General features: G+C 74.0%; 50 protein-coding genes (1 of these 50 running past the window's edge). 26 read left to right on the top strand and 24 right to left on the bottom strand.

The features are described 5' to 3' along the window. From AB0399_RS23790 to AB0399_RS23755, 8 genes are all read left to right on the top strand, one after another. A protein-coding gene (locus tag AB0399_RS23790; RefSeq protein WP_366412720.1) for a DHA2 family efflux MFS transporter permease subunit crosses the window boundary here: on the top strand, nt 1-66 show its 3' end. Its footprint begins 1,635 nt before the window's first position; the window shows 66 of its 1,701 coding nt (coding positions 1,636-1,701); its start codon lies off the left edge, out of view; the stop codon is at nt 64-66. Continuing rightward, nucleotides 63-674 carry a TetR family transcriptional regulator gene (locus AB0399_RS23785; protein ID WP_328472591.1) on the top strand — a complete coding sequence of 204 codons (612 nt, stop codon included), beginning with the start codon at nt 63-65 and terminating at the stop codon, nt 672-674. The genes AB0399_RS23790 and AB0399_RS23785 overlap by 4 nt, the downstream gene beginning before the upstream one ends. 130 nt (nt 675-804) lie before the next feature. Further along, on the top strand, nt 805-1,362 hold the full coding sequence (locus AB0399_RS23780) for a hypothetical protein (RefSeq protein ID WP_366412719.1): 558 nt from the start codon (nt 805-807) through the stop codon (nt 1,360-1,362). A 525-nt stretch (nt 1,363-1,887) separates the two neighbouring features. Next, a complete protein-coding gene (locus AB0399_RS23775; protein WP_366412718.1) occupies nt 1,888-2,895 on the top strand; it encodes an amino acid ABC transporter permease in 1,008 nt (335 codons plus the stop codon). 77 nt (nt 2,896-2,972) lie between these two features. Next, the gene (locus AB0399_RS23770; RefSeq protein ID WP_329373639.1) at nt 2,973-3,737 is read left to right on the top strand and encodes an amino acid ABC transporter ATP-binding protein; all 765 of its coding nucleotides are present in this window, start codon (nt 2,973-2,975) and stop codon (nt 3,735-3,737) included. A 137-nt stretch (nt 3,738-3,874) separates the two neighbouring features. Beyond that, nucleotides 3,875-4,891, top strand: a complete 1,017-nt coding sequence (locus AB0399_RS23765; RefSeq protein ID WP_366412717.1) for a transporter substrate-binding domain-containing protein — start codon at nt 3,875-3,877, stop codon at nt 4,889-4,891. A gap of 143 nt (nt 4,892-5,034) precedes the next feature. Next, nucleotides 5,035-5,928 carry a GNAT family N-acetyltransferase gene (locus AB0399_RS23760; RefSeq protein WP_366412716.1) on the top strand — a complete coding sequence of 298 codons (894 nt, stop codon included), beginning with the start codon at nt 5,035-5,037 and terminating at the stop codon, nt 5,926-5,928. A 5-nt stretch (nt 5,929-5,933) separates the two neighbouring features. Then, nucleotides 5,934-6,869, top strand: coding sequence for an NADP-dependent oxidoreductase (locus AB0399_RS23755; RefSeq protein ID WP_366412715.1), 936 nt, complete (start codon nt 5,934-5,936; stop codon nt 6,867-6,869). Nucleotides 6,870-6,974: 105 nt separating this feature from the next. Here the strand turns inward: AB0399_RS23755 and AB0399_RS23750 are convergent, their stop codons facing one another. The 3 genes from AB0399_RS23750 to AB0399_RS23740 form a co-directional block, all read right to left on the bottom strand. Further along, nucleotides 6,975-8,039 (bottom strand): ABC transporter substrate-binding protein, encoded by a 1,065-nt coding sequence (locus tag AB0399_RS23750; protein WP_366412714.1) that lies wholly within the window; start codon nt 8,037-8,039, stop codon nt 6,975-6,977. 76 nt (nt 8,040-8,115) lie between these two features. Beyond that, the gene (locus tag AB0399_RS23745; RefSeq protein ID WP_329362160.1) at nt 8,116-8,991 is read right to left on the bottom strand and encodes an ABC transporter permease; all 876 of its coding nucleotides are present in this window, start codon (nt 8,989-8,991) and stop codon (nt 8,116-8,118) included. Further along, nucleotides 8,981-9,796 (bottom strand): ABC transporter ATP-binding protein, encoded by an 816-nt coding sequence (locus AB0399_RS23740; protein ID WP_329362162.1) that lies wholly within the window; start codon nt 9,794-9,796, stop codon nt 8,981-8,983. The genes AB0399_RS23745 and AB0399_RS23740 overlap by 11 nt, the downstream gene beginning before the upstream one ends. Before the next feature lie 293 nt (nt 9,797-10,089). On the opposite strand from AB0399_RS23740, the gene AB0399_RS23735 reads away from it, so the two are divergent. Both AB0399_RS23735 and AB0399_RS23730 read left to right on the top strand, forming a co-directional pair. Further along, a complete protein-coding gene (locus AB0399_RS23735; protein ID WP_366412713.1) occupies nt 10,090-11,709 on the top strand; it encodes a sensor histidine kinase in 1,620 nt (539 codons plus the stop codon). Further along, nucleotides 11,706-12,407 carry a response regulator gene (locus tag AB0399_RS23730; RefSeq protein ID WP_329362165.1) on the top strand — a complete coding sequence of 234 codons (702 nt, stop codon included), beginning with the start codon at nt 11,706-11,708 and terminating at the stop codon, nt 12,405-12,407. The genes AB0399_RS23735 and AB0399_RS23730 overlap by 4 nt, the downstream gene beginning before the upstream one ends. Nucleotides 12,408-12,583: 176 nt before the next feature. On the opposite strand, the gene AB0399_RS23725 is transcribed toward AB0399_RS23730, so the two are convergent. Together AB0399_RS23725 and AB0399_RS23720 are read right to left on the bottom strand one after the other, a co-directional pair. Beyond that, nucleotides 12,584-16,711: an ABC transporter transmembrane domain-containing protein gene (locus AB0399_RS23725; RefSeq protein ID WP_366412731.1), complete on the bottom strand. Its 4,128-nt coding sequence runs from the start codon at nt 16,709-16,711 to the stop codon at nt 12,584-12,586. Nucleotides 16,712-17,200: 489 nt separating this feature from the next. Further along, nucleotides 17,201-17,788: a TetR/AcrR family transcriptional regulator gene (locus tag AB0399_RS23720; protein WP_329362167.1), complete on the bottom strand. Its 588-nt coding sequence runs from the start codon at nt 17,786-17,788 to the stop codon at nt 17,201-17,203. Between the two features lie 123 nt (nt 17,789-17,911). Between AB0399_RS23720 and AB0399_RS23715 the strand changes: the two genes are divergently transcribed. Then, nucleotides 17,912-18,622 (top strand): SDR family oxidoreductase, encoded by a 711-nt coding sequence (locus tag AB0399_RS23715; protein ID WP_366412712.1) that lies wholly within the window; start codon nt 17,912-17,914, stop codon nt 18,620-18,622. A 102-nt stretch (nt 18,623-18,724) separates the two neighbouring features. Here the strand turns inward: AB0399_RS23715 and AB0399_RS23710 are convergent, their stop codons facing one another. After that, nucleotides 18,725-20,155: an NAD(P)/FAD-dependent oxidoreductase gene (locus tag AB0399_RS23710; protein ID WP_366412711.1), complete on the bottom strand. Its 1,431-nt coding sequence runs from the start codon at nt 20,153-20,155 to the stop codon at nt 18,725-18,727. 383 nt (nt 20,156-20,538) lie between these two features. Here AB0399_RS23710 and AB0399_RS23705 point away from each other — a divergent pair, with 383 nt between their 5' ends. The 3 genes from AB0399_RS23705 (at nt 20,539) to lnt (ending at nt 23,835) form a co-directional block, all read left to right on the top strand. Further along, on the top strand, nt 20,539-21,135 hold the full coding sequence (locus tag AB0399_RS23705) for a histidine phosphatase family protein (protein ID WP_366412710.1): 597 nt from the start codon (nt 20,539-20,541) through the stop codon (nt 21,133-21,135). Between the two features lie 137 nt (nt 21,136-21,272). Then, nucleotides 21,273-21,818, top strand: coding sequence for a DoxX family membrane protein (locus tag AB0399_RS23700; RefSeq protein WP_366412709.1), 546 nt, complete (start codon nt 21,273-21,275; stop codon nt 21,816-21,818). A gap of 316 nt (nt 21,819-22,134) precedes the next feature. After that, entirely contained in the window at nt 22,135-23,835 is a 1,701-nt protein-coding gene (lnt, locus tag AB0399_RS23695) for an apolipoprotein N-acyltransferase (protein WP_366412708.1), read from the top strand. Here lnt and AB0399_RS23690 read toward each other — a convergent pair. Further along, a complete protein-coding gene (locus AB0399_RS23690; RefSeq protein ID WP_366412730.1) occupies nt 23,813-24,754 on the bottom strand; it encodes a Gfo/Idh/MocA family oxidoreductase in 942 nt (313 codons plus the stop codon). The two genes, lnt and AB0399_RS23690, sit on opposite strands and share 23 nt — an antisense overlap. Before the next feature lie 135 nt (nt 24,755-24,889). Here AB0399_RS23690 and AB0399_RS23685 point away from each other — a divergent pair, with 135 nt between their 5' ends. Then, entirely contained in the window at nt 24,890-25,306 is a 417-nt protein-coding gene (locus AB0399_RS23685) for a hypothetical protein (RefSeq protein WP_366412707.1), read from the top strand. A 73-nt stretch (nt 25,307-25,379) separates the two neighbouring features. Here AB0399_RS23685 and ung read toward each other — a convergent pair whose 3' ends face one another. The 6 genes from ung to AB0399_RS23655 all read right to left on the bottom strand — a co-directional run bounded on the left by ung (nt 25,380) and on the right by AB0399_RS23655 (nt 30,273). Then, entirely contained in the window at nt 25,380-26,054 is a 675-nt protein-coding gene (gene ung / locus AB0399_RS23680) for a uracil-DNA glycosylase (protein ID WP_366412729.1), read from the bottom strand. 165 nt (nt 26,055-26,219) lie between these two features. Further along, a complete protein-coding gene (locus AB0399_RS23675) occupies nt 26,220-27,185 on the bottom strand; it encodes an aldo/keto reductase (RefSeq protein ID WP_366412706.1) in 966 nt (321 codons plus the stop codon). Between the two features lie 110 nt (nt 27,186-27,295). Then, entirely contained in the window at nt 27,296-28,057 is a 762-nt protein-coding gene (locus AB0399_RS23670; protein ID WP_329362183.1) for an SDR family oxidoreductase, read from the bottom strand. Between the two features lie 37 nt (nt 28,058-28,094). After that, a complete protein-coding gene (gene fabG / locus AB0399_RS23665) occupies nt 28,095-28,856 on the bottom strand; it encodes a 3-oxoacyl-ACP reductase FabG (protein ID WP_328472551.1) in 762 nt (253 codons plus the stop codon). A 218-nt stretch (nt 28,857-29,074) separates the two neighbouring features. After that, nucleotides 29,075-29,458, bottom strand: coding sequence for a DUF3037 domain-containing protein (locus AB0399_RS23660; RefSeq protein ID WP_328472549.1), 384 nt, complete (start codon nt 29,456-29,458; stop codon nt 29,075-29,077). Next, a complete protein-coding gene (locus AB0399_RS23655; protein WP_329362187.1) occupies nt 29,455-30,273 on the bottom strand; it encodes a HipA family kinase in 819 nt (272 codons plus the stop codon). The genes AB0399_RS23660 and AB0399_RS23655 overlap by 4 nt, the downstream gene beginning before the upstream one ends. A 32-nt stretch (nt 30,274-30,305) precedes the next feature. Here AB0399_RS23655 and AB0399_RS23650 point away from each other — a divergent pair, with 32 nt between their 5' ends. Continuing rightward, on the top strand, nt 30,306-32,411 hold the full coding sequence (locus tag AB0399_RS23650; protein WP_366412705.1) for a prolyl oligopeptidase family serine peptidase: 2,106 nt from the start codon (nt 30,306-30,308) through the stop codon (nt 32,409-32,411). A 78-nt stretch (nt 32,412-32,489) separates the two neighbouring features. Next, nucleotides 32,490-32,987, top strand: a complete 498-nt coding sequence (locus AB0399_RS23645; RefSeq protein WP_329362190.1) for a Rieske (2Fe-2S) protein — start codon at nt 32,490-32,492, stop codon at nt 32,985-32,987. Between the two features lie 140 nt (nt 32,988-33,127). Here the strand turns inward: AB0399_RS23645 and AB0399_RS23640 are convergent, their stop codons facing one another. Further along, on the bottom strand, nt 33,128-34,042 hold the full coding sequence (locus tag AB0399_RS23640; RefSeq protein ID WP_329362192.1) for a LysR family transcriptional regulator: 915 nt from the start codon (nt 34,040-34,042) through the stop codon (nt 33,128-33,130). A 72-nt stretch (nt 34,043-34,114) separates the two neighbouring features. Here AB0399_RS23640 and AB0399_RS23635 point away from each other — a divergent pair, with 72 nt between their 5' ends. Both AB0399_RS23635 and AB0399_RS23630 read left to right on the top strand, forming a co-directional pair. After that, nucleotides 34,115-35,128 carry a DMT family transporter gene (locus tag AB0399_RS23635; RefSeq protein ID WP_366412704.1) on the top strand — a complete coding sequence of 338 codons (1,014 nt, stop codon included), beginning with the start codon at nt 34,115-34,117 and terminating at the stop codon, nt 35,126-35,128. A gap of 70 nt (nt 35,129-35,198) precedes the next feature. After that, complete coding sequence (locus tag AB0399_RS23630; RefSeq protein WP_366412703.1) at nt 35,199-36,173, top strand: serine/threonine dehydratase; 975 nt, start codon at nt 35,199-35,201, stop codon at nt 36,171-36,173. Between the two features lie 127 nt (nt 36,174-36,300). On the opposite strand, the gene AB0399_RS23625 is transcribed toward AB0399_RS23630, so the two are convergent. Next, nucleotides 36,301-37,632 carry an aminotransferase class I/II-fold pyridoxal phosphate-dependent enzyme gene (locus tag AB0399_RS23625; RefSeq protein ID WP_366412702.1) on the bottom strand — a complete coding sequence of 444 codons (1,332 nt, stop codon included), beginning with the start codon at nt 37,630-37,632 and terminating at the stop codon, nt 36,301-36,303. Between the two features lie 35 nt (nt 37,633-37,667). Here AB0399_RS23625 and AB0399_RS23620 point away from each other — a divergent pair, with 35 nt between their 5' ends. Beyond that, a complete protein-coding gene (locus AB0399_RS23620) occupies nt 37,668-38,429 on the top strand; it encodes a pyridoxamine 5'-phosphate oxidase family protein (protein ID WP_366412701.1) in 762 nt (253 codons plus the stop codon). Then, nucleotides 38,423-39,067, top strand: coding sequence for an FMN-binding negative transcriptional regulator (locus AB0399_RS23615; RefSeq protein WP_366412700.1), 645 nt, complete (start codon nt 38,423-38,425; stop codon nt 39,065-39,067). The genes AB0399_RS23620 and AB0399_RS23615 overlap by 7 nt, the downstream gene beginning before the upstream one ends. On the opposite strand, the gene AB0399_RS23610 is transcribed toward AB0399_RS23615, so the two are convergent. From AB0399_RS23610 to AB0399_RS23595, 4 genes are all read right to left on the bottom strand, one after another. Continuing rightward, a complete protein-coding gene (locus AB0399_RS23610; protein WP_366412699.1) occupies nt 39,056-40,171 on the bottom strand; it encodes an EamA family transporter in 1,116 nt (371 codons plus the stop codon). The two genes, AB0399_RS23615 and AB0399_RS23610, sit on opposite strands and share 12 nt — an antisense overlap. Before the next feature lie 261 nt (nt 40,172-40,432). Next, complete coding sequence (locus tag AB0399_RS23605) at nt 40,433-41,527, bottom strand: EamA family transporter (protein WP_366412698.1); 1,095 nt, start codon at nt 41,525-41,527, stop codon at nt 40,433-40,435. A gap of 159 nt (nt 41,528-41,686) precedes the next feature. After that, nucleotides 41,687-42,412, bottom strand: coding sequence for a pyridoxamine 5'-phosphate oxidase family protein (locus AB0399_RS23600; protein WP_366412697.1), 726 nt, complete (start codon nt 42,410-42,412; stop codon nt 41,687-41,689). A gap of 174 nt (nt 42,413-42,586) precedes the next feature. Continuing rightward, nucleotides 42,587-44,872 (bottom strand): glycoside hydrolase family 3 N-terminal domain-containing protein, encoded by a 2,286-nt coding sequence (locus AB0399_RS23595; RefSeq protein ID WP_366412696.1) that lies wholly within the window; start codon nt 44,870-44,872, stop codon nt 42,587-42,589. Nucleotides 44,873-45,119: 247 nt separating this feature from the next. Between AB0399_RS23595 and AB0399_RS23590 the strand changes: the two genes are divergently transcribed. Beyond that, nucleotides 45,120-46,142 (top strand): LacI family DNA-binding transcriptional regulator, encoded by a 1,023-nt coding sequence (locus AB0399_RS23590; protein ID WP_329362209.1) that lies wholly within the window; start codon nt 45,120-45,122, stop codon nt 46,140-46,142. A gap of 253 nt (nt 46,143-46,395) precedes the next feature. Here the strand turns inward: AB0399_RS23590 and AB0399_RS23585 are convergent, their stop codons facing one another. Next, nucleotides 46,396-47,022 (bottom strand): PadR family transcriptional regulator, encoded by a 627-nt coding sequence (locus AB0399_RS23585; protein ID WP_329362211.1) that lies wholly within the window; start codon nt 47,020-47,022, stop codon nt 46,396-46,398. 367 nt (nt 47,023-47,389) lie between these two features. On the opposite strand from AB0399_RS23585, the gene AB0399_RS23580 reads away from it, so the two are divergent. Both AB0399_RS23580 and AB0399_RS23575 read left to right on the top strand, forming a co-directional pair. Next, entirely contained in the window at nt 47,390-48,742 is a 1,353-nt protein-coding gene (locus tag AB0399_RS23580; protein WP_366412695.1) for an MFS transporter, read from the top strand. A 222-nt stretch (nt 48,743-48,964) separates the two neighbouring features. After that, nucleotides 48,965-51,007: a vWA domain-containing protein gene (locus tag AB0399_RS23575; RefSeq protein WP_366412694.1), complete on the top strand. Its 2,043-nt coding sequence runs from the start codon at nt 48,965-48,967 to the stop codon at nt 51,005-51,007. 112 nt (nt 51,008-51,119) lie between these two features. Here the strand turns inward: AB0399_RS23575 and AB0399_RS23570 are convergent, their stop codons facing one another. After that, the gene (locus tag AB0399_RS23570) at nt 51,120-52,001 is read right to left on the bottom strand and encodes an MOSC domain-containing protein (protein ID WP_366412693.1); all 882 of its coding nucleotides are present in this window, start codon (nt 51,999-52,001) and stop codon (nt 51,120-51,122) included. Further along, nucleotides 51,998-52,531 (bottom strand): helix-turn-helix domain-containing protein, encoded by a 534-nt coding sequence (locus tag AB0399_RS23565; RefSeq protein ID WP_366412728.1) that lies wholly within the window; start codon nt 52,529-52,531, stop codon nt 51,998-52,000. Before AB0399_RS23565 ends, AB0399_RS23570 begins: the two co-directional genes overlap by 4 nt. Before the next feature lie 304 nt (nt 52,532-52,835). Here AB0399_RS23565 and AB0399_RS23560 point away from each other — a divergent pair, with 304 nt between their 5' ends. Together AB0399_RS23560 and AB0399_RS23555 are read left to right on the top strand one after the other, a co-directional pair. Then, on the top strand, nt 52,836-53,027 hold the full coding sequence (locus AB0399_RS23560) for a DUF1059 domain-containing protein (RefSeq protein ID WP_328472514.1): 192 nt from the start codon (nt 52,836-52,838) through the stop codon (nt 53,025-53,027). Between the two features lie 216 nt (nt 53,028-53,243). Beyond that, nucleotides 53,244-54,071 carry a PhzF family phenazine biosynthesis protein gene (locus AB0399_RS23555; protein WP_366412692.1) on the top strand — a complete coding sequence of 276 codons (828 nt, stop codon included), beginning with the start codon at nt 53,244-53,246 and terminating at the stop codon, nt 54,069-54,071. A gap of 122 nt (nt 54,072-54,193) precedes the next feature. Here AB0399_RS23555 and AB0399_RS23550 read toward each other — a convergent pair whose 3' ends face one another. Continuing rightward, nucleotides 54,194-54,952, bottom strand: coding sequence for a type II CAAX endopeptidase family protein (locus tag AB0399_RS23550; protein WP_329373647.1), 759 nt, complete (start codon nt 54,950-54,952; stop codon nt 54,194-54,196). A gap of 233 nt (nt 54,953-55,185) precedes the next feature. Next, a complete protein-coding gene (locus AB0399_RS23545) occupies nt 55,186-56,580 on the bottom strand; it encodes a serine hydrolase domain-containing protein (protein ID WP_366412691.1) in 1,395 nt (464 codons plus the stop codon). Nucleotides 56,581-56,735: the final 155 nt, after the last annotated feature.

The raw sequence follows: 56,735 nt of genomic DNA, 5'->3' as shown, positions 1-56,735 counted from the left end.
TCCTCGGCCGACACGGCGGACGGGGTGGCCTCCGGCAGCGCGGGACCCGGAGAATCGGTGGCATGAGCACTGAGGAGACCCCGGCCGTGGCGGCACCGAGCCTGCGGGAGCGCAAGAAGCAGCGCACCCGGGAGGCGATCAGGCGGGAGGCGTACCGGCTCTTCGCCGAGCAGGGGTACGAGGCCACCACCGTGGACCAGATCGCCGAGGCGGCCGAGGTCTCCCCGAGCACGTTCTTCCGCTACTACCCGACCAAGGAGGACGTGGTCCTCGTCGACGACTACGACTCCGTGCTCGCGAACGCGCTGCTGGCCCGCCCGGCCGGCGAGCCGATCATGGAGTCGCTGCTGGCCGCGCTCGCGGACTCCTTCGGCCCGGTCATCAAGTCGGACCTGGACGAACTGCTGCTGCGCACCCGGCTCGGCTTCAACGACCCGGCGATCAGGGCCCGTTCGTGGGACGAGTTGCAGCGCAGCCAGGACCGCCTGGCCGAGGTGATCATGGCCCGCACCGGCCGCGGCCCCGACGACCTCGACGTGCACGCCGCGGCCGCCGCGATCATGGCGGTGTCCACGGCGGTCGTCCGCTACTGGGTCGAACGCGACGGTGTCCCCGACCTCCCCGCCCTCTACGAGGCCCCCTTCCGCATGCTCGCCCAGGGCCTGCGGCTGTAGGCGGGCCGAGGCGGCGTCCGGCCGCGAACGCGTTTCGGGGACCGCGAGGCGCCCAGCCTTGGCCCCCTGGACCGGCACCCACGGGATAACCGCGTGCGATCCACCCGCGACGGTGGGTACCGTGCCGACCATGGACGTGACGTTCACCAAGGCGCCAGGGCGGCGGTACCAGATGACCGTCGTTCGGGAACGCGGCCCGGAGCTGGCACCACGGCAAGGACCAGGCTACGACGACTACCTGCCGCACGACGCCGTGCACTTCCTGGTCGAGGCCGAGGCGGGCCTGTCCGGCGCGGTCTTCGGCCGGATCGCGGCCGGGCGGAGCAACATCTTCTGGGCAGCCGACCCTGCCGTCAGGAAGCGGCTGGCACGCCGGGAAGCGAAGCGGCAGCCGGACAGGGCCGAGCACGCCGACATGGCCCGGTCCGAGACACTGGCCTCCCTGTGCGAGCCGTTGTGGCAGTTGCGGGCGGGCCATCGCGCCGATCTCCCTGACTGGTTCTCCTCGATCGAGCCGGGTATCAGCCGGTCCCGGCTCGTCGAGCGCATCCTGGTCCGCCTGGACGACTTCGCCGCGCGCTGGCACGCGCTGCCGGCCGGCGGCAGTGTCACGTTGTCGTGGCCGCCGGCCTCCCGGCACCGGCGGACGCCCGCCCGGTCGTCGGGCGGGTTTTTGAACGGGGGATGAAACCCGCGTCGCGAAACCCGAGCACACCGGGGCATAGCGACGGGCCTGGCGTTGACACCCGTGACGGCGCTGCCTACGTTGACGCCGGGGTCAGGGCGCTTCCGCCCGGCCGCGAGCAGCACGCGAGGCCCGCAGCGGCGGGCGGGCGAAGGTGGGCGGGATGACCGAGGCAGTCGGTTCGGAGCAGTGGCGATGCCACCGTCCGCACCGCCCTGTCCTGGCCCGGCACATCGACCTGCTGCGCGTCAGCAGCGCGCTCTGTAGTAGCTGAACTCCCCCGGGCCACAGGCCCGTTGAGGCACACACCGCACTACGGCACACACCGCCGCTCCCGACGCACGTCACATGTCACCTGTCGCACGTCATGCCCGCCGCTCGCGTACGACCGCACGCGCGGGCCGCGTTCCACCCCCGCTTCCCGCTCTCGCCCGTCCACCCTCCACCGTCCCGCTCCCGCCGCGCGCGCCGCCCTGGTCCGTGAGCGCGTGCTGCGTGCGAGCGTCCTCCCCGCGCCGGAGTCGCCCCATGTCCGACCTGCCCCGCGCCGCCTCCCGCACCGCAGTCGACCCACCCGCACCCGTACACGGCAAGGACGTTGACGCCACGTCGGATCAGGCCGACGAGCACCGGGTGGTGCCGCTGCGCCACCCCTGGAGATGGGTGCTCACCGTGGCCGTGCTGGTCGTGGTCGCGCAGATCGCGCACGGCCTGGCCACCAACCAGTTCTTCCAGTGGGGCAGGTTCCGCTACTGGTTCCTGCGGCCGGTGATCCTGCACGGGCTCGGCGTCACCCTCCAGGTCACCGCGTGGAGCGCGGTGTTCGGGTTGCTCGCCGGGATCGTGCTGGCGCTGGCACGGATGTCGCGCAGCCCGGTGCTGCGGGTCGTGAGCTGGGTGTACGTGTGGCTGTTCCGCTCGATACCCCTGATCGTGGTGCTGCTGTTCCTCGCCAACTTCCAGGCGCTGTACGCCACGTTGAGCCTCGGGGTGCCGTTCGGGCCGCACCTCGTGGACTTCGACGAGACCAGGGCGGCCACCAGCCTGGTGGTCGCGGTGGTCGGCATCAGCCTCAACGAGGCCGCGTACGCCGCCGAGGTGGTGCGCGGCGGGCTGCTGTCGGTGGACCAGGGCCAGCACGAGGCGGCGGCCGCGCTCGGGCTGCCGCGCCGCTACCAGTTCACCCGGATCATCTTCCCGCAGGCGCTGCGGGCGATCGTCCCGGCGTACGTCAACCAGCTCATCGGCCTGGTGAAGAGCACCTCGCTGGTCTTCTACGTCTCGCTGCTCGACGTCTTCGGCCGGGTGGAGACGCTCGGCAGCACCTACCCCAGCGACATCGTGCCGCTGCTGCTGGTCGCGACGGTCTGGTACGTGGTGCTGACCAGCGTGGTGTCCGTCGCTCAGTTCTACGTGGAGCGGTACTTCTCCCGCGGCGCGCTGCGGACGCTGCCACCGACGCCGCTGCAACGGCTGCGCGCCGCGTTCTTCGACGTCCGGGCCCGGGCCCGGCTCGCGACGGGATCGGCCCGATGAGCGCGGCGGCGGGCCCGGTGCGGAACGGCAACGCCCAGGACAGCGCCGTGCGGGACAGCACCGTGCGAGGCGGGGCGGTGCAGCCGGTCGCGGTCACCGTACGAGGCGCGTACAAGCGGTTCGGCGCGCAGCAGGTGCTCGCCGGGGTGGACCTGACGGTGCCGGCCGGCGAGGTGACGGTGATCCTCGGGCCGTCCGGCTCGGGCAAGTCCACGCTGCTGCGGGCGATCAACCACCTGGAGAAGCTGGACGCCGGGCATGTCGAGGTCGGCGGTGAGCCGATCGGGGTGCGCCGGTACCGCGGCCGCTTCAAGGAGCTGGGCGAGCGGGCGATCCTGGCACAGCGCGGCCGGATCGGCTTCGTCTTCCAGAACTTCAACCTCTTCCCGCATCTCACCGCGGTGGAGAACGTGGCCGCCGCGCCCGCGGCGACCGGCCGCAAGAGCCGGGCGCAGGCGCGCGAGGCGGCCCGCGAGCTGCTGGCGCGGGTCGGCCTGGGCGACCGGGCGGAGGCGTATCCGCGGCAGCTGTCCGGGGGGCAGCAGCAGCGGGTCGCCATCGCCCGGGCGCTCGCCCTGGAACCCGGCGTGATCCTCTTCGACGAGCCGACCTCGGCGCTCGACCCCGAACTGGTCGGCGAGGTGCTCGCGGTGATCAAGGACCTGGCCACCAGCGGCACGACGCTGATCGTCGTCACCCACGAGATCGGCTTCGCCCGGGAGGTCGCCGACAGCGTCGTCTTCCTCGACGGCGGCCGGATCGTCGAGCAGGGGCCGCCCGCGCAGGTGCTGTCGGCCCCGCGCCATGCCCGTACCCGGGAGTTCCTCAGCCGCGTCCTGTGAGGAAGCCGCCCGGCGCGGGCCGGCCACCGCTCGCGACGCCGCCCGCGCCGGCCCGTCCCGCGCCGCCACCACGTCTCCGGTCCCGGGTCCGCCCGTTGCCGCCGCTGTTCCCGTCACCCCTGCCTAGGAAGGCCGTCATGCCCCGTACCGCTTCCCGACTCGTCCTGAGCGCCGCCGCCGCGACATCACTCCTGCTGGGCCTGGCCGCCTGCGGCAGCGACGACAGCGCGGGCTCCAGCGCCCCTGCCGCGGCGGACGCCAAGGGCACGGTGGTGGTCGGCGCGCTGTCCAACGGCGCCGCCAAGGAGACCACCCTGAAGGTGCCCGAGGTGGCCTCGATCCGCGCCGAACTGCCCAAGTCCGTACGGGACAGCAAGCAGCTCGTGGTGGGTCTGGGCTTCCTCCCCGCCGGGTCCCCGCCGATCGGCTACACCGGCACCGACCAGAAGACGCTGACCGGCTCGGAACCGGACCTCGGCCGGCTCGTCGCGGCGGTCTTCGGGCTCGAACCGGTGCTCACCAACGCCACCTGGGACAACCTCTTCATCGGCATCGACAGCGGCAAGACCGACGTCGGGTTCTCCAACATCACCGACACCGAGCAGCGCAAGCAGAAGTACGACTTCGCCGCCTACCGGCAGGACAACCTCGGCTTCGAGGTCCGCAAGGACGACCCGTGGACCTTCACCGGCGACTTCCACGAGCTGGCCGGCAAGACCGTGGCGGTCGGCTCCGGCACCAACCAGGAGAAGATCCTGCTGGAGTGGCAGAGCCGGCTCAAGGCGGAGGGCAAGAAGCTGACCATCAAGTACTACCAGGAGGCGAACAGCACCTACCTGGCACTCGACTCCCACCACATCGACGCCTACTTCGCGCCGAACCCGAGCGTCGCCTACCACGTCGCCAAGACCGCCGGCAGCCCGCAGGCCACCCGCAGCGCGGGCACCTTCTCCGGCGCAGGGGCGAGCCTGCAGGGCCTGATCTGCGCCACCACCAAGAAGGGCGACGGCCTGGTCAAGCCGCTCTCCGACGCCATCGACTACCTGATCAAGAACGGCCAGTACGCCCAGTGGCTGGCCGCGTGGAACCTCAGCGACGAGGCGGTGCCCAGCGCGCGGATCAACCCGCCCGGCCTGCCGCTGAGCAACTCCTGACCTCGGCGCGACACCGGCTGTCCCGATCCCGACCGGCCCCGCGGGATTTTCCGCGGGCCGGATCGGCGTTGACCCGCACGAGCACCCGCAGGCGCCCACCGGCGCCGAACGCACCGCACCCGGAACGGAGAGTCACGGCGAACATGTCGACCAGCCCTCGGACCACGCCACCGCCACCGTACGCACCCCTCCCGCAGGACCCGGCGGAGACATCCGGTGGACACGTCCTGGACAACGCCGCCTGGGCCTCCATGAGCGGAGCGCACCGGCACCTGGCGGAGTTCGTCGGCCGGGCGGGCCGCTACCGCCGTGACGTGTCGCCGTTCGTCGCCGTCGCCGACACGGCCGACCCGCGCGCGTGGGCCGACCTGGCCGCGCTGATCGGGCCCGGCAACACCTTCACCGTCGCCGGGGTCGCCGAGCTGCCCGAGGGGTGGACCGGCGGCGACGCGATCCCGGGCGTGCAGCTCGTGGCGACCACGCTGCGCGGCGAGCTGGACCCGGAGGCGGTGCCGCTCGGCCCCGCGGACGTCCCGGAGATGCTGGACCTGGTCGAGCGGACCCGGCCCGGGCCGTTCCTGCCCGCCACCGTCGAGATGGGCGCGTACGTCGGCATCCGGCGCGAGGGCGCGCTGGTGGCGATGGCCGGGGAGCGGCTGCACCCGCCGGGCTGGACCGAGATCAGCGCGGTGTGCACCGACCCGGCGTACCGCGGCCAGGGCCTGGCCACCCGGCTGATCCGCCATGTCGCGGCCGGGATCGGCGCGCGCGGCGACACGCCGTTCCTGCACGCCGCCGCCGCGAACACTTCAGCGGTCAAGCTGTACGAGTCGATCGGTTTCACGCTCCGCCGCACCACCGTCTTCCGCCTGGTCCGGGTGCCGGACCTGGACGCGGACCGCACCACCGCCCCACCCGACCCGTCCGCCGGCGCCACTCCTGCCGCTCCCCCCAGCACTTCCGCCGCACCCGCCGCGGCACCCGGGGCCGTATCCGGACCGGTTCCCCGTCCCTCATCCACCCTTGACGCGAGGTAGCAGTCATGCCCAAGGCGTATGTGTTCACCGAACTCGGCGGCCCCGAGGCCGAGTCCTTCGCCGACCTGCCGCGGCCCGTGCCCGCGCCCGGACAGGTACTGGTCGAGGTCAGGGCGGCCGGCGTCAACCCGGTCGACTGGAAGCGGCGGGCCGGCTTCCGGCCGGTCGGCGCGCCCGTCCCCGACCTGCCCGCGGTGTTCGGCAACGAGGCGGCGGGCGTCGTGGTCGAGGTCGGCCCGGACAGCGGCGACGGCGACACCGCCCGGTTCGCGGTCGGCGACGAGGTGTTCGGCAACACCGTCGCCGGCGGCTACGCCGAGTACGCCCTGCTGCTGGCGTCGGTCACCGCGCACAAGCCCGCCGCGCTGTCGTGGGCGGACGCGGCGTCGCTGCCGGTCGCCTCGGCCACCGCCTACGACGCGGTCCGCCAGCTCGCCCTCCCCCCTGCGAGCACCGTGCTGATCAACGGCGCCGGCGGCGGGGTCGGCGTGGCCGCGGTGCAGATCGCCCGGCACGACGGCCTGACGGTGCTGGGCACCGCGAGCGCGGCGAAGAAGGAGTTCCTGGAGTCGCTGGGCGCGGTGCACGTCACCTCCGGGCCGGGGGTCGCGGACCGGGTCAGGGCCGCCGCGCCCGGCGGGGTCGACGGGATCGTGGACCTGGTCGGCGGCGAGCCGCTGCGGGACGTGGCCGCGCTGCTCGCCGACCCGGCCAAGCTGGTGAGCGCCGGGGACCGCGGCACCGTGGCCGAGCTGGGCGGCAGCCCGGTGGTGCGCAAGCGCACCGCACAGGTGCTGGACGACCTGGCCGGCCTGGTCGTCGGCGGCGACCTCGACCCGCTGGTCACCCGCACCTTCCCCTTCGCCCAGGCCGGCGAGGCGCTGCGCGCGGTCGAGGACGGCCACGCCCGGGGCAAGATCGTCATCGAGTTCGACGCGTAGAGCGGCCGGTACGGCACCCGACGCGCCGACCGTGCGACCGGTCCGGTCGTACGGTCGGCGCTGCCGGAAGGACGGCCGAGGAGCGGGCTGGCGGCCCAGGCCCCGCTACTCGACGTTCTTCACGAACTGCGTGGTGTAGGTCTTCTCCAGGTCCACGGTGGCGTCCTTCAGGTTGGGGTTGAACGCCTTGAGGACGTTCTCCACGGTCGCCGGACCGTCCGCCGGCATCACACCGTCGGCGGTGAACATCGGCAGCGTCGACCTGATCGACTCCTCGTACAGCTTCGCGCCGCCCTGCGCGTAGTCGGCGGGCATCTTCGCCGCGATCTCCGCCGGGCTGTGGGTCGACATCCACCGAAGGGTCTTGACGAACGCGTTGGCCAGCTTCTGGACGGTGTCCTTGTGGCCGTTCACCCAGTCCGTGTTCATGTACAGGCTGGACGACGGGTAGAGGCCGCCGAGCGCCTTCCGCGAACCCTCGGGCGTGCGCATGTCGTAGAGCACCTTGCCGATGCCCTTGTCCAGGATCTGCGCCACGGTCGGGTCCGTGGTCATGCCGGCCTGGATCGACCCCTGCTGCATGGCGGCGATGAAGGTCTGGCCGGCCCCGGCCGCGATCGGGGTGAAGTCGCTGACCTGGAGCCCGTTGTGCACCGCCAGGTACTTGGTGAGGAAGTCGGTGGAGGAGCCGAGCCCGGTCACCCCGAGCCGCTTGCCCTTGAAGTCCCTGGCGGAGGTGATGTCGCCGGCCGCCTTCTTCGACACCACCTCGACCTCGCCGGGCGCCTGGGCGAACTGCACCACGGACTCCACGGACTTGTGCTTGGTCTGCAGGTCGAGGGTGTGGTCGTAGAAGCCGACCGCGCCCTGGACGTCGCCGGAGACCAGCGCGGTGGTGGCGTCCACGCCCGCGGGCTCGGTCATCAGCGTCACGTCCAGGCCCTCGGCCGCGAAGTAGCCGAGCCGCTGGGACAGCATCGCCGGCAGGTAGATGACCTTGTCGAGGCCACCCACCATGATCTTCACCTTGGTGGCGTCCTTGCCGGCGCCCGTCGCCGCGCCGGCGTCGGAGGCCGAACCGGAGCCCGACGAGGCGTCGTTCGCGCAGGCGGTGAGAGCGGTCAGCGCGAGCACGCCGGCCAGGGCGATCATCGTGGTGCGAGTGCGCATGGGGTCACGTCCTTGTGTGGTGGTGGGGCGGCGCGGACCCGCTCGGCGGGCCGGCGGGACTCGACAGGTGCCGGGCTCAACGGGCGCCGGACTCAACGGGCTTCCATCGGAAGAGCCGCTTCTCCAGGAAGGTGAGCAGCCCCTCGGCGATCAGGGCCACGACGGCCAGGATCACCATCGCGGCGTACACCCCGGCCGAGTTGAAGGTGCCCTGGGCGGTGGAGACCATCAGCCCGAGGCCCTTGGTGGCGCCGATGTACTCGCCGACGATCGCGCCGATCAGCGCGAAGCCGAAGCTGACGTGCAGGCTGGTGAAGATCCACGAGGTGGCCGAGGGGATGACCACCTGGAACGTGACCTGGCGGTTGCTCGCGCCGAGGATGCGGGCGTTGGCGACCAGGTTGCGGTCGACCTCGCGGGCGCCCTGGAAGGCGTTGAAGAACACCGGGAAGAAGACCAGCACGACGGCCGAGGCGATCTTGGAGGCCGGGCCGAGGCCGAACCAGATGAGGAAGATCGGTGCCAGCACGATGCGCGGCATGGCGTTGAGGACCTTCACATACGGCCCGAAGACCTCCGCGAGGATGCGCACCCGGCCGAGGGCGACGCCCAGCAGCACGCCGGCCGCGACACCGATCGCCCAGCCGTACAGGGCCTCCTGGAGGGTGGTCCAGATCTGCTCGCCGAGCGAGCCCTGGGCCGTGCCGTGCAGGACCCAGGTGCGGATCTGGTCCCCGACCTGCGAGGGCATGGAGAAGTTGAACGCGTCGATGACGCCGGTCCGGGAGAACCACTCCCACAGGCCGAGGAAGAGCACGAGCACCAGCAGCCTGCAGCCGTTGACCAGCAGGGCGTGCCTGCGGGCCGCGCGAGCCCGCGACCTGGTGCGTTCGGCGGCGCCGGTCGGCTTGCCCGTGGCCGGCGCCGGCAGGGATACGGACTCAGGCGGCATGTCCGGCGCCCCTTTCCCGGGTGATGCGGACCTCTTCGCCCAGCGACGACCAGATCTCGCGGTAGATCTCCAGGAACCGCGGCTCCAGCCGGACCTCCTCGACGCTGCGGGGGCGCGGCAGGTCGATGGTGAAGACCTCCTTGACGGTGGCCGGGCCCGCGGTCATCACGACGACCTTGTCGGCGAGCGCGATCGACTCCTCCAGGTCGTGGGTGACGAACACGACGGACGATCCGGTACCGGCCCACAGGTCGAGCAGCTGGTCGGACATGAGTGCCCGGGTCTGCACGTCGAGTGCGGAGAACGGCTCGTCCATCAGCAGGATCTTCGGGTCGTTGACGAAGGTGGCCGCCAACGCGACGCGCTTGCGCTGGCCGCCGGACAGCTGGTGCGGGTAGCGGTCCTCGAAGGCCGTCAGGCCCACCCGGGCCAGCCAGTCCCGGGCCCGTTCCCTGGCCTCGGCCTTCGCGGCGCCGCGGAAGCGCGGGCCGGCCGTCACGTTGGACAGCACCGTCCGCCAGGGGAAGACGGCGTCCTGCTGGAAGACGAAGCCGACGTCGGCGCCGATTCCGCGTACCGGCTCACCGCCGACGAGGACCTCGCCCTCGGTCGGCTCCTCCAGGCCGCTGACGAGGGTCAGCGTGGTCGACTTGCCGCATCCGGTGGGTCCGACGACGGCGACGAACTCACCGCGTCCCACGGTCAGGTCCAGATCCCGTACGGCGGTGTGCGGGGCCCCGGACGGTGTCCGGAACGCCTTGCCCGCCCCCCGCAGCTCGATGGCGGGGCTCGTGTCGATGGTCATGGCGCTGGACGTTAGAAGCGTCTCCGCCGGTCCTGACAGCCTTGTGAGCGCTGGGCCCCTTCTGCGCACAGAGCGGTGTTCTGCTCGTTCTGCTCGCGCGCGGACGACGAAATCGACCCCAGGACTGCCCAACGGGCGCGACGGCGTCTACTTTGCGGTGACGACACGGACGTCGGCGCGTGAACCGCCGCCGACGCCGACGCCGTCGCCGCCGGAGGGCCGCGGGACCGGCCCGGGCGGACGGCCGGGGGGAGCCGGAATCGAAGTCGAAGTGGGAGTCGGAGGGCAGCGCTATGCGGATCAGGTGGCCGCGCCGTGTCTCGGCGCAGGTCCTGCGGATGCAGCTCGCGATCACCGTCGGCGTCACGGCGCTGGCCACCGGTCTCTTCCTGGCTCCGCTCAGCCACGAACTCGACGACCAGGGCATGCACCGGGCGCTGGCCATCGCGCAGACGGTGGCGGCCGACCCGGACGTCGCCCAGGCGCTGGTCTCCTCCCGGCCGACCCCCGACGGACCGGTGCAGGCCGAGGCGGAGCGCATCCGGCTGGCCACCGGCGCCAGCTACATCGTGGTCATGGACACCCACGGCACCCGCTGGTCGCACACCGACCCCGGGCGGATCGGCGAGCATGTCTCGACCGACCCGAGCGTGGCGCTGGGCGGCAAAGACATCATGCAGATCGACCGGGGCACGCTGGGGCGCAGCGCCCGCGGCAAGGTTCCGCTGCGGGACCGCTCCGGGCGGATCGTCGGCGCGGTCTCGGTGGGCATCGCCTACGACAGCGTCCGCGGCCGGCTGCTCGCCGCCGTACCCGGGCTGCTGCTGTACGCGGGGGCGGCGCTGGCCGTCGGCGTGGCGGCGGCGGTGTGGGCCTCCCGGCGGGTCCAGCGGGCCACCCGCGGACTGGCGTTCGCCGACATCTCGGCGCTGCTGGACGAGCGCGAGGCGATGCTGCACGGCATCCGGGAGGGGGTGGTGGCGCTCGACCCGCAGGGCAGGGTCCGGCTGGTCAACGACGAGGCGCAGCGCCTGCTGGGCCTGGACGGTGACGCGGCGGGGCGTCCGCTGCACGCGTTGCTGCCGCCGGGACGGACCACCGACGTGCTGGCCGGGGAGGCGGAGGGCTCCGATCTGCTGACCGTCAGCGGCAGCCGGGTGCTGATCGCCAACCGCATGCCGACCGAGGACGGCGGCGCCGTGGTCACGCTGCGGGACCGTACCGAACTGGAACTGCTCGGCCGGGAACTGGACGCCACGCACGGCCTGCTGGACGCCCTGCGGGCCCAGGACCACGAGCACGCCAACCGGCTGCACACCGTGCTGGGCCTGCTCGAACTGGAACTCTACGAGGAAGCCGTGGACTACGTCGCCGAGGTCGCCGACACCCGCCGCGCCTCGGCGGAGCAGGTCGCCGACCGGGTGCAGGTACCGCTGCTGTCGGCGTTGCTGGTCGGCAAGACGGCGATCGCCGCGGAACGCGGGGTGCGGCTGCGGATCTCGGCGACCACGTGGCTGCCGGACCGGGTGGTGGACCCGCGCGATCCGGTGACGGTGCTGGGCAACCTCATCGACAACGCGCTGGACGCGACGGCGTCGGAGGTCGAGGTGGAACTGCGGGTCGAACACACCACGCTCGTGATGCGGGTGAGCGACGACGGACCCGGGGTTCCCCCCGAACTGCGGGAGCGGGTCTTCACCGAAGGCTGGACCACGAAGAAGTCGCCGAGCCACCGGGGGCGCGGGCTCGGCCTGGCGCTGGTGCGGCGGCTGGCCGAGCGATACGGCGGCATGGCCAGGGTCGGCGCCCGCGCGGGCGGCGGCGCGGTGTTCACCGTCGTGCTGCCCGAGGCGCTGGCCCCGGCGGAGTTCGGTGCCGACATGTCCGCCGCGCTGCCCGGAGGTGCACGGTGATCGAAGTCCTGGTCGTGGACGACGACTTCAGGGTGGCCGAGATCAACTCGGCGTACGTGGCCAAGGTTCCGGGCTTCCGGGTGGCAGCGCGCGCCCACACCGCGGCGCACGCGCTGGCCACCCTCGAACGCACCCGCGTGGACCTGGTGCTGCTCGACCACTACCTGCCGGACGAGCCGGGTCTGACCCTGGTGCGGCGGATGCGCCAACTCGGCCACTGCGCCGACGTGATCATGGTGACCGCGGCCCGGGACCTGGCCACCGTGCAGGCCGCGATGCGGCTCGGTGCGCTGCAGTACCTGGTCAAGCCGTTCGGCTTCGCGGACCTGGGGGCCAAGCTCGACGGGTACGCGGCGTTGCGGCGCACCGTGGACGGCATGGCGTCCGGGGGCGACGGCGAGGCCGGCCAGGAACAGGTGGACCGGATCTTCGGCGCGCTGCGCAGCGCCTCCGCCTCGCCGGCGGCGCTGCCCAAGGGCCACTCGGCCCCGACCGCCGAACTCATCCGGCGCGTGCTGAGGGAGACCGGGGCCGCGCTGTCGGCGCACGAGGTCGCCGAGCGGTCGGGGCTCAGCCGCTCCACCGCGCAGCGCTACCTCAAGCACCTGGAACAGGCCGGACGGGTCCGGCTCACCCTGAAGTACGGGGACACCGGCCGCCCGGAGCACCTGTACGCCTGGGCGGCGACGCCGGCCTGACCGGAGGCACGGCGCGGACGGCCTGACCGGAGCCGCCTCACCGGAGCGGCCCGACCCGGAGCGGCCTGACCCGGAGCGGCCTGACCCGGCGCGCACGGGGAGGCGGACCCTCCCACCGGCGGGCGGTCCATCGACCGGCAGGACACGGCTCCCGGTCGGGTCGGCCCTCCCTCAGGTCAGGCCCCCCCTGTCTCGGACCCCGCGAGCTGGTCGACCGTCGCCGACGCGCCGTGCTGCCGGAAGGCGTCCCACAGCTTCCGGTACGTCCCGTCCGCGGTGAGCAGCCCCGCGTGCGTACCGGTCTCCACGACGGTGCCGTGGTCCAGCACCACCACCCGGTCGGCCCGGGCCGCCGTGGTGAGCCGGTGCGCGACCACGAGCGTGGTGCGCCTGCGGGTGAGCGCGTCCGTGGCGGCGGTGACCCTGCTCTCGGTGGCGAGGTCGAGCGACGCGGTGGCCTCGTCGAGCAACAGCACGTCGGGGTCGACGAGTTCGGCCCGGGCCAGCGCGAGGAGCTGGCGCTGTCCCGCGGACAGGTTGCGGCCCCGCTCGCCGACCGGCTGGAGGTACCCCGCCTGGAGCGTGGCCACCATCTCGTGGGCGCCGACCGCCCGCGCCGCCGCCTCCACCTCGGCGTCGGTGGCGTCGGGCCGGCCGTAGGCGATGGCGTCACGCACGGTGCCGCTGAACAGGTGGGCCTCCTGCGGCACCACACCGAGCCGGCCGCGGTATCCGGCCAGGTCCAGCCCGCGCAGGTCGTGGCCGTCCACCCGGACCGCGCCGGTGGTGGGGTCGTAGAACCGGGCGATCAGCTTCATCACGGTGGACTTGCCCGCACCGGTCGCGCCGACCAGCGCGACGGTCTCGCCGGGCGCGATCCGCAGGCAGACACCGTGCAGCACCTCCTGGCCACCGCCGCCCGCGTACCCGAAGGACACGTCGTCGAAGACCACCTCGCCCTTCAGGTGGCTGACGGCGAGCGGCTGTTCGGGGACGGGCGTGCCGGTCGGGGTGCGCATCAGGGTGCGCAGCCGGCCCAGCCCGACCACGGCCTGCTGGTAGCCGTCGAAGACCTGCGAGAACTGCTGGATCGGGGAGAAGAACAGGTCGACGTAGAGGAGGAAGGCGATCAGGGTGCCGGCGGTGAGGGTGCCGGAGCGGACCTGGCCGGCGCCGACCGCGAGCACGGCCGCGGTGGACAGGGTGCCCAGGAACTCCACGAACGGGAAGAACGTCGCCATGTAGCGCTGGGCGCGCAGCCGCGAGTCGCGGAAGGACCAGGCGAGCCGGGCGAAGTCCTCGGCGTTGCGGCTCTCGCGGCGGAACGCCTGGGTGACGCGGATCGCGGTGACGTTCTCCTGGAGGGCCGCGTTGACGGCACTGACCCGCTCCCGCGCCTCGTGGTAGGCGGGCACCGAGTGGTGGCGGAAGACCGCGGTGCCGACCACCAGCAGCGGCAGCGCCCCGAGCAGCACCACCGCGAGCCCGACATCGATGACCAGGAGCGTGACGAGCACGCCGAAGACCGTGAGCAGGCTGACCACCGCGGTGATCAGGCCGGTCTGCAGGAAGTTGGACAGCGCGTCGACGTCGGTGGTCATCCGGGTCATGATCCGGCCGCCGAGTTCGCGTTCGTAGTAGTCCAGGCCGAGCCGCTGGAGCTGGGCGAACGTCTTGACCCGCAGCGTGTAGAGCAGGCGCTCGCCGGTACGCCCGGTGGTGCGGATCTGGCCGACGCCGATCAGCCAGTCCGCGGCGACCACGGCCGCGGCGGCGGCCGCCGCCTCCAGCAGCACCCGGCCGGCGTGGTGCGCCACGCCGTCGTCCACGCCCTGGCGGACCAGCACGGGGACCATGATCTGGGCGAGCGCGTCGAGGGCGACCAGGGCCAGGCCCAGCAGCAGCGCCGACCGGAACGGCCGCAGCAGCGGGCGCAGCCCGAAGTGCGGGTCCGCGGCCCTGGCACGGTCGGCGGGCACCCCCGGATCGGCGTCGCGCAGCGGCATCTTCGCCAGTCCGGCGAGGAGTTCGGGCGTGGGCGGGGCGGCGCCGAGTACTCCGCCACCCGGCCCGCGGCCGCGCCCGGCCGTGGCCGAGGAGAGCGAGATCGCCTGCGCGGCCCGGAGCGCGGCGACTTCACCGACGGCCGACGCGTCCTCGGTGTCGGGGCGCCGCCACAGGTCCGCGGTGACGGCCGGCGCCTCGTCCCCCGCGCCGTCGCGCACCCCCGCCCGCACGGGCGATCCGGCCCGTACGGACCCGTCGGCCGGACCGGTCGGATCGGACGCACCGGTCGGATCGGTCCCGGCGGTCGGATCGGTCCCGGCGGCGGGGTCGGTCCGCTCCGATACGGTGCCGCGCGGCTGGTCGGTGCCGAGCGCGGCGGTGGCGGAGGCGGCGACCGCGGCCGCCGGGTCCGGACCGTCGTCGGCGGCGGCGGAGAGGGCCGCGACACCCGCCGGCGCGCCCAAGTCCCCCGCCCCGGCAGCGGATTCGGGCCCGGCCCCGGTCCCGGTCCCCGATGCGCGCTCCGCCTCCGGTTCGGGGACGTCGACCGCGGACAGCAGCGAGCGGAACAGCGGCGAGCGGGACCGCAGTTCGTCCATCGTCCCGGTGTCGACCACCCGGCCGCCGTCCAACAGCGCGATGCGGTCGGCGAGTTCGAGGGTGGAGCGGCGGTGGGCGATGATCAGCGTGGTGGGGCGGCGGACCGCCTCGTGCAGGGCCGCGTGGATCTCCGACTCCACCCGGGCATCGATCGCGGACGTCGCGTCGTCGAGCACGAGCACCGCCGGGTCGCACAGCAGCGCCCGCGCGAGCGCGACGCGCTGCCGCTGCCCGCCGGAGAGCGTCAGGCCCTGCTCGCCGACGACCGTGTCGTACCCCTGCGGGAGGCGTTCGATGAACTCGTCCGCGCGGGCCACCCGGGCGGCGGCCCTGATCCGCTCCTCGCTCGCGCCGGGCTCGCCGTAGGCGATGTTGTTGTGCACCGTGTCGGACAGCAGCAGGCTCTCCTCGAAGACGAACCCGATCCGGCCGCGCAGCGAGTCCAGCGTCACCTCGCGTACGTCGGTGCCGCCGACCCGCACCGCGCCGGCCGGGACGTCGTAGAACCGCGGCAGCAGCGCCGCCGCGGTGGACTTGCCGGAGCCGGCCGGTCCGATCAGCGCGACCGTCTCGCCCGGGGCGATGTCGAGGCTGAAGCCGCGCAGCAGCGGCTGCCCGTCGCCGTAGCCGAAGGTGACGTCCTGCCAGGACAGCGCGGGCGGCTCGTCGGGCAGTTCGCGGGCGCCCGGCGCGTCGGTGATCACCGGTGCCTCGTCGATGACCTCCAGGACGCGCTCGGTGCCGGCCCTGGCCTGCTGCCACACGGTGAGCAGGGTGGCGACCTGGCGGACCGGGGTGACGAACGAGCCGAGGTAGCTGGTGAAGGCGAGGAACGTGCCCAGCGAGATCCGGCCGTGCAGCGCGAGATAGCCGCCGAAGGCGAGCACCGCGACCTGGCCGAGCGCGGGCACCGCCTGCAGGGCCGGGTTGTAGCGGCTGTTGTAGCGCACGACCCGCAGCCGCGAGGAGAACAGCCGCCGGGCGCGCCGCTCCAGGCCGAGCAGTTCGCGCTGCTCCTGCCCGAAGCCCTTGACCACCCGCACGCCGGTGACGGTGGCCTCGACACCGGAGGCGACCTCGGCGGCCTCCTGCTGGGCGTGCCAGTTGGCGGGGAACAGGTCGCGGCGGCTGCGCAGCGCGATCAGCCACAGCAGCGGGCCGACGACGAGCGCGACCACGGTCAGCAACGGCGACAGCCACGCCATGAAGACCAGCGAGACCAGGAACATCAGGGCGTTGCTCGTCATGTTCGGCAGGAACTGGAGCAGCGACTGGATGAGGGTGATGTCGGAGATCGAGCGGCTGACGATCTGGCCGGTGCGCAGGCTGTCCTGCTGGGCGCCGCCGAGCCGCAGCAGCGCCGCGAACGCGTCGTTGCGCAGGTCGTACTGGACACCCAGCGACAGCCGTCCCGAGGTGTAGCGGCGGGTGAAGCCGCCGGCGAAGCGGACGGCGCCGAGCCCGGCGAGCACCAGCGTCCACACGGTGAGCGACCCGGTTCGGCCCGAGGCGACGTGGTCCACGACATGCCGCAGCACCAGCGGCAGGGTCGCGGTGGCGATGGCGGCGGCGACGGCCGCGCCGAAGGCCAGCACGGCGTCCCGGCGGTGCCGCAGGCAGTACGCACCGAGCCGGCGCACCCAACTCGCGGCCGGCTCCGCCGGTTCAGCGGTCGTCCCGTCTGTCGCCTGCTCCATACGGCCGGTCTGCTCCGTACGGTCGGTCGGCTTCGTACGGTCGGTCTGCTCCGTACGGCCGGTCACCGGGCGTCCGCCGTCGCCGGCACGTGGCAGGAGTCGGGGTGCGACGGCTGGCGGTCGGCCTTGCGGATCATGGGACTTCGTCTCCTCGCCCAACGGAACGGCTACGGGGTGCGGGTGCGCGTACGGACGCGCGGACGGGTACGGGCCGGGGGCACGCTCCCCGCGCACCCGAAAGCACCGCAACCGCCCGGCCCGACGGCGCCCCCGTCCCTCCGGGCGTGCCACCGGGCCCGGCCCATCATGTATCCCCAACCTTTGAGCGCGTTGATCCACGATCCGTGCACGTGGCGTACTCGTGGCTGCCGTGGTGTGCGCCCCCGCGCCCGCCGCGCCCGCCGACCGCGCCAACGCGCCCCGAACGGGGGGTGGTTCGTGCCCGCGGCAGGCGGGGCGCCGTACGTCGAGCCGGAGGGCGGAACCCGCCTACGAACCAGCGTCGCCCGCCGCGAGGCCCGCCGCGTCCAGCAGCAGTGCGGCCGTACTCACCGCGAGGCCGTCCAGCACCTCGGACCTGATGCCCGCGCGGGCGCTCGCGCCGTCGTACACGATGGCCAACCGGCGTGCCAGCAGCCCCGGTTCGGCCACACCCGCGCGCTCGGCCTCGGCCCGGAAGAAGTCGGTCAGCGCCTGCTTGCTGCGGGCGGCCACCGCGCTTGCGGGGTGCCCGGGGTCCTTCAGCTCGACCTGCGCCGCCAGGAAGGGGCACCCCCGGTAGTCGGGCGAGGCGGCCGCCTCCTCCAACCGCTGGAAGACGTAGAGGATGCGGTCGCGCGGGGCGGCCGGTTTCCCGGGCGGCGGCACCAGCAGCGCGGTCAGCCGCGGCTCCTGCCGCGCCAGCGCGGCGGCCAGCACGTCGTCCTTGCCGTCGAAGAGCTGGTACATCGACCGCTTGGACACCCCGGCCGCCTTGCACAGCGCGTCGATGCCGGTACCGACACCCTGCCGGTAGATCAGCTCCGCCGCCGCGTCCAGCAGCCGGTCACGCGAGGAGGGCTTCGCCGTCGTGGTCATACCCGCCAGGTTAGCGCCCTGACTCGACAGCGGAAACCGATCGGTCTACGGTGGGGCAGTAGAGGAAACCGATCGGTTTCCCCGTGGCCGGCGCACCGGCTTCCCCTCACCGAAGGACATCCCATGAAGATCGACGGCTCCGTCGCCCTCGTCACCGGCGGCAACCGCGGCATCGGCGAGCAGTTCGTACGGGCGCTGCTCGAACGCGGCGCGGCCAAGGTCTACGCGGCGGCGCGCGACCCCAGGAAGGTCGCCGTGCCCGGCGCGGTCCCCCTGCGGCTGGACATCACCGACGCCGGCTCCGTGCGCGCCGCGGCCGAGCAGGCGGGCGACGTCACCCTCCTGGTCAACAACGCGGGGATCTCCACCGGCGCCTCGCTGCTGGACGGCGATCTCGCGGACTTCCGGAGGGAGTTCGACACGCACGTCTTCGGCACGCTCGCCGTCAGCCGCGCCTTCGCCCCCGTCCTCGCCCGGAGTGGCGGCGGCGGCCTGCTCAACGTGCTCTCGGCGCTGTCCTGGATCTCCCTCCCGGCGAGCGCCGCGTACTGCGCCGCGAAGTCCGCGGAGTGGTCGCTGACGAACGCCCTCCGGGTCGAACTCGCCGCCCAGGGAACCCAGGTGACCGGGCTGCACATGGGCTACGTCGACACCGACCTCACTGCCGACGTGCGGGCGCCCAAGTCCGACCCCGCCGACATCGTCCGCGCCGCCCTCGACGGCTTCGCCGCGGGTGACTTCGAGGTGACCGCGGACGCCACCGCCCGGCAGGTCAAGTCGGCCCTCTCCGCCGGCCCGGCCGCCCTCTACCCCCAACTGGCCCCTTCCGCCTAGCAGTCACGCGAGCGGCGAGGCCCAAAGTCGGGGAACGAAGGAGCGGAGGGCGGCCCCCGGCGCGGCGGGCAGCGGGTTCGCCGGGGCCCCGGTTCCCCCGGGCTACCCCCGGTAGGTCTCCAGCAGGCGCAGCCACACCTCGCTGATGGTGGGGTAGGACGGAACCGCGTGCCAGAGCCGGGAGATCGGCACCTCGCCGACCACCGCGACCGTCGCGGAGTGCACCAGCTCGCTCACCCCGGGCCCGACGAAGGTGACGCCGAGCAGGACCTCGCGGTCGAGGTCGACCACCATGCGGGCCCGGCCCCGGTAGTCGTCTCCGTACAGGCTCGCCCCGGCCACCCGCGCGAGGTCGTAGTCGACGACGCGCACCCGCCGCCCGGAGCGTTCGGCCTCTTGGGCAGTCAGGCCGACAGAGCCGACCTCGGGGTCGGTGAAGACGACCTGCGGCACCGCGCCGTGGTCGGCGGTGGCGACGTCGGCGCCCCAGGGCGCGTCGTCCAGCGGCCGGCCCTGGGCGCGCGCGGCGATCGCCGCACCGGCCATCCGCCCCTGGTACTTGCCCTGGTGGGTGAGGAGCGCGCGGTGGTTGACGTCGCCCGCGGCGTAGAGCCAGCCGTCGGCGACATCGGTGACCTGGCAGGTGTCGTCGACCGTGAGCCAGTCGCCCGGCGTGAGCCCGACCGTGTCGAGACCGAGGTCCGCGGTGTGCGGTTCGCGGCCGACCGCGAAGAGGATCTCGTCGGCGGTCAGCTCGCCGCCGTCGTCCAGCCCGACCCGCACCTCGCGGCCCTCGCGCGCCACGGACGTCACGGACACCCCGAACCGCACCTCGGCCCCGGCCTCCCGCAGCCCGTCGGCGACCATCTCCCCCGCGAACGGCTCCATCCGGCCCAGCAGTTCGCCGCCGCGCACCAGGACGGTCACCCGCGCGCCGAGCGCCTGCCAGGCGGTCGCCATCTCGACGGCGACCACGCCGCCGCCGACCACCACCAGGCTCTCGGGCACCTGTTTGGCGCTGGTCGCCTCGCGGCTGGTCCAGGGCCGTACGTCGGTCAGCCCGGGCAGGTCGGGCAGCGCCGCGGTGGTGCCGGTGCAGACCGCGACCGCGTGCCGGGCGGCCAGCCGCACCGTACCGCCGTCCGGGGTGTCCACCACGACCTGGCGGGGCCCGTCGAGCCGCCCGCGGCCGCGCACCAGGTCGACGTGCACGGAGTCCAGCCACTCCGCCTGGCCGTCGTCCTTCCAGTGCGAGGTGAACTCGTCACGGCGGGCCAGCACCTCGGCGGAGTCCAGCGGCCCGCCCACGGCCGCGGCCAGCCCCGGCAGCCGGCGCGCGTCGGCGCGGGCCGCCACCGGCCGCAGCAGCGCCTTGCTCGGCATGCACGCCCAGTACGAGCACTCGCCGCCGACGAGTTCGCTCTCCACGACAACCGTGCTGAGCCCGGCCGCCTGGGTCCGCTCGGCCAGGTTCTCCCCGACCGGGCCCGCTCCGATGACGACCACGTCGTACGTGCGGGGTGTGTCGTTCATTCCGGCTCCTGTACTGGTCGCTGCCGCGCGTGCCCGCGCGTTCCCGTGTGCCCTGTGCCCGTGTGCCCTGTGCCCGTGTGCCGAGGGACGTGGCGCCTACCGGTGGGTGTCCACCCGTCCGTCCCCACGGTCGCCCACAGCGCGCCTCGGCGGGCGCCGCGACCCACCGCGTACGCCCGTACGCCGCTTCGATCCGACCGAGAACCCGCCGACGCCGCAACCGGAGCGGCCCGCGCCATCGTACTGACGGAACGTGAGGGGAAGGCTTTCGCCCGGCCCACCGTTCTGCTGACGGGGTGTACGACCGGCCCGCGCGGTGGTCACGGCGCGCGGTCGGCATATGATCACAAACGGGCGCCGTGGGGCGCCACGGGAGGTGTCCGATGGGTGAGCTCGTCCTGATCCGGCACGGCGAGACCGAGTGGTCGCAGTCCGGTCAGCACACCAGCTACACCGACCTGCCGCTCACCGAGCACGGCGAGGAGCAGGCCCGGTCGCTGGCGCCGCTGCTCGCCTCCCGGCACATCGGGTGCGTGATCAGCAGCCCGATGCAGCGCGCGCAGCAGACCGCGAAACTGGCCGGCCTCGACCACGTGAGGATCGACCCCGACCTGCACGAATGGGACTACGGCGGCTACGAGGGCGTCACCACCCGCGACATCCACCGGACCCGCCCGGACTGGGAGATCTGGACCGACGGCGTCATCCCCGGGCCCGAGGGGCATCCCGGCGAGACCCCCGAGCAGATCGGTGACCGCGCCGACCGCGTACTGGCCCGCGTCGAGGCGGCCTTCACCAACGGCGACGGCGGCGACGTCGTCCTCGTGGCGCACGCGCACTTCCTGCGGGTGCTCACCGCCCGGCGGCTCGGCCTGCCGCCCGCCGAGGGCGCCCTCTTCCAACTGGCCACCGGCACGGTGAGCCGGCTCGGCACGGAACACGGGCACCATGTGCTGACCGCCTGGAACCGCCTCCCGTAACGGCCCGCGACCGCCTGCCGTCCCGAGGTTTCGCCCGGACAGACCGCCTGGCGCGGCGCGATGGCCGACCACCCGCACACACTGGCCGGGTGGGCCCTTCCGTCGGAGGGGGGCCGGGCAATCGAAAGGACGCGGCCATGAGATGTGCGTACCGCACGGACATCGGACTGCTCGCCCTGCGTCTCGGCGCCGGGTCCGTACTCTTCGCGCACGGCGCGCAGAAGCTGTTCGGGTGGTTCGGCGGGGGCGGGCTCGCCGGCACCGCCGGCGCCATGGAGCACATGGGTTTCCGCCCGGGCAAGCCGGCCGCGGTCGCCGCGGGGCTCGGTGAGGCGGGCGGCGGCGCTCTCCTCGCGCTGGGCCTGGCCACTCCGGCGGCCGGCGCGGCCGCCGCCGGGGCGATGGCCGGCGCCGTCTCCGTCCACGCGCCGGCCGGGTTCTTCGCGATGTCCGGGGGCTTCGAGCACCCGGCGCTCCTCGGCTGGACCGCCGCGGCGCTCGGCCTCGCCGGGCCCGGCCGGCTCTCCCTCGACCACCTCAGCGACCACTGCCTCGACCGGCCCTGGGTCATCGCCGCCGCCTTCAGCGCCGCGGCCCTGGGCGCGGCCGCCGTCGTCACCACCCGCAACCGCGCGGTGGCCAACGACTCCCGCGAAGCCGCCACCTCCGAGGACGCGACCTAGTTCCGACCTGACCCACCCGGGTGCCCCGGTCTGTCGGTCGAGGGACCACCTCGCGGTGGTGGGCTGGTCGCGCCGTTCCCCGCGCCCCTGGGTAGGTATGTGCGGCCCCCTCCAGGGGCGCGCGGGGGTTCCTCCCAGGCGAAGCTCTGGGGAAAACCGCGCGAGCAACCCGCCACCGCGAGAAGGTGAACCCACCACCGCAAGGGGCACCCTCCAAGGGGCGCGGGGAAAGCACGAGCAACCCCCACCGCGAGGTGGTCCCTGAACAGACAGACCGGGGGCACCCGGGGGGCAGGGCCCAGAACGGGAGTACCGGATGACGCCAACGGCCCAGCCCCCCACCCGTCCACGCGAACTCCGCCCCCTCGTGCGCCGCGCGCAGCGCACCCCCTGGGCTCGCTCACTGCTCGCCTCCGCATGCGGCGCCCTCCCGGCGCTGGCGTTCCCCACCCCCTCCCTGTGGTGGTTCGCCTACTTCGCCCTGGTCCCCTGGCTCCTCCTGATCCGCTCGGCGCCGACCGGGCGCCGGGCGGCCCTGGACGGCTGGTTCGGCGGCGCCGGCTTCATGCTCGCGGTCCACAACTGGCTGCTGCCGAGCCTGACCGTCTTCCTCCCGGTCCTCGCCCTGCTGCTGGGCGCCCTGTGGGCCCCGTGGGGCTGGCTGGTCCGGCGGCTGCTCGGCAACGGGGGCCGCCCGGCCGTCGGCGCCGCCCTGGCCCTCCTCCCGAGCGGCTGGCTGCTGATCGAACTCGTCCGCTCCTGGCAGTACCTCGGCGGCCCCTGGGGCCTGCTCGGCGCGAGCCAGTGGCAGGTCACCCCGGCCCTGCGCCTCGCCTCGATCGGCGGGGTGTGGCTGGTCAGCGCCCTGATCGTGCTCGCCAACACGGCCCTCGCGGTGCTGTGCGCGATGCCGTCCGCACGCCGCACCGCCGCCGCGGCGCTGCTCGCCGCCGCCGTGGCCGCCGGCACCGTATGGCTGTGGGCACCGCGCCCGCACCGCGCCGCACCGGTCCGGGTCGCCGTCGTGCAGCCCGGGATGATCGCCGGACCGGCCGCCCGGTTCGCCCGCGAGGTCCGTCTCACCCGGCAGCTCGCCGGCACCCGCCCCGACCTGGTGGTGTGGGGCGAGAGCAGCGTCACCGTCGACCTGTCGAACCACCCCGGCACCACCGCCACGCTCGCCGCGCTCTCCCGCCTGGTCGGCGCCGACCTGCTGGTCAACGTGGACGCCGAACGCGCCGACGGCACCGGCATCTCCAAGACCTCGGAACTGGTCGGCCCGCACGGCGTGACCGGCCCCACGTACGACAAGATGCGGCTGGTGCCGTTCGGCGAGTACATCCCCATGCGCTCGCTGCTCGGCTGGGCCACCTCCGTGGGGAAGGCCGCCGGGCAGGACCGCAGGCCGGGCAGCCGGCAGGTCGTGATGGACACCGGGACCCTGCGGTTCGGGCCGCTGGTCTGCTTCGAGTCGGCGTTCCCGGACATGAGCCGTCACCTGGCGGCGGACGGCGCGCGGCTCCTGGTCGCCCAGTCGTCCACCTCGTCGTTCCAGGGCAGTTGGGCGCCCGCGCAGCACGCCTCGCTCGCGGCACTGCGGGCCGCGGAGACCTGGCGGCCGATGGTGCACGCCACCCTCACCGGCATCAGCGCGGTCTACGGCCCCGGGGGCGCGCCCGTCGGGCACTGGGTCGGCACGGGCAGCAGCACCTCAACGGTGTACGACGTGCCGACCGCCACAGGCACGAGCCCCTACGTACGGTTCGGTGACTGGGTGCCGCACCTGGCGCTGCTGCTGGTGCTCGCCGCCGCGGCGTACGAGGCGGTCCGCGGGGTGCGCCGACGGGTCACCGCAGCCGAACCGGCCGCCACCGCGGCAGCGAAGGCGCCCGCGGCGCCGAAGGACCCGACCGGCTCAACCGGCCCGACCGGTCCGACGGAACCCACCGATCCGACCGGCCCGACGGACCCGCCCGACCCGACGGAACCCGCGCTCAACCGATACCCGCGCCCGTAGCCCCAGCGAAGTCCGTGCCCGGCGCGGCGCCGCCGGTGATCTCCGCGACGATGCGCTCGCACAGCTCGTGGGTGCGCAGCGCGTCGCGGGCGTCGAGGGGCGTGCCGGCGCGGACCGCGTCGAGGAAGGCCAGCACGGCCTGTTCGATGCCGCGCTGCCGGGCGACCGGCACCCAGTCGCCGCGGCGCCGGACGCTGGGCTGGCCCTTGTGGTCGATCACCTCGGCGAGGTTGAACACCTGGCGGCGGGTGTCGGCACCGCTGACGTCCAGGCTCTCCTCGGTGGACCCGCTCATCCGGTTCATCGACCCGATCGCGGTGAAGCCGTCACCGGACAGGTGCACCACCACATGGTGCAGCAGCCCGTCATGCACCCGGGCCGAGACCCGGACCTGCTCGATCGGCCCGGGCGCAAGGAACCGCAGCGTGTCGGCGACGTGCACGAAGTCGTCGAAGACGACCGTGCGGGGGTCCTCGGCGAGCCCGACCCGGTTCTTCTGCATCAGGACCAGGTCGCGCGGGTGGCTGAGGCACTGCGCGTACCCGGGCGCGTAGCGGCGGTTGAAGCCGACCGCCAGCGGCACCCCGCGCGCCTCGGCGAGGTCCACCAGCCGGCGGGCGCCGTCCAGGTCGTACGCGAGCGGCTTGTCGACGTACGCCGGTACGCCCGCCTCGATCAGGCGGGTGCCGATCTCCACGTGGTGGACGGTGGGGGCGTGCACGAAGGCCGCGTCGAGGTCCTGGTCGAGCAGCGCGTCCAACGTGGTGTGCCGGTGCGGGAGCCGGTGGGCGTCGCCGACCGCGGCCAGGGTGGCGGGGGTGCGGGTCTGCAGGTGCAGTTCGAGGCCCGGCTGGGCGGCGAGCACCGGCAGGTACGCCTTCTGCGCGATGTCACCGAGCCCGATGACGCCGATCTTCAAGGGGGCGCTGCGCGGTGCCATGCGTGCTCCTGGTGCGTTCCGGGCCGTGCGATGTCCCCGCAGCATACGGGGGTGCCGCACGTTCACTCCTGCGGGGAATACCCGGACGACGCCGGGTGCGGCACAGTGGAGCGGGTGCGTGGCCCATTCCCTTTCCTGGCACCGGTGTTCGTGATCTGCGCGGTGTGCGCGCTCGCCGGGTGCACCACCATCTCCGCCCCGCCGGCCAGGCCGCCCGCACCGCCGCCGTCGGCACCCGGGCGGCCCGAGCGGCCCGACGATGTGCGGGTGGTGCCGGCTCCGGCCCACCGGGTGCTGGCCACCGCGCGTCCGGACACCCCCACGCCGGACCCACGGCACCATCGCGCCCCGGCCGCGCCCGCGCCGGCTCCCCCGCACCCGGCGCCACGGCGTGCCGCTCCCCGCACCCACCATTCCGGCCGCCTGCCGCGCCCCGCCGCGCCGGACATGTGCGGGCTCGGCGAGACGTACGGCGGCTGGGCACCGGGCGGCCAGGCGTCCTCGATCTGCCGCGAGGTCTACCGCCCCTGACCGCCCGGGCCGGCGACGGGACCGGCACCCACGCCGGCGCTCAGCCCCGTATCCGGTCCCGCGCCCGGTCCCGCTACGCCGACGCGAGGTCCGGGATGCGCCAGTCGATCGGGGCGTGGCCCTGCGCCTTCACCGCGTCGTCGATCTGGGTGAAGGGGTGGCTGCCGAGGAAGAGCTTCGCCGACAGCGGCGACGGGTGGGCGCCCTCTATGACGGTGTGGCGGTCGGTGTCGATGAGCGGCTTCTTCTTCTTCGCGTAGTTGCCCCACAGGACGAAGACGGCCGGGTCGGGGCGGTCCGAGACGGCCCGGATGACCGCGTCGGTGAACTTCTCCCAGCCCTTGCCCTTGTGCGAGTTGGCCTCGCCCTCGCGGACCGTCAGCACCGCGTTGAGCAGCAGGACGCCCTGCTGGGCCCAGGGCATCAGATAGCCGTTGTCCGGCACCGGGTAGCCGAACTCGTCCTTCAGCTCCTTGAAGATGTTCCGCAGCGAGGGCGGGGTCCGCACCCCGGGGCGCACCGAGAAGCACAGCCCGTGGCCCTGGCCCGCGCCGTGGTACGGGTCCTGACCGAGCACCAGCACCTTCACCTTGTCGAACGGGGTGGCGTCCAGGGCGGCGAACACCTCGTCCCGCGGCGGGAAGACGTGGTGCTCCTGCCGCTCGGCCTCGACGAAGTCGGTGAGCTGCTGGAAGTAGGGCTTGTCCAACTCCCCGCCGAGTACGGCCTGCCAGGAGTCGGGCAGCATGCTGGGCACGTCGGGAACCTCCGGTACGCGATCGGTTACTGGTTCCGAAACTACCGCGCCCCACTGACAATCCCCGCCGCGTCCCTCCTCCCGCCCCGGCCGGCACGCACCCGGACGGCGGTCAGGCCACGATCAGGCCGCTGTCCGGCCGCGGTCGAGCCGCTGTCAGGCCGCGTCCAGCCGGGCCCTCAGCTCCGGATCGAGGTCGAGGTCCACCGCGCCCAGCGCCTCGTCGAGTTGGGCGACGCTGCTCACCCCGACCACCGGCACGATCGGCAGCGGGCCGCCCATCTGCCAGGCCAGCACCACCTGGTTGGGGGTGGCGCCGGCCTCGCGGGCCACCTCGCGCAGCACCGCCAGCCGCCGCTGCGACATCGGGTGGTCGTACGGCGCGAGCAGCGGCTTGTCCGCGCGGGTGTAGGCACCGTGCACCAGCGGGCCGTACGCCATGAGCGTCAGGTCGTCGTGGGCCGCGACGAAGTCCTGCATGTCGTCGCGGGCGTACCACTGGGCGCCCCACTCGCCGCCGGGCACCGGCCACAGGTAGGTGTGCCGCTGCTCGACGCAGGTGTAGCCGGGCAGGTCGTGCGCGGCCGCGTACTGCCGTGCCTCGGCGACGCGCCAGGCGGCGTGGTTGCTCGCGCCGATCAGCCGGGTGGCGCCGCTGCGGACGACCTCGGCGAAGGTCTCCACGGTCTCCGCGACCGGGACCGCGCGGTCCTCGATGTGGGCGTAGTACAGGTCCACGTGGTCGGTGCCCAGGCGGCGCAGGCTGCCCTCGATCCCGGCCCGGACCACCTTCGCCGAGAGCCCTTCCCACGCGTCGGGCCACACCTGCGTGCTGCCCTCCGGCGGGCGCGCGCCGACCTTGGTGGCCACCACGGTACGGTCGCGGGCGCCGCGGGCGCGCAGCCAGCGGCCGAGCAGCAGCTCGCTCTCGTCACCGGTGCCGCCGGGCGCCCAGACCGAGTAGTTGTTGGAGGTGTCGACGAAGGTGCCGCCGGCCTCGGCGAAGCGGTCGAGCACCGCGAAGGAGGTCTGCTCGTCGACGGTGGAGCCGAACGGCAGGATGCCCAGGCACAGGTTGCTGACCTGGGGTCCGCGGCCGCCGGCAAGGGTGCGGTAGCGCATGGGTGCGTCACTCCGTACAGGTGGAAGGTCCTCGGAGGCGGGCCCCTGAGGAGACCGCCTCCGAGGACTGTGCACCTTGGAGTACGGACGAAGGCAAGCGCCTCGACCGGTCAGCTGCCGGCCTTGAGGAAGAGGCCGCCGTCGATCACCAGGTTCTGCCCGGTGATCCACCCGGCCTGGTCCGACAGCAGGAACGCCGCCGCGCCGCCGATGTCCTCGGGCACGCCGAGCCGCTGAAGGGGGTACCCGGCGGCCGTCTCCTCCTCGCGGCCCTCGTACAGCGCCGCGGCGAACTTCGTCTTCACCACCGCGGGGGCGATCGAGTTGACCCGCACCTTGGGGGCCATCTCCGCGGCGAGCTGCACGGTGAGGTTGACCATGGCCGCCTTGCTCATGCCGTAGGCGGCGATGAACGGGGACGGGGCGAGGCCGGCGATGGAGGTGATGTTGACGATCGAGCCGCCGTTCTCCTGCTGCCAGGCCCGCCAGGTCTGCTGGGCGAAGCCGAGCGCGGACAGCACGTTGGTCTCGTAGACCTTGCGGGCGACCCCGAGGTCGAGGTCGGTGAGCAGGCCGAAGACCGGGTTGGTGCCGGCGTTGTTGACGAGGTGGTCGAGCCGGCCGAACGCGTCCATCGCGCGGCCGACGGCGGCCTCCTGGTGCGCCTCGTCGTGCGCCTTGCCGGCCACGCCGATCACCCGGTCGCCGCCGCCCAGGCTCTCGACGGCCGCCTTGAGCGCGTCCTCGTTGCGGCCGGTGATGCAGACGCGGTCGCCGCGGGCGACGAGTGCCTGGGCTATCCCGTACCCGATGCCGCGGCTGGCGCCGGTGACGATCGCGGCGCGGCCGCTCTCCGGGGGGAGCTGAGTCATGTGCTGGTACGCCTTCGCTACTGGTGGGGTGCGCGGGTCAGTCGAGGGGTCCGCCGGCGATGTACAGCACCTGGCCGGAGACGAAGCCGGCCGCGTCGCCGGTGAAGAAGGCGATGGCGCCCGCGACGTCCTCGGGCCGGCCGACCCGCTGGACCGGGATCTGGGTGGCGGCCGCCGCCTGGAACTCCTCGAAGCCCATGCCGACCCGGGCGGCGGTCGCGGCGGTCATGTCGGTGACGATGAAGCCGGGGGCGACCGCGTTCGCGGTGACGCCGAACTTGCCGAGTTCGATCGCGAGGGTCTTGGTGAAGCCCTGCATGCCCGCCTTGGCGGCGGAGTAGTTGACCTGGCCGCGGTTGCCCAGCGCCGAGGACGAGGAGAGGTTCACCACGCGGCCGAACTTGGCGTCCACCATGTGCTTCTGCACCGCGCGGGTCATCAGGAATGCGCCGCGCAGGTGGACGTTGAGCACGGTGTCCCAGTCCGCCGCGGACATCTTGAAGAGCAGGTTGTCGCGGAGCACGCCGGCGTTGTTCACCAGGATCGTGGGCGCGCCGAGTTCTTCGGCCACCCGGGCGACGGCCGCTTCGACCTGGGCCTCGTCCGAGACGTCCGCGCCGACCGCGAGCGCCCGGCCGCCCGCGCCCGTGATCGACTCCACGGTCTCCTTGCAGGCGCCCTCGTCCAGGTCGATCACGGCGACGGCGCGGCCCTCGGCGGCCAGCCGGACCGCGGTCGCTGCTCCGATACCGCGGGCGCCGCCCGTCACGATCGCGACGCGCTGCTCGGTGGTGGACATCTTCGTCTCCTCAACCTCGGCCCGATGACGCGCCCGCCCCGACATGAGCGACCGCTTAGTAGGTCCCGCCCCGAACCGTAGGAGCGCCGCATGGTGGTGTCAACAGGACCCCCCGGGGTGCCCCGTCCCGTCGGGTTCAGGGACCACCTGCGAGTGGGTGGCTTGTCGCGCGGTTCCCCGCCCCCTGGACATGTGCGGCTCCTTCCGCGAATGGAGGGTCACCGCACCAGGAGGTCGAGGAGGCGGTCGGCCTCCTTGCGGGCGTCGGGCGTGAGCCCGGTGTGGATCGGCCCGGGCTGGACGATCGTGCTGCGCGGAGCCGTGAGCCAGCGGAAGCGGCGCCCGGGGTCGTCCCCGGCCGCCTGCCCGGCGGAATCGCCCCCTTCGCAGATCCCCTGGTACCCACGCAGAGCGGCGGCCACGCCGTCCACATCGACCTCGGGGTCGAGGCAGCGCAGTCGCGCGACATCCAGGTGCACCCGGGCCCCGACATAGGACTGCGCGCGGCAGTACACCAGCACCCCGGCGTTGATCAGCTCGCCGCGCTCGATCCGCGGCATCACCCGCACCAGTGCGTACTCGAAGACGTCCCGCCCGCTCATTCCGCGTTCTTCCCCTCGACCCAGGTGCGCAGCCACTCCGGCGGCGGTTGCTTCGCCTGGACGCGACCGGTGGTGATGCGTTCGTGGACGTCGACGGCGCGGGCGCCCAGCAGTTCGCGGTAGGCGGCGCGCACGTCGTCGGGAGAGTCGAAGCCGGGCTCGTCGAGCAGCCATTCGTCGGGCACCAGGCCGGTCACCTCGGTGAGCAGCGACTCCGTCACCTGGGCGGCCAACTCGGGTGCGACGGCCGCGGGTTCGGGCGAGAAGCGGGACAGCGCGTGGTCGGTCGCGTCGTACGGCTTGGCGGACGCGGCGGGCGCCGACTTCCAGTTGTGGTGCCAGATGAGCGAGGCACCGTGGTCGATCAGCCACACGTCCCGGTGCCAGACCAGCATGTTAGGATTACGCCACGATCGGTCGACGTTGGCGATGAGCGCGTCGAACCAGACGATGCGGCTGGCCTCTTCGGGCTCCATGGTGAACACCAGAGGATCGAAGCCGAGCGAGCCCGGCAGGAAATCCATTCCGAGGTTGAGACCGCCGCTCGCTTTGAGCAGGTCCTGGATCTCCTCGTCGGGCTCCCCGAGTCCGATCACCGGATCGAAGTCGAACCGCACCAACTCGGGCACCCGCAGGCCCAGTCGACGGCCGAGTTCGCCCGCGATCACCTCGGCGACCAGCGCCTTGCGCCCCTGGGCCGCGCCGCTGAACTTCACGACGTAGGTACCGAGGTCGTCCGCCTCGACCACGCCCGGCACGGAACCGCCCTCACGCAGCGGCGTGACGTAGCGGATGCCGGTCACTTCTCTCAACATCCCCCCAGGTTAACGGGGAGGAGACTGCCCTTATGGACAAGATCACCGATCATCGCGACTTCCCAGGCCAGTTCGCCCGTACCCAGCGCTTCTCCCTGGGCGTCCCCCGGAGTTTCACCCTCTCCCCCGACGGCTCGTCGGTGCTCTACGTGCGCACCCGCGGCCCCGAGGACCGCGTCGGCCGCCTGTGGCGGCTGGACGCCGACGGCGAGCACCTGCTCGCCGACCCGGCCGCGCTGGCGGAACCGGCCGCCGAGGTGCCGCAGGCCGAGCTGATCCGGCGCGAGCGGGCCCGCGAGCGCGCCACCGGGATCGTCGGCTACGCGACCGACGCGGCCGTACGCCTCATCGTGTTCGCGCTCGACGGCGCGCTGTGGACCGCCGATCCGGCCGGTGTCCGGCCGCCGCGCCCGCTCGCCACCGCGGGTCCCGTGGTGGACCCGCGGCCCGACCCGACCGGCCGCCGGGTCGCCTACGTCACCGACGGCGCGCTGCACGTCCTGGACCTGGCGGGCGGCGCGGACCTGGCGCTCGCCGAGCCGGAGAGCGGCGAGGTGACGTACGGGCTGGCCGAGCACGTGGCGGCCGAGTCGATGCACCGGCACCGCGGCTACTGGTGGTCCCCCGACGGCAGCCGGCTGCTGGTCGCGCGGGTGGACAACGCACCGGTGGCACGCTGGTGGATCGCCGACCAGGTGGACCCGGAGCACCACCCGCGCGAGATGGCCTACCCGGCGGCCGGCACCGCGAACGCCGACGTGTCGCTGCACCTCCTGGCCGCGGACGGCACCGGCGACCGTACGGAGGTCGACTGGGACCGGGCCGGCTACGAATACCTGGCGACCGTCGGCTGGGACGCGCACGGCCCGCTGCTGAGCGTGCAGAGCCGCGACCAGCGGACCGTACGGGTGCTGGCGGCCGATCCGGCGACGGGGGCGACCCGGCTGCTGCACGAGCAACGCGACCCGGCGTGGGTGGAGTTGGTGCCCGGCACGCCCGCACGCACCGCGTCCGGCGCCCTGGTGCACACCGCGGACGTGGGCGGGACCCGCCACCTGACCGTCGGCGGCGAACCGGTCACCCCGGAGGGCGTGCAGATCCGCGAAGTGCTCTCCGTGGACGGCGAGTCGGTGCTGTTCGCGGCGTCCGGGGAGCCGACCGAGGAGCAGTTGTGGACCTACCACCCGGACGGCGGCGCGGCGCCGCTCAGCGAGGGCCCCGGGGTGCACACCGGACAGCGGGTCGGGGACACGCTGCTGCTGTCGTCGCTGACCGAAGAAGGCCGCGACATCCGGCTGCTGCGGCCCGGCGGCGAGCTGCGGGTGCCGTCCCTGGGAGCCACGCCGGTGGTGACCCCGCGGGTGACCTGGCTGCGGGCCGGCGAGCACGACATCCGCACCGCGCTGCTGCTGCCGTCCTGGCACCGTCCGGGCTCGGGCCCGCTGCCGGTGCTGCTCGCGCCCTACGGAGGGCCGGCGCTCCAGCTGGTGATGCGGGCGGCGACCTGGCCGCTGGCCGAGGCGCAGTGGTTCGCGGAGGAGGGCTTCGCGGTGGTGGTGGCCGACGGGCGCGGCACCCCGGGGCGCGGCCCGCGGTGGGAGAAGACCGTCCACAAGGACACCATGAGCGCGCCCGTCGAGGACCAGGTGACCGCGCTGCACGCGGCCGCCGCGCACTGCCCCGACCTCGACCTGGGCCGGGTGGCGATCCGCGGCTGGAGCTTCGGCGGCACCCTGGCGGCCATGGCGGTACTGCGCCGCCCGGACGTCTTCCACGCGGCGATCAGCGGCGCGGGCTCCAGCGACCAGCGGCTGTACGACACGCACTGGCGCGAGCGGTTCCTCGGCCACCCCGACGAGGACCCGGAGGCGTACGACCGCTCCTCGCCGATCGGGTCGGCGGCCGCGCTGGAGCGGCCGCTGCTGCTGGTGCACGGCCTCGCCGACGACAACGTGGTGGCCGCGCACACGCTGCGGCTGTCGGCGGCACTGCTGGCCGCGGGCCGCTACCACCAGGTGCTGCCGCTGTCGCACGCGACGCACGGACCGAGCGATCCGGTGATGGTGGAGGGGCTGCTGCGACACCAGTTGAGATTCCTCCGCGACGCGTTGAACACCGCGCCGCGACCGTCCGTATGAACGGGTACGCGTGACAGCACGCTGCCGGCCGGCGAGGGCCCCGCCGTCCGGTCCGATCCACGAACAGGATGCAACCCCATGGCAGAAAGCTCCGGAATCCCCGAGTCACCGACCCGCCGCGGCGTTGTCGCGGCGGCCGGTGGCGTGGGCCTCGCCGCCGTTCTGACCGCCTGCGGTTCCGGCTCCTCCTCGCACTCCTCCGACGACGCCGCCGGCAGCTCGTCCGCCTCGCCGGCGCCGTCCGGTGGCGCCGACTCCGGCTCCCCGGCCGCCGGGGGCGGGGGAGGCGGCAGCCCGCTCGCCAAGACCTCGGAGATCCCGGTCGGCGGCGGCAAGATCTTCGCCGCCCAGAAGGTCGTGGTCACCCAGCCGAGCAGCGGGCAGTTCAAGGCCTTCTCGGCGGTGTGCACGCACCAGGGCTGCACGGTCGCCAAGGTGTCCGACGGCCAGATCATCTGCCCGTGCCACGGCAGCGCCTTCCATGTCGCCGACGGCTCCGTGGCCAAGGGCCCGGCCACGACGGCGCTCCCCGCGAAGAACGTCACCGTGTCGGGCGACGAGGTCACGCTCGCCTGATCCCCGCACGCCGGTCCGGGTTCTCGGGGCGGGCCCCGAACCCGGACCGGCCCCTTCCGGCCCTTGTGCTCCTTCCGTTCCGCCTCGCCTCCGCGCCCTTCGCGCCGCTTCTCCCCCGCCCGCCGGGTGGTTCGCCGTGGTCAGGAGGCGGGCGGCCGGTAGGCGTTCGCGGACGCGCGCAGGGCGTCGACGGCGGCGCGGATCGCCGGTCGGCGGTCGGCGTCCTCGCGCCAGACCGCGTAGACATGGCGCTGCATGGTGTGGCGGACGGGCATGATGCGCACGCCTGGCGGCATGGGGTCCCGGCCCAGCCGGGGCATCACCGCGACGCCGAGCCCGGCCGCGACCAGCGCCAGCACGGTGGCGTGCTCCTCGGCGTGGTGGGCGACGCGCGGCTCGATGCCCTTGCCGCGCAGCGTGAACAGCAGCCACTCGTGGCAGAAGCCGCCGTCCGGCCAGGCGATCCAGTCGTCGTCGGCAAGTTCGTCCAGCTCGATCTCGGTGCGGCCCTCCAGCCGGTGCCCCAGCGGCAGCGCGGCATCCACGATGTCGTCGAAGAGCGGGGCCTTGGCGAGCCCGCCGGGCAGCGACAGCGGCTTGTTGTACCAGTCGAGCACGACCGCGAGGTCGACGTCGCCGCGGCCGAGCCGGGCCAGCGACTCCTGCGGTTCCAACTCGTGGACGACGGTGCGCAGTTGCGGGTACGCGGCGCGCAGGTCGGCGAGCGCGGCGGGGAACAGTCCGCGCACCGCGGTCGGGAACGCCCCGGCGCGCAGTTCTCCGACCGCGACGCCTCGGTGCGCCTCCAGGTCGGAGTGGGCGAGCTCGACCAGGGACAGTATCCGCTCGGCGTGCCCGGACAGCAGGCGTCCGGCGTCGGTGAGCCGCACCCCCCGGCCGTTCTTGCCGAGGAGCGGCTGGCCGGTCTCCCGCTCCAGCTTCGCCATCTGCTGCGACACCGCGGAGGTCGTCACGTTCAGCACCTCGGCGGCGGCGCTCACCGAGCCGTACGTGTCGATGGCGTGCAGGATGCGGAGCCGTTCGAGTGACAACATGTAAGTGATTCTACGTCGTCTGTGCAGAAATTCTCGCTTGTTCTACGACGTCGCAGCCGTCATCGTGGACTCATGAAGACTTCCGCCGTCCGCGGCACGGCCGTTGAGCCGCCCGTCGAGTCGCCTGTCGAGCCACCCGTCCAGGTGTCCGTCGCGGCCGTCCCGGTGCCCGCCTCCGGGTCACCGTCGCAGGGGCTGCGGCGGCTGCTGGACTGGCGGGTCCGCTTCGCCGCGCTGGGCCTGGTGTGGGGCTTCAGCTTCCTGTTCATGAAGGTGGGCAACGAAGCGTTCGCACCGCTCCAGGTCACCCTCGGCCGGATGGTCTTCGGCACCGCGGTCCTGGCCACCGCGGTCGCGGTGAAGCGGGAGCGGCTGCCGCGCGGCCGCCGGACCTGGCTGCATCTGTTCGTCGCCGCCTTCCTGCTGAACTCACTGCCGTTCACGCTGTTCGCCACCGCCGAGCAGACCATCCCGTCGATGCTCGCGGGGATATGCAACGCGGCCACCCCGCTGTTCTCGATGCTGGTCTCGCTGGTCGCGCTGTCGGAGGACCGGCCGTCGCGGCAGCGGTTCGCCGGGGTCGGCCTCGGCTTCGCCGGTGTGCTGACCGTGCTCGGCGCCTGGCAGGGCTTCGCGGGCCAGGACCCCAAGGGCACGTTGATGGCGCTGGCCGCGGCGATCAGCTACGCGGTGGGCTGGGCCTATGTCCGGCGCACCCTGAGCGGCAGCGGCAGCTCCAACCTGGCGATGTCCGCGAGCCAGTTGTCGCTGGGCACCCTGCAACTCCTGCTCGTCACTCCGTTCTTCACCTCGATGCCGTCGTCGTATCCGGCGAAGTCGGTGCTGTCGGTGCTGGCGCTGGGCGCGTTGGGCACGGGCATGGCGTTCCTGGTCCAGTACGGACTGGTGGCGGAGAAGGGTCCGACCATCGGGTCGATGGTCACGTACCTGATACCGATCGTCGCCACCGCCGCCGGGGTGCTGCTCCTCGGCGAGTCGCTGAGCTGGAACGAACCGGTGGGCGCCGCGGTGATCCTGGTGGGCGCGGCACTCACCCAGCGGCGGCCGAAGGGCGCCCGGGCGTAGCGTGTCGGTGCGGCGCGGCGGGCCGCGACCGGTGCCCGCGCCGCCTCCCCCTATCGCTACGGAGCGCCACGTGCACGAGATCAGCTACGGAGACGTCAAGGCCGCCACCGACCGGGTGGCCGGCCAGGTCCGACCCGTCACCGTCGTCCCGCCGACGGACGGCCCGCAGGACCCGCAGGTCTGGTTCGCCCTCGAATACATGCAGTACACCGGCTCCTTCAAGGCGCGCGGCGCGCAGAACTTCATTGCCGCGCACCGCGACGCGGGCACCCTGCCCGCGGCCGGCGTCTGCATCGCCAGTGGTGGCAACGCCGGGCTGGCGTGCGCGTGGGCGGCCCGCCGGCAGGGACTGACCGCCACCGTGTTCCTGCCGCAGAACGCCCCGGCGCTGAAGGTCGCCCGGCTGAGGGAGTACGGCGCGCAGGTGCGCCTGGCCGGCACGCAGTACGCAGAGGCCCTGGAGGCGTGCGAACAGTTCGCCGCGGAGTCCGGGGCGCTGGCCGCGCACGCGTACGCCGACCCGTATGTCAGCGCCGGCGCGGGCACCTTGATGGAGGAGATCCACGCGCTGATACCGGACCTGGACACGGTGGTGGTCTCGGTGGGCGGCGGCGGGCTGTTCGCCGGCGTGGCGGCGTCCGCGCGGCAGCACGGGGTGCGGGCGGTCGCCGTCGAGCCGGAGAACTGCCGTTCACTCAACGCCGCGTTGGAGGCGGGAGAGCTGGTCGACGCGCGCGTGGACTCCGTCGCCGCGGACGCGCTGGGGGCGCGTCGCGCCTGGCAGGGGGCGCTGGCCGCGGTGCGGCAGGACAACGCCCGGTCGGTGCTGGTCGGCGACGAGCAGATCATCGCCGCCCGCCGGTCGCTGTGGGACGAGCGCCGGATCGTGGTCGAGCACGCCGCCGCCACCGCGCTGGCCGCGCTCCTCCCCACCGACGACCCCTCGCGCGGCTACCGTCCGGCGCCGGGCGAGAAGATCGCGGTGGTGCTGTGCGGGGCGAACACCGACCCGACCGACCTGCTGGCACCGGCCGCCGCGCGCTGAGGACACCGGCCGTCGCCCACTAAGGGCCGCGGCTCGGAAGCGGCCCGGCCGCCCGGGGGTTGCCGTGCCCCTCGGCCGGCGCCCCTCGGCTGGCGCGCGGCGGCCTGGGCGGGCACCGGCAGCGGGCTCAGCCGAAGCGGCTCGCACCCGTGGAGCGGAGCACCGCGGCGACGGAGTCGGCGAGCGGGTCGATGTCGGCGAGGCCGAGCGGGGAGACGGTGATGCGCACACCGGGCGGGGAGTTGACCCGGAAGCGGGCGCCGGGCGCGACGGCCCAGCCGTGCTGGAGCAGCCCGGCGACCGCGCCGGTCTCGTCGGCGACCGGCACCCAGGCGTTCAGGCCGCAGCGGCCATGGGCGGTGACCCCGCGCTCGTCGAGCGCCCCGAGCAGGGCCTCGCGCCGCACCGCGTAGGAGCGGGCCGTGCGCTCGGGGTCCACGGCGTGGTGCTGCCAGAGGTGCACCACCGCCCGTTGCAACAGGTGGCTGACCCAGCCCACGCCGAGCCGGTGCCTGCCGCGCACCCGGGCGACGGTGACCTCGTCGCCGGTGAACACCGCCAGCCGCAGATCCGGGCCGTACGCCTTGGCGGTGGAGCGGACCAGCGCCCAGTGGTCGGTGGCGCCGGACAGGCAGTGCAGGGGGAGGTCCACGAGACCGTGCAGGTGGTCGTCGTCGATCACCAGGACGTGCGGGTGGGTGGCGAGCAGGGCGCGCAGTTCCGCCGCACGGGCTGCGGACAGGGCCGCGCCGGTCGGGTTCTGGCCCCGGTCGGTGACCAGCAGGGCGCGTACGCCGGCGGCCAGCGCGCGGGCCACCTCCGCGGTGACCGGCCCCTCGTCGTCGACGGCGACCGGCACCGCGCGCAGTCCCATCGCCGGCACCAGGTCGAGCACGCTGCCCCACCCGGGGTCCTCGACGGCGACCGCGTCGCCGGGGCGCAGGTGGGCGGCGAGGACCCGTTCGATGGCGTCGAGCGATCCGGAGGTGAGGCCGATCGGGCCGGCGGGCACCCCGTCGGCATCCAGGGCGGCCCGGGCCAGTTCGGCGAGGTCGGCGTCGATGACGGTGCCGCCGTACAGCCCGGGGGCGATGGCGTGGTGGGCGGCGGCCTCGGCCAAAGCGTCGGCCAGCGGCGGGAGCAGCGCCAGGTCGGGGTTGCCGGTGGACAGGTCACGGGTGCCGGACGGCACGTCGATCCGGATCGCCTCGCGGGGTGCGACGGCCGGGCGGGCCCGCACCCGGCTGCCGCGACGGCCCGCCGTCTCGATCACCCCGCGGTCGCGTAGCAACCGGTAGGCGGCGGCCACCGTGTTGGGGTTCACATCGAGGTCGCGGGCGAGTTCGCGCAGCGGCGGCAGGACGGTGCCCGGCCGCAACGCGCCCGCGCCGACCGCGCGTTCGATGTCGGCGGCGATTGTCGATGCGCCACGCCCGCTGATTGAGTACTCTCCTAGCACAAACAATATTATGCACTAGTTCAAAGGATCGCGCCATGACCGCCACACCGGCCTCCCCCGACGCACCCCCGCCACCGCGGCAGCCCGCACAGCCGGCCGTGCCCGCACCGCCGCCGTACCCCACCACCGACCGCACCGTCCCGACCCGTTCCGCGGACCGCGCCTCCTACGACCGCGCGGTCGTGCACGCCATCCTCGACGAGGGCTACCTCTGCCACCTCGGCTTCGTCCGCGACGGCGCACCGGTGGTACTGCCGACGCTGTACGCGCGCAGCGGCGAGCGGCTGTACGTGCACGGGTCGACGGGTTCGCGGCCGCTGCGGGGCGCGCGCAGCGACCCGGGGCTCGCGGTGTGCGTGACGGTGACGCACGTCGACGGGCTGGTGCTGGCGAAGTCGGCGTTCCACCACTCGATCAACTACCGCTCCGTGGTGGTGCACGGCACCGCCCACCAGGTGACCGACCCGCAGGAGCGGGCCCTGGCGCTGGACGCGATCGTGGAGCAGGCCGTGCCCGGCCGGGCCGACGACTCCCGCCGGGCCAACGCGAAGGAGCTGGCCGCCACCGCCGTGATCCGGCTCGACCTGCGCGAGGTGTCGGCGAAGATGCGCACCGGCGGGCCCAACGACGAGCCGGAGGACCTCGACCTGCCGTACTGGGCCGGCGTGGTCCCGGTCGCGCCCGCCTACGCCGCGCCCGTGCCGGCCGGCTACCAGGCGCCGTCCGCGCCCCTGCCCGGCTACCTCGCGCCCGCCGGCCCGCGCGGCGCCGACCGGAAGGACCCCGCCGCATGCTGATCCACCCCTGGGACGCGGCCACCGACGACGCGGAGTGGCAGCAGTGGCTGGCCGCCCACGACTTCGGCCAGCTCGCGGTGAACGGCCTCGACGGCGAGCCGCCCTTCGTCCAGCCCGCCCACTTCGTGTACGACCCGGCGCCCGGTGCGCACGGCGAGGTGCTGCTGCACCTGGCCCGGCCCAACCCGTTGTGGCACGCGCTGGAGGCGGCGCCCCAGGTCACCCTCAGCGTCGTGGACGACTACACCTTCGTCCCCGGCCCCTGGCACGCCGCGCCCGGCGACCCTTCCGAGTACGGCACCCCGACCAGCTTCTACGCCGCCGTCCAACTCCTCGGCACCGCCCACATCCTGGACGACCCGCAGGTCAAGGCCGACCTGCTCCGGCGCCAGGTCGCCCACTTCCAGCCCGACGGCGGCACCGCCCGGGTCGCGCCCGGTCAGGAGCCGTTCGGCCGCATGCTCGCCGGCATCCGCGGGGTGCGGATCGACGTCACGCGGGTGCGGGCCAAGTTCAAGTACGGCGGCAACAAGCCCGAGGAGGTACGGCGCCGCGTCACCGGCCTGCTCGCCGACCGCGCCGCTCCCGGCGACGCGGCCGCGCGAGCCCACCAGCTGCGCCGGCTGTCAGCCGACTGACGGCCCCGACGACACGGACGACACGGACGACACGGACGGGTCCACCGGACCCGCCGGCCCCGCCGGACCCGCCGGACCGGAACCCGCGGGCTGCTGCCGCGCCTCCTCCCAGGCCAGTACCCCGACCGCCGCCAGCAGCACCAGCGTCCCGGCCAGGGTGGCGGCGGTCAGCCGCTCGCCGAGCAGGGTGACCGCGAGGGCGGCCGCCGAGACCGGCTCGATCAGCGCCACCACCGAGACCGTCGCCGCGCGCAGCACGGCCGCCCCCGCGAAGTACAGCGCGTAGGCGAACGCGGTCGGCACGGAGGCGAGATAGCCGAGCAACGCGAGCGTGCGGCCCAGGTGTTCGGCGTGCGGCAGCAGCCCCTCCGACCAGGCGGCCGGCAGCAGCACGACCGCGCAGATCCCGAACGACCACAGCGAGGTGGTCAGCGGGTCGCCCGCCGCCCCGCGGCTGCCGTGCCACCGGGTCAGCAGCGTGATCCCGGCGTACCCGGCCGCCGACAGCACCGCCAGGACCACCCCGGCCGGCCGCACCTGCGTGCCACCGCCGCCGAGCACGAGCACGGCGAGCCCGGCGAGCGCCCCGGCCACCGCGACCGCGCCGCCCCGGCCGATGCGTTCGCCCATCGCCACCCGGGCGACGAGCGCGATCAGCACCGGGCCCGAGCCCAGCGTGACCACCGTGGCGACGGCGAGCCCGGTCGAGCGCACCGCGCAGAAGTACGCGACCTGGAAGAGGGTGAGCCCCGCGCCGGTCACGGCGATCCGGACGAACCGGCCCCACCGGGGCGCCGCCGGCACAGCGGCGAGGACGGGCCGTACGGCCGTACCCGTACCGGCACCCGCACCCGTACCGGCACCGGCACCGGCACCCGCACCCGCACCCGCACCCGCACCCGGGCGCAGCCTGCGGGCCGCCAGCAGCAGGACGAAGCCGCCCGCGGCCCGCCAGAACGTCAGCGCGAGCGGGCCGAGGCCGCTCCAGCGGTAGAGGACCGCGGCGACGGCGCCCGCCGTGCCCCACGCGGTCGCCGCGAACACCACATACAGCAGTCCCTGCCCGGACGTGATCCGGGCAGCCGAAACCTGCGAACGTGACAAGGGAAGTCTCCCGCCGAAAAGGTGAGTTGAGAAACGAACGTCACCGTCTGCGGGCAGCACACATGGCCGTACGGCGCCTGTCGGCGCCTCGACGAGCCGTTACCGGGTCCGCGCCGCCCGCGTCAGGCGGCGGGAGGCGGAAGAACAGTCAGGTGCATGTCCCCACCCTAGCCCCCACCCGAGGCCGGGACCGGCCGCGCGTCGCGCCTCTGCCCCGCCCGCGCTGACCGCCCTGACCGCACCGCCCCAGGTCGCGGCGCGCTACCGCCGGGGCGCCAGGTCCGGCTCGACGCAGGGTTCCGGAGCCGTCGGGGACGCGGCCGGAGCGGGCTCCCCCGCTGCCGCGGGCAGGGCCGTCTGCGCCACGAACGCACCGGCCAGCACGAGCGCGCCGCCGAACAGCTGCGGGGTGCCCAGGTGCTCGCCGAGCAGGAACCAGGCCAGCACCGCGCCGACGACGGCCTCGACGCAGGAGACGACCGCGGCGATCTGCGGGCTGAGCCGCCGCACGGCCATCACGCCGGTCAGGTACGACACGACCGTGCAGACGAGCACGATCCAGCCCACCAGCAGGATTCCGGGAACGTCCGCGTCGCCGAGCGGCACCTGGTGGGCGAGGGACGTCCAGGCGATGTCCCACGGGCGCGCGACCAGGGTGAGGGACGCGGTGCCGAACAGCAGCGCGTGCGCGATCACCGCGACCGGGTCCGGGGCTCCCCCGCCGTCGGAACCGTCCCCAAGCCCGTCCACGAACCCGTCGCCGAGCCCGTCCGCGAGCCCCTCGCCCGCGCGCTCGCGGTCCGGGGACCCCGGCGACGCGGCCGCGCCATCCTGCGCGCCGTGGTCGGCCAGGACGAAGTACGCGACCTGGCAGCAGGCCGCGCCGAAGGAGCAGAGCAGGCCGACCGGCGCGAAGGCGAACCCGGACCAGATCCCCACCACGAAGCACATGCCGCCGACCGCGAGGACCACGCCGACCACCGCGGCGCGCCGCACCTTCCGCCGCTGCACGAACCGCACCCAGCCGAGCAGCAGCGCCGGGCCGAGGTACTCCACGAGGATGGCCACGCCGACCGGTATGCGGGCGATCGCCAGGTAGTACAGCGCCTGGACGCCGACGATGCCGAGCAGCCCGAAGCCGATCACCAACCCGGGCCGCTGGAGCGGAAGTCGGCGGTGCCGCACCGCGACGGGCAGCAGCACCAGCGCGGCGCCCGCCACCCGCATCCACACCACGTGCAACGGTTCGAACCCGGCCTCGATGAGGGGCTTCGCCGCCACCCCGGAACCGCCGAAGGCCACGGCGGACAGCAGTGCGAGCCCGACCCCGCCGCTCCGCACCTGAGTTGACCGCATCAGGACATGATGGCAGTCCCCGACAGCAGCGTCACCTCGAACGCCGCCGCTGCCGAGCCCCGTCGGCCCGCCCCGATCCGGAAGCCGATCATCCGGAACCCGCTGGTCGGGGCGGTGACGCCCCGCGGAACGGCGGTCCCGGCGTCGGCTCGCACGCGGTCACGGCCACAGCAGCGTCCGCGCCCAGCCCTCCCCCGCCGCCCGGCGTTCGTACCGCACCCGTACGTGGAAACGCGCCGGGTCGGCCTGCCAGAACTCCGCCTCGGCCGCCCGCAGCCGGTACACCGTGTGCGTGGCGGGCACCCGGCCGGGCTCGGCGGCGACCAGCTCGCGGGCGGCCCGCAGCGCTTCGTCGTACTGCTCCGGCCCGGACAGCGGCGCGCTCACCGGGCCGGCGAACGCGGCCGCGCGCGCGTGCTCGCCGCGGCCGAGGAAGTCGCGGGCGGTGGCATCGGGGCCGAGCACGCCGACCGGTCCCGCCATCCGGATCTGCCGGCCCTGCGCGGGCCAGTACCAGGTCAGCGCGGCACGCGGGTTGGCGGCCAGGTCGCGGCTCTTGCGACTGCGGGAGTCGGACGCGAAGTCGTAGGCGCAGTCGGCGGTGTCGATGCCGCGCAGGATCAGCACGCGGGCGCTGGGCGTGCCGTCGGCGGCTGCCGTGCTGAGCGTCATGACGTGCGGTTCGGGCACCGCGCCGGTCAGCGCCGCGTCCAGCCACTGCGCGAACAGCGGCCCGGGGGCGTCGGGCACGGCCGCCGGGTCGAGGTGCGGCAGCGGCCCGGCGAGCACGGGCGCGGCCCGGGTACGGGCGAGCAGCGCCTCGTCCGCGCGCCGCCCGACCCCGGAGCCCGAGCCGGGGTCGTTGCCGCCGCCACCGCTCTCCATCCGCCCCTCCATACCGCGCCCTTTCCGCTGTCGCGTGCACCCGACAGCGTCCATCACACACCAGCGCCGGGCCGCGGACGGGTTGCCCCGCCCACGGCCCGGCGCAACGAGTGCCGATCACCGGAGCCCGCTGCCGCGTACACCGACCACGGCGCACCGATCACCGCACGCCGCTCACCTCAGCGTGACCGTCGCCGTCTGCGTGCCCGCGGTGAAGACGTACGTCCCGGGCGCAACCTGCCGCGTACCCGCACCGTCGATGTCGCCCGGGGTGACGGCCAGTTCGCTCGGCGGGACGCTGAGCGAGACCGTACGGGACTGGCCCGCGTCGAGGTGCACCTTGGTGAACGCGACCAGCTTGCGGGACGGGGAGAGCACGTCGCTGGACGGCTGCGCGACGTAGACCGGCACCACCAGATCGCCCGCGCGGCTGCCGGTGTTGGAGACGTGGACCGCGAGTTTCACGGTGTCCTTGGTGCGCGCGGTGGCGGACGCGGCCTTGACCGAGTCGAACGTGTAGGTGGTGTAGGACAGTCCGGCGCCGAAGGGGTAGGCGGCGTCGTAGGAGGACTCCGGACCGGCGTTGGTGCCGGGGAGCTGCTGGTAGTACATCGGTTCGTTCCCGATGTCCTTCGGCCAGGAGGCGTTGAGCCGCCCGCTGGGGTCGGTCTTCCCGAACAGCACGTCGGCGACGGCGTTTCCGCCCTCGGTGCCGGGCAGCCACGACATCAGCAGCCCCTGGGTGCCGTCGGCGTCGCCGAGCACCAGCGGCCGCCCGGCGAGCACCACGGTGACCACGGGCTTCCCGGTGGCCTTCAGCGACTTCACCAACGCCTGCTGATCGGCGGTGAGTTCGGGCCGCGGGCTGTCCGCGCTGCCTTCGGCCGCCGCTTTCTCACCGACCACCACCACGGTCAGGTCGGCGTCCTTCGCCTGGGTGACGGCGTCGTCGGCGGTCTTGGCCTGCACGACCTGGGTACCGGACGGCGCGGCCTTCTCGATGCCCTGCAGCACGGTGGTGCCGGGCAGGGTCACGCCGTCGGGCACACCCTGCCAGCCGACCGTCCAGCCGCCCACCTGGTCGTTGATGTCGTCGGCGTAGGAGCCGGCCACCACGATCTTCTTCGCCTTCGAGGAGATCGGCAGCACGCCGCCGTCGTTGCGCAGCAGCACCTGGGACTCGTCGGCGGCCTGCCGGGCGAGGCCGGTGTCGGCGCCGATCACCCGGGAGTCGGCCTTCGACGCGTCCACGTACGGGTGCTCGAACAGGCCGAGCCGGAACTTCAGCGTCAGGATGCGCTTGACCGACTGGTCGATCCGGGCGACGGAGACCAGATGGCGCTGGACCGCGGTCTTCAGGCCGTCGCTCCAGCCCTGCGCGTCGTACGGTTCCATCGCCATGTCCAGACCGGCGTTGACGGCCTTGGCGATCGCGGCCGGGTAGTCCGCGGTGAGGTGGTAGGAGGTCTGGAGCGCGCGCACGTCGGCCCAGTCGCTGACCACGACGCCCTTGAAGCCCCACTGCTTGCGCAGCACGTCGGTGAGCAGGTAATGCGACGCGGTGGCCGGGATGCCGTTGATGGCACCGGAGTTGACCATCACGGACTGCGCACCGGCGTCGATGGCCTGCTGGTAGGAGGGCAGCAGGGTGTCCTGGAGGTAGCGCATCGACACGTCGCCGGGAACGCGGTCGTGGCCGTTGCCGGGCTCGCCGTAGCCGGCGAAGTGCTTGACGGTGGCGGCGACGTCCTTCGCGCCTCCCGCGTTCTGGATGCCCTGGACCGCGGCGGCGGCGAGCGTGCCGGACAGCAGCGGGTCCTCGCCGTACGTCTCGTAGTAGCGGCCCCAGCGCTGGTCGCGGGCGATGTCGGTGACCGGCGCGAAGTTCCAGTCGATGCCGGTGGCGGCCACCGCGCGGGCGGTGCTCGCCCCGGCCGCCTTGACCAGCGACGGGTCCCAGGTGGAGCCCATGCCGATCTCCTGGGGGAAGATCGTCGCGCCCAGCACGTTGTTGTGGCCGTGCACGGCGTCCACGCCGTAGATGATCGGGATGTGCAGCCGGGAGTTCTTCACCGCGTAATGCTGGACGGTGTTGACCATCTTCGCCCAGTTCTCCGGGGTGTTGACCGACGGGCCGGCGCCGCCGCCGGAGAGCACCGAGCCGGCCGCGTTCTTCACCAGCACGTCGTGCAGGCAGGATTCGGTGAAGTCGCCGCCGCTCCACTGGCAGTCGCCCTGCATGTTGACCACCGAGATCTGGTCCATCTGGCCGATCTTCTCGTCCAGCGTCATCCGGTGCAGCAGGTCGTTGACGCGCACGTCGATCGGCGCGTTGGGGTTGGTGTAGGTCGGGTTGTCTCCGGCCTGGGCCGGCGCCGAGGCGACCGCCGCCACGCAGGCGGCCGCGGTGGCGAGGGTCAGCAGCCCTCTGAGACTCAGTCTTCGTGCGTTCGTTGGCATCGCAGGAGTCCCGTTCCTGTTGGGGGGCGGCCCCGGCGTCGCGGGACCGTTGGTGCCGTAAACGATTCCGATCGGCCGGAAGTCTGTCCCCCACGCTCACAGATCGTCAAGACTGTACGCAGGGCATTGTTGTGCCCCACCCTGGCGGGAGCGCTTTCCCGCACGTCAGCACGACCACGCACAGCGCACGCACAGACAATCCGTCCGACGGACCGCCCCTGTCCAACTCGCGCAGAACGGGTACCTCGTGAACATCCGTGAACTCGCCCGCCGCAGCGGTGTGTCGACCGCCACCGTCTCGCGGGCGCTCAACGACCGGGCCGAGGTCAGCGAGGCCACCCGTGCGCGGATACGCCAACTGGCCCTGGAACTGGGGTACGCGCCCAACGAGCCGGCCCGCACCCTGGTACGGCGCCGCTCGGACACGATCGGGCTGATCTGGGACAGCGGGCAGGAGGCGCAGGGCCTGCACAACCCCTTCCTGCTCGGCCTGCTCAGCGCCGTACGCACCGCCCTGTCCGAGGCGGACTACCACCTGATGCTGCTCACCACCGCGGGCGCCGAGGAGCCCGACGGGGCGTACCTCCAGGCGGTGCAGCGGCACAACCTGGAGGGTGTCATCGTGCTGACCACTCCCCCGGACGACCGCTGCCTGCGCGCGCTGGCCGCCTCCACGGTGCCCTGCGCGGGCATCGACACCGCGTTCACCGGGCCGCGTACGGTCCGGGTCAGCTCCGACAACGCGGCGGGCGCGGCGGCCGCCGTCCAGCACCTGTACGAGCTGGGGCACCGCAGGATCGCCACCGTCACCGGCCCGCTGCACCTGCCGCCGGCGGCCGAGCGGCTGACCGGCTACCGGCGGGCGTGCGAGCGGCTGGGCCTGCCGGTGCCCGACGAGTACGTCGTCGAGGGGGACTTCTTCCTGGCCAGCGGCGAGACGGCGGCCCGCGGTCTGCTCGCCCTCCCCGAGCCGCCGACCGCGATCTTCGCGGCCGGCGACCAGATGGCGATCGGCGCGATGCACGCGGCGGCGGACGCGGGGCTGTCGGTGCCGCGGGACCTGGCGGTGGTCGGCTTCGACGACATCGACGCCGCCTCGCTGGTCCGGCCGGCGCTGTCCACGGTCGCGCAGGACCAGCGCGCCCTGGGCGAGGCCGCGGTCGCGGCCCTGCGCAGCCTGCTGGACGCCGACCCCGGCCGGCCCAAGGACCTCGTCCACTCGTACATCGTGCCGACCCGGCTGCTGATCCGCGGTTCGAGCCGCGCGTAGCCCGGACGCGGGAGCGGAGGCCGGGGGCGGGAGCGTAACTCGGGGACAGAAGCGCAACCGGGGGACGGGAGCGTGGCCCGGACGCGGCGAGCGGCGTCCGCCCGGCATGCCACCGGCCGCTCCGGTCACCCGCTGTCCGCGGGCGGCCGGAGCGGCCGGTGTTCCTCGCACGCACGGTCCGCCACCGGGCGATGCCTGGTGGCGGACCGTGCGACCGTGCGCGGGCGCCGAGTTCGGCGCTCCGCCGCGGGATCTACTTCTCGGTGTCCTCGTCGGCGAGGATCAGGTACAGCTTCTTCCGCGCGTCGTTCACCACGGTCAGCGCCTTGTCGCGCTGCTCCGGTGTGCCCGTCGCCCAGACCTGGCGGAACGCCTCGATCAGGCCCCCGCCGGCCTTCCTGATCTCGTTGAGCGCGTCCCAGTCGACGCCGCGTTCGGCGTCCTCCCAGGGCGCGTCGGGACCCGCCTCGGCCTCGGCCCGGCCGGCGTCCGTGAGCGTGAACAGCTTCTTGCCGCCCTCGCTCGCGCTGCCGATCAGGCCCTCGTCCTCCAGCAGTTGCAGCGTCGGGTAGACCGAGCCGGGGCTCGGCCGCCACGCGCCGCCACTGCGCTCGGCGATCTCCTGGATCATTTCGTAGCCGTGCATCGGGCGGTCGGTGAGCAGCGCCAGGATCGACGCGCGTACATCGCCGCGCCGCGCCCGTCCGCGCGGTCCGCCGCGCCCGCGGCCTCGGCCGCCGGGGCCGAACGGTCCGCCGCCGAAGGGCGGCCCGAACGCGCCGAACGCCGCCCGCGACCCCTCTCGCTCGCCCCACCCGTGATGTCCGGGTCCGCAGTCTCCGTGTCCGTGTCCATGTGCGTGTGGTCCTTGGGAACGCATGATGTCGCTCCTTCCATCGTTGATCGTTCGCGACAGTTCTACGATATATCGGAATCGCTCGTTCGACAACCCCCGGATGCCTCCGGCCGCCCTCCCACCGCCCGCGCAGCCCCCTTCCGCAGCCCGCGCCTCCGCAGCCCGCGCACCGCGCCCCCGCCGCGCGCTCCGCCCTCCCGCCACCCGCACACCGCAGCCCGCGCCTCCGCCACCCAGGCACCGCGCCTCCGCCGCGCGCTCCGCCCTTCCGCCGCCCGCACACCGCGTACCGCACCTCCGCCACCCGCACAGCCCCCTCCCGCCACCCGCGCACCGCGCCCCCGCCCCCGCCGCTTGACCTCAAGCCCGCTTGAGGGGCCAGCCTGTCCCGGTGACCGCCTTCCCCTCGCCCTCGCGGCTGCTGCCACCGGCCTACCGCCCGCTCTTCGCGCACCGCGACTTCCGGCGGCTGCTGCCCGCACTGGCGGCCTGCGACCTCGGCGACGGGATGAGCATGGTCGCGGTGGCCTGGACCGCGCTCGCGATCGCTCCTCCCGGCCGGGCCGGGCTGCTGGTGGGCGCCGCGGTGGCCGCGTACGCGCTGCCGGGGGCCGCCGGGGCGCTGCTCCTGGGCCGGTGGCTGCGCCGGCTGCCCGCCTGGCGGCTGCTGGCCGCGGACAGCTGGCTGCGTGCGGTGCTGCTGGGCTGCGTCCCGCTCGCGTGGGCGCTGGGCGAGCTGCGTCCGGCCGGCTACGTCGCGCTGCTGGCCGGCTCCTCGGTGCTGCACGCGTGGGGAGGCGCGGGCAAGTACGCGCTGCTCGCCCGGGTGCTACCGGCGGGGCAGCGCCTCGCGGCGAACGCGCTGGTCAGCTCCAGCGGTTCGGCGGCGGTGATCGTGGGGCCCGCGCTCGCCGGGTTCCTGGCGGCCGCCGTCTCCCCGGCGTGGATCATCGGCCTGGACGCCGCGTCGTTCGCCGTGCTGGCGGTACGGGCCGGCCGGCTCGGTTCCCGGAAGCGGACCACCGGGCAGGACCCGGCGGAGGACACGGCGGAGGGCACGGCCGACGACGCCACCGACAGCGCGCCCGCGCCCGTCGACACCGGCCAGGCGGCGGCCGGCCGGCGGCTGCTGCGCGGGCAGCCGGAACTCCTCGGAATCCTCGCCCTGACCTGGTTCTTCAACTTCCTCTACGGCCCGGTCGAGGTGGCCCTCCCACTGCACGTCACCGGCGACCTGCACGCCGGCGCGCGCCTGCTCGGCCTGTACTGGACGCTCTTCGGCGCGGGCGCGGTCCTCGGCGCCCTGTGCGCGGGCACCCTGCGCAGGCTCCCGCTGTGGCCGGTCACCCTCGGCATCGTCGCCGGCTGGGGCCTGACCCTCGTGCCCTTCGGCCTGGGCGCGCCCGCCGCCGTCACGCTCGCCTGCTTCTCCCTCGGCGGCGTGATCTACGGGCCCTTCACCGCGCTGTCCTTCACCCTCTTCCAGGACCGCACCCCCGCCGCCCTCCTCACCACGGTGCTGGCCGCCCGCGGCGCCGCCCTCCTCACCGCCGCCCCGGTCGGCACCGCGCTGGGCGGCCCCCTCACCGCCGCGCTCGGACCCCGCACGGTCCTCGCCGCCTCCGGCCTGGCGACCCTCGTCCTCGCTGCGACCACGGCCACCGCCCGTGCGCTGGGCACCGCCCATCGGACCGGCGGCAGCGCGGGCGACCCCGCCCCCGCCGAACCCGGCGCCCCCTCGTAACGGGACTCCCCCGACTCGCCGGCGCGCGAAGGGCGAGCGCCAGGCACGAGCGCCGGTGCCTGCCGTCCATGGGTGCGCCGCCATCCACACGCATCGACTTCCGCGCGACCGGAGTGCGTCACCTCGCGAGGATCTGACGGGATGTCACACCGAGTGACTAGAGTGCAAAACATCAGCAATCAGGCCAAACCGGCTTCACCGTCTGCTGGTGAAAGGTGCACGATGACGTACAGAGCCCATCTCGCCGCAGCCGCGGCGCTCCTTCTCGCGCTGGCCACCGCTCCCGCCGCCGCGGGCGCGGCCGGCGCCGTGGCGGCACCGGCGGCCACGGGCGGCCGAGCCGCCCTGCCCCGCACCGTGCCCACCCCCGACCCCGACGAGTCCGTGGTGGCGGTGCGCACCGGCGGCGACCGGGACGCCGCGACCGACGCGGTCGATCCGCTGGCCGGGGTCCGGCTCGCCCTCTACGTGGACGCCGACGCCACGGACCCGATCGACGCCTCCTGGGCGCGGTGCACCTCCGACGCAGACGGCGACTGCACCTTCACGGTGCCCCTGACCGGCGCCGGTGAGGCGAACAACGGACGCGTCCTGACCGTTCGCCAGCTCTCCGCCCCCGCCGGCTGGTACACCAACCCGGTGCTGCGTACGGGCCCCGGCAGCGGCTCGGGATCGACTGCCTCGCCGTACGAGTTCCAGATCCCGGCGCTCCAGGGCGGCGCGACCTACCGCTCCACCCGCGAGTTCATGTACAGCACCGACAACTCGCTGCCGACCCGCTCGGGCGGCGTGTGGCAGTCCTCGCGGGACAACCCGCCGCTGCCGGAGTCGTGCGGGCTCGACGTGGCGGTCGTGCTCGACCTGTCCGCGTCCGTCGGCAGCCAACTGCCCGCGCTGAAGGCCGCCACCGACGCCTTCACCGACGCGCTCACCGGCACCCCCTCGCGGCTGGCGCTGTTCTCCTTCGACCAGGCGTCGCCCGCCACCAGTGTCGAGGCCAACCACCCGGAGCTGCAGTCGGTCTCCACCCCGGCCGGGGCTGCCGCCTTCAAGAGCCTGTACGCGGACTGGACGCTGGGCAAGGGCACCAACTGGGACCGCGCGCTGCACGCGGTGTCCCAGGCGCCCGAGCACTACGACGCGACCGTGGTGCTCACCGACGGCAATCCGACCCGCTTCGGCAGCCTGCACGGGGACGGCTCGAACACCCACTTCATCGACGTGGAGAACGGCATCTTCTCGGCCAACTCCGTCAAGGCCAAGGACACCCGGGTGATCGCGCTCGGCGTGGGCAGCGGCGTGGCCGGAGTGTCGGGGCTGAACCTGCGGGCCATCTCGGGACCCACGGAGTTCGACGGCGGCAACACCACGACCGCCGACTACTTCCAGACCACCGACTACGGCCAGGCCGCCGACCAGTTGCGCGCACTGGCACTGGACCACTGCACCGGCACCCTCACCGTGGTCAAGCAGATCGCGCCTGCGGACACCACGGGCGAGGACGTCACCGGGGCCACCCCCGCCGGGCCCGGCTGGACGTTCGACGCGTCCACGACCACGTCCGGGATGACCGGCCTGCCCGACACGCAGACCACCACCTCCGACGGCACCGGCGCGGTCACCTTCCACCCCGGATTCGGCGTCAACACCTCGGCGGACCTGACGGTCGGCGAGATCCAGCACCCCGACTACGCACTCGTCACCCAGGACGGCCGCAACGCCGTCTGCACCGACCTCGACACCGGGCAGCGCCTGCCCGTGGAGAACACCGGCACGGAGGCCGCTCCCGGCTTCACCGTCGACGCACCCCGCCAGGCCGCGATCAGCTGCACCGTCTACAACCGGCCCGCCGGCACCGGCGAAGAATCCGCCGACCTCACCGTCGACAAGGAGTGGAACGTCGACGGCCACCTCTACGCCGACGGCACCCAGCCCGACGGACTGAGCGCCCAGCTCACCCTCACCGGCCCCCACGGCGCCGGCCCGACCCCGCAGCCGTGGGGCGACACGCGCACCGGCTACGTCATCGGTGACCGGGCCACCGCGGCCGAGACCGTCCACCTGACGGCCCCCGGCTGCACCCTCGCCCGCTCCGAGGTCACGAACATCGACGGAGCCGGCGTGCATCTGCCCCTGCCGTACGACACGACGCTCACCGAGCACCACCAGCACCTGACGGTGACCAACACGGTCACGTGCTGCCCGGAGGACGGCCACCACCAAGGCCACGGATACGGTGCCAAATCCCGGCCCGCTCGCCACTGATGATCCGTACCCTGCTGGCTCCCGGGGGCCGGGCGCGTGCTGCTTCGCGCCCGGCCCCCGGCCGCGTCCCCGTTCCACGCTCCTCGCTCCTCGCTCCTCGCCGCTGTGATCGCTAGGGCCCGCCCTCGGGATCTGCGGCGGCCGGCAGGACGGTGAGGCGGTCGCCGACCGCGATCCGGCCCGGGCGCAGCACCCGCGCGTAGACGCCGGCGCAGGGCTGCGGGGCGAACTCGTCCGTCGGTGGCACGCGGTTGTGGGCGACCGGCACCCGCAGGGCGTCGGGGTCACGCGGCAGCGTGCCGTGCTCCAGGGTGGGGATCGCGCAGCGCGGGCTGCGGGCGATGACGCGCAGCGTGAGCCGGGCGCCGATCCGCAGGTCGTGGCCGACCCAGTCGTTCTCGACGAACCCGGAGCCCGCGGTGTCGATGACGACGTTCGGCCGGTAGCGCTCCACCTCCACCGTGCCGCGCGGGCTGGACTCGGCGATCCGCCGCAGCGTCGACGACGTGATCAGGTGCAGCGGGGCGAAGTCGAAGAAGGTGCCCTCGGGTGCGGCGCCGCCCAGCCGGCCCACTTCCACCGCGACCTCCGCGCGGACGCCGTCGCGCAGCACCTCCTCGGGGCGCGCCCGGTCGAGTTCGGCGTCGGCGGGCGGCCGCCCGGTCAGGACCACCGGCTGGTCGAGAAGCGCGGAGAGCCGCTCGTCCACGTCGGCGTCGGTGCTCCACACCGCCTTGCCGTCCGGGAGCCCGATCCGTACCGCCGCCGGCGTGGCGTGGGCGGTGAGCTTGAGCAGCCGCCGCCACATCCTCGGGTTCTTCGCGCTGGCGACCTTGCCGGTCTCCCGGTGCAGCAGGGCGAGTTGACGGTCGTACGGCAGCCCGCGCTCGGTCACGTCGGCCGCGACGACCGCCTCGCCCAGCATCGACTTCACCGGGTAGCGGAGCAACGCCCTTACCGTGGCGCCCTCCGCGCCCGGTGCCGGCGGCCTCACCGCTCAGCGTCCGAAGCCCCGGGCAGCAGCGGGAACAGCCGGCTGACGAACGCCACCGGGCGCGCGTCGGCCGGGCGCGCCAGGACGTCGTGGTCCCGGTGCCGGTAGCCGTCGAGCGTCGCCCGTACCGCCGCGGCGACGGCCCGCAACTCCTGCGGGGTGAGGTGCACGACGGTGCTGAACGCCTCGTCCGCCCGCCACTCCCGCGGCGCCTGGTCGCGCTGGGCCAGCCATCGCCGGTGGCTCTCGTCCTCCAGCCCGCGGGCGAGTACGCCGAACTCGTCGCTCCGCGCGGGTTCGTTCGGTACAGGCTCGGGCTCCCGCGGCCGCTCCCAGAGCAACCGCCACGGCCGGGCCCGGCCGCCGGAGTGCGGCGCCTCCTCGATCAGCCCGTGCCGGGCGAGCTGCCGCAGATGGAAGGAGCACAGTCCGGAACTCTCGCCGAGCCGCGCGGCCGCCTCGGTGGACGTCACCGTGCCGCCGTCGGCGAGCAGGTCGAGCAGGGCGACGCGCACGGGGTGAACAGGCAGCTGCTCGGGCGCGCGCGGCCTCTCCCCCCGCGGCTCGGGCGGGGCGGGCAGAGCGGGCGGCGGTATGGACGCGGGTACGGGCTTCTCCTCGGTCACTGTGCAGAAGCTGCCCCTTTGCAAAGCGCCCCGTCAAGTGCGCCCCGTCAGGTGCGTTCCGTCAGGTGCGTTCCGTCAACTGCGTGCGGCCGGCTGCGTTCCGTCGACTGCCGCGTTCCCTCGTGGGCCGTCCACCGCCACCACTGCCACCGCGCCACCGGACATCGCTCGGACGGCGGATCTATCCTGGACAGTGAGGAGGTACACGATGCGCAAAGTAGCCGACTGCCGTGACTTCCCGAGCGAGTCGAACTGCACCCTCGCCATTTCCGGCGAGGAGGACGAGGTCGTCCGCGCCGCGACCGAACACGCGGTGTCCGTGCACGGCCACGACGACAGCCCGGAGATGCGCGAGCAGATCCGCGGCATGCTCAAGGACGAGGTCCCGCAGCACGCCTGAACCCCGGCAGCCGGGACACACAGGCCCGGCTGCCTCCACCCCCGCCGCCCCGCGGTGTGACCGCTCCCCTACGACACCGGCGCACAGCAGGGGCGGCGGCTGCGGTGTGCGGCTACGAACCCTGCCGGACCTGGCCTTACGCCACCCGGCCCGATCACCGCCCGATCGTCTTCCCGCCCGCTGCTGCGCGTGGCCGCGCTCCCGTACCCTCTCGGCATGCGTATCCGAATCGTCGACGCGTTCACCGACCGCCCGTTCACCGGAAACCCGGCGGGCGTGCTGCTGCTCGGGGCGGACGGCTTCCCCTCCGACGGCTGGCTCCAGCGGGTCGCCGCCGAGCTGAACCTCTCCGAGACGGCGTTCGCGCATCCGCTTCCCCCGGGCGGCGACGACGGCGCGACCTGGGCGCTGCGCTGGTTCACCCCCGCCACCGAGGTGCGGCTGTGCGGGCACGCCACCCTCGCCACCGCGCACGTGCTGCGTACCACCGGGGAGGCGCAGGGCACCGTCGGATTCCGTACCAAGGCCGGGGTGCTGGCGGCGACGGCCGACGGCGACGGCACGATCACCCTGGACTTCCCGGCCGCGCCGCTCACCCTGGAGAAGGCGCCGGCCGGCCTCGCCGCGGCGCTCGGCGCCGAGCCGCTGACCGTGCTGGACACCGGCCCGGACTGCGGCGACCTGCTGGTGGAAGTGGCCGACGAGGCGGCGGTCCGCGCGCTCGCCCCGGACTTCAAGGCCCTGGCCGCGCTGTCCCGGCGCGGGGTGATCGCCACCGCGGCCGCCGCCGACCCGGCCGGCGGCTACGACTTCGTCTCGCGCGGCTTCTTCCCGGCGGTCGGCATCGACGAGGACCCGGTCACCGGCAGCGCGCACACCGCCCTCGCGCCGTTCTGGTCGGCCCGGCTGGGCCGCGACGCGCTGACCGGATACCAGGCGTCGGCCCGCGGCGGGCTCGTCGCGACCCGGCTGCGGGACGACCGGGTCGAACTGACCGGCGCGGCCGTGACCGTGGTGGACGGCGAGCTGCACGCGGTGCCGTGACACGCGCGCACGTACGTCACGGGCGCGTACGTCACATTCGTGGACGCCGAAACCGGGTGCGCCACAGCCACGCGCGTCACAGCCGCGCGCGTCACGGCGGGGCAGTGGCGCGGCGGGGGCGCTCACCCGGTGGGCAGCCAGCCCACCTTCCCGGCGAGCAGCGCGTACCCGACGAAGGCGACCGTGTCGATGAGCGAGTGCGCGGCCACCAGCGGGCCGACCCGGCCCCACCGGCGGTAGAGCAGCACGAACACCACGCCCATCGCCATGTTGCCGACCATGCCGCCGATGCCCTGGTACAGGTGGTACGACCCGCGCAGCACCGCGCTGGCGGCGAGCGCGGCGATCGGCGACCACTTCAACTGGTCGAGCCGGCGCAGCAGATAGCCGACCACGATGACTTCTTCGAGGACCGCGTTCTGCACCGCGGAGGCGATCAGCACCGGGATGCGCCACCACACGTCCGGCAGCGACTCGGGCACCACCGTGAGGTTGAACCCGGCGCCCCGCGCGCCCAGGTAGAAGGCCAGCCCGGTGCCGCCGATCACCGCGGCGACCAGCGCGCCCCAGGCCAGGTCCCGGCGCGGCCGGGTGAGGTCGAAGCCGATCGCGGGCATCCCGACCCGCTCGCGCGCCAGCAGGTGCGCGACCAGCGCGACCGGGGCCAGCGCGGTGGCGATCGAGAAGACCTGCCAGGCCAGGTCGAGCCAGGGGCGGCCGGGGGCCTGCGAACCGACCAGCGTCGCGGCCTGGTTCTTCAGCGCGCCCGGCCGCGTCACCGAGCCGATGAAGCTGATCACCGCGGACACCCCGCTGGCGCCAAGCGACAGTGCCAGCACGATCAGCGTCTCGCTGCGCAGCGTCCGCTCCTCGAACGGCAACTGCCGCTGCTCCGGCTGCCCGGCCTGTGCCTGTGCCTCTGCCTGCACGCGGTCCTCCCGTGTCGTCGTGGACACGATACGAAGATCCCGCCCGCCGCCCTACCACCGCACCGCCACGGCCGCCCGCACGGTGTGCGCCGCGCGAGCCTACGCCACGAACCTGGCTGTCGCCCCGTTGACCAGCCCGAAGCGCGCCGACTCGCCGCGCGGCGCCGCCCGCCCCGGCTCCGCGCTCAGACGGCGCGCAGCACGCACGGGTGCACCAGGTACGCGCCCAGCCGTCCTTCCAGGTCGCCGTTCTTGTACGCCACGGCCCGGCCCTCCAGCCGCTCGGGCCCGGCCCGCAGCGCGAGGGCCAGGTGGGGGCTGTTGATCCGGGCGTCGTCGGTGGGCAGTTGCAGCAGCGCGCTCGCGCACAGGTCCCACTGCTCGGAGGCGCCGGCCGGCACGGTGACCGGCGGGCCACCGGCCAGCCGGATCTCCACCTGGCGGTCGGCGAGGACGCTGATCCGCAGCGGGACGCTGCCCTGCGGAGTGCCGACCTCGCCCGCCCACTCCCCCGGCGCCTGCGTCATCGGGCGGCCCTGATCGGTGACCGGGGCGAGGTGCTCGTGGGGGAAGCCGGGCGCCAGGATGCCCATCAGGCGCAGGACGACGGCGTCCCGGGCCGCCTTGCGGGTGGAGTTGGTCAGCACCGCGACCGAGATCTCCCGCTCGGGCAGGTCGATCATCATCGCGGCGATGCCGCCCATGCCGCCGCCGTGGCTGCGGACGACCGGCCCGGGGCCGTGCGAGACGACCCGGCCGAACCCGTAGCCCAGGTGCTCGCCGATCGGCACCGCGTCGTGCATCGCCGCGGCCGTGGCGGGTCGCAGCAGACGGGTGGCCGTCCGGGCGAAGAGTGCCACGTCGGCGGCGCTCGCCCAGCCGGCCCCGGCCGCGGGGTGGTCGCTGAAGCAGGTCGGGTACGGCTGCCCGCCGGCGGAGTAGCGCTCGGCGACGGGCGCCGAGCCGGTGTAGACGGGCCCGTAGCCGAAAGTGTCCAGGCCGAGCGGTGCGAAGATCCGCTCGCGCAGGTAGTCGCCCTCGCTCCGGCCGGTCGCGGACTCCAGCAGCCGGCCCAGTTCGGCGTAGCCGAGGTTGGAGTACTCGAATCCGGTGCCCGGCTCGCGGACGAGGGTGCGGTAGTCGGCGATGTCGATCGGCAGCGGGCCGGTGTCGTAGTGGAAGTTGTAGAACGCCGGGAACCCGCCGCGGTGCCGCAACAGTTGGCGCGGGGTGGGCGCCGTCCACGGGTAGTCGCCGGGAATCGGGGCGTCGAGGTCCAGCAGGCCCTCGTCGGCGGCCAGGCAGACGGCCGTGGCGGTGACCGCCTTGGTGACGGAGGCCAGCCCGTAGACGGTCTCGGGGGTGGCCGGCCGCCGGGCGGCGACGTCCGCAAGACCGTAGGCGCGGGCGAGCACGACCTCGTCGCGTGCCACGACGGCGAGGGAGAGCGACGCGCAGGAGTGGTCGGCCAGCGCCCGCGCGCAGAACTCGTCCAGCCCGTCCACCACGTCCGACACGTCCGTCGCGCCCGCCGCGTCGAGTACGTCCGGGCCGTTCGGTTCCGTCGCTTCGTTCGGCACCTGACCGCCCCCTTGATCGAATCCGCCGCTCGATCGAAGGGTAATGCGCCGCCGCGCCCGGGCCGTGTTTTGGAAGTCCCGCCTGGCCCGTGGCGCCTGGCACGCACGCTCGCTTCGTTGTCGGGCTTGTCCGAGTAGGCCCACTACGAGGACAA

The sequence above is a fragment of the Streptomyces sp. NPDC088194 genome (genome assembly GCF_040702025.1).
Taxonomy (GTDB): Bacteria; Actinomycetota; Actinomycetes; order Streptomycetales; family Streptomycetaceae; genus Actinacidiphila.
This window is presented reverse-complemented; position numbering and strand designations above follow the sequence as displayed.

Coding starts and splice junctions, on each gene's coding strand:
- AB0399_RS23785 (WP_328472591.1), top strand. CDS start 63: ATGAGCACTGAGGAGACCCCGGCCGTGGCGGCACCGAGCCTGCGGGAG.
- AB0399_RS23780 (WP_366412719.1), top strand. CDS start 805: ATGGACGTGACGTTCACCAAGGCGCCAGGGCGGCGGTACCAGATGACC.
- AB0399_RS23775 (WP_366412718.1), top strand. CDS start 1,888: ATGTCCGACCTGCCCCGCGCCGCCTCCCGCACCGCAGTCGACCCACCC.
- AB0399_RS23765 (WP_366412717.1), top strand. CDS start 3,875: ATGCCCCGTACCGCTTCCCGACTCGTCCTGAGCGCCGCCGCCGCGACA.
- AB0399_RS23760 (WP_366412716.1), top strand. CDS start 5,035: ATGTCGACCAGCCCTCGGACCACGCCACCGCCACCGTACGCACCCCTC.
- AB0399_RS23755 (WP_366412715.1), top strand. CDS start 5,934: ATGCCCAAGGCGTATGTGTTCACCGAACTCGGCGGCCCCGAGGCCGAG.
- AB0399_RS23750 (WP_366412714.1), bottom strand. CDS start 8,039: ATGCGCACTCGCACCACGATGATCGCCCTGGCCGGCGTGCTCGCGCTG.
- AB0399_RS23745 (WP_329362160.1), bottom strand. CDS start 8,991: ATGCCGCCTGAGTCCGTATCCCTGCCGGCGCCGGCCACGGGCAAGCCG.
- AB0399_RS23740 (WP_329362162.1), bottom strand. CDS start 9,796: ATGACCATCGACACGAGCCCCGCCATCGAGCTGCGGGGGGCGGGCAAG.
- AB0399_RS23735 (WP_366412713.1), top strand. CDS start 10,090: ATGCGGATCAGGTGGCCGCGCCGTGTCTCGGCGCAGGTCCTGCGGATG.
- AB0399_RS23725 (WP_366412731.1), bottom strand. CDS start 16,711: ATGGAGCAGGCGACAGACGGGACGACCGCTGAACCGGCGGAGCCGGCC.
- AB0399_RS23720 (WP_329362167.1), bottom strand. CDS start 17,788: ATGACCACGACGGCGAAGCCCTCCTCGCGTGACCGGCTGCTGGACGCG.
- AB0399_RS23715 (WP_366412712.1), top strand. CDS start 17,912: ATGAAGATCGACGGCTCCGTCGCCCTCGTCACCGGCGGCAACCGCGGC.
- AB0399_RS23710 (WP_366412711.1), bottom strand. CDS start 20,155: ATGAACGACACACCCCGCACGTACGACGTGGTCGTCATCGGAGCGGGC.
- AB0399_RS23705 (WP_366412710.1), top strand. CDS start 20,539: ATGGGTGAGCTCGTCCTGATCCGGCACGGCGAGACCGAGTGGTCGCAG.
- AB0399_RS23700 (WP_366412709.1), top strand. CDS start 21,273: ATGAGATGTGCGTACCGCACGGACATCGGACTGCTCGCCCTGCGTCTC.
- lnt (WP_366412708.1), top strand. CDS start 22,135: ATGACGCCAACGGCCCAGCCCCCCACCCGTCCACGCGAACTCCGCCCC.
- ung (WP_366412729.1), bottom strand. CDS start 26,054: ATGCTGCCCGACTCCTGGCAGGCCGTACTCGGCGGGGAGTTGGACAAG.
- AB0399_RS23675 (WP_366412706.1), bottom strand. CDS start 27,185: ATGCGCTACCGCACCCTTGCCGGCGGCCGCGGACCCCAGGTCAGCAAC.
- AB0399_RS23670 (WP_329362183.1), bottom strand. CDS start 28,057: ATGACTCAGCTCCCCCCGGAGAGCGGCCGCGCCGCGATCGTCACCGGC.
- fabG (WP_328472551.1), bottom strand. CDS start 28,856: ATGTCCACCACCGAGCAGCGCGTCGCGATCGTGACGGGCGGCGCCCGC.
- AB0399_RS23660 (WP_328472549.1), bottom strand. CDS start 29,458: ATGAGCGGGCGGGACGTCTTCGAGTACGCACTGGTGCGGGTGATGCCG.
- AB0399_RS23655 (WP_329362187.1), bottom strand. CDS start 30,273: ATGTTGAGAGAAGTGACCGGCATCCGCTACGTCACGCCGCTGCGTGAG.
- AB0399_RS23650 (WP_366412705.1), top strand. CDS start 30,306: ATGGACAAGATCACCGATCATCGCGACTTCCCAGGCCAGTTCGCCCGT.
- AB0399_RS23645 (WP_329362190.1), top strand. CDS start 32,490: ATGGCAGAAAGCTCCGGAATCCCCGAGTCACCGACCCGCCGCGGCGTT.
- AB0399_RS23640 (WP_329362192.1), bottom strand. CDS start 34,042: ATGTTGTCACTCGAACGGCTCCGCATCCTGCACGCCATCGACACGTAC.
- AB0399_RS23635 (WP_366412704.1), top strand. CDS start 34,115: ATGAAGACTTCCGCCGTCCGCGGCACGGCCGTTGAGCCGCCCGTCGAG.
- AB0399_RS23620 (WP_366412701.1), top strand. CDS start 37,668: ATGACCGCCACACCGGCCTCCCCCGACGCACCCCCGCCACCGCGGCAG.
- AB0399_RS23615 (WP_366412700.1), top strand. CDS start 38,423: ATGCTGATCCACCCCTGGGACGCGGCCACCGACGACGCGGAGTGGCAG.
- AB0399_RS23605 (WP_366412698.1), bottom strand. CDS start 41,527: ATGCGGTCAACTCAGGTGCGGAGCGGCGGGGTCGGGCTCGCACTGCTG.
- AB0399_RS23600 (WP_366412697.1), bottom strand. CDS start 42,412: ATGGAGAGCGGTGGCGGCGGCAACGACCCCGGCTCGGGCTCCGGGGTC.
- AB0399_RS23595 (WP_366412696.1), bottom strand. CDS start 44,872: ATGCCAACGAACGCACGAAGACTGAGTCTCAGAGGGCTGCTGACCCTC.
- AB0399_RS23585 (WP_329362211.1), bottom strand. CDS start 47,022: ATGCGTTCCCAAGGACCACACGCACATGGACACGGACACGGAGACTGC.
- AB0399_RS23575 (WP_366412694.1), top strand. CDS start 48,965: ATGACGTACAGAGCCCATCTCGCCGCAGCCGCGGCGCTCCTTCTCGCG.
- AB0399_RS23560 (WP_328472514.1), top strand. CDS start 52,836: ATGCGCAAAGTAGCCGACTGCCGTGACTTCCCGAGCGAGTCGAACTGC.
- AB0399_RS23555 (WP_366412692.1), top strand. CDS start 53,244: ATGCGTATCCGAATCGTCGACGCGTTCACCGACCGCCCGTTCACCGGA.